Genomic DNA, 45,122 nt, shown 5'->3' with positions numbered 1-45,122 from the left:
GCCGAGCTGAAAATACCCCGCCGCCCCGCCGCCGCGCAAAATGGGTTCGGCGGCGGCTGTGTCGTAAATCCCGTCTTTAAGCAGGTGCTTGGCTATATGCACTGCTACTACTTCCCCCAGAATCAGCCAGCTCGGCACTAACTCTTTGTCGGCGCGTTGTAGCTGAATAATCTGCGTCACTTTGCATTCAAACGACACCGGTGTTTCGGCTACCCGCGGCACGCTCACCACGCGTGAGGCCACCGTCGTGAGACCTGCCAATGCAAACTCATCTACCTCTGGCCCCACCGGTGCGCAGCTTTGATTCATTGCCTCGGCCAAAGGGCGCGTGGCCAGGTTCCAGACAAATTCACCGGTTTGCTCAATATTATTGAGACTGTCTTTGCGGCCCACACTGCAAAAGCCAATGATTGGCGGGATGTAATTAAACGCGTTGAAAAAGCTGTACGGCGCGAGATTCAAGCGGCCTTGAGCATCCTGCGACGAAATCCAGCCAATCGGGCGCGGCCCGACAATCGCATTGAACGGATCATGGGGCAGGCCGTGGCCCTGAGAAGGCTCGTAAAAGTGGATATCGTCATGCATGGCAGGCATCCGCAAACGGCTGAGATAGAGGGGCCATATAGTGCAAGGCATTTTCCGTGAAGACAAATGCTGGGTAGTTGATGCGTCTACGATTAAGCCCGGCCGGAGCCGGGCTGGGATGCCAATTTCAAGTCTTAACTGATGCTGGCGCCGTTGGTGCGATCGTAACCATCTTCAGCGAAAGTCGCTGATTTAGTGTTGTCAAAGCCGTCTTCAGCAAAGGTTGCAGAGTTGGTTTTGTCGAAGCCGTCTTCAGCAAAGGTTGCCGAGTGAGTTTTGTTGTAGCCATCTTCGGCAAACGCTGCAGAGCGAGTGCTGTTGTAGCCGTCCTCAGCAAAGCTCGAAGACTGAGTACGATCAAAACCATCAGCGGCAAACGTGTTGAAAGCCAAGGCCGAAAGAACTGCTGCGAGGATCAATTGGGTTTTCATGATGAAGCTCCTGTGTTTCGTGATTAGGTTTTTGCTGTCTATGGAGTGGATGTTACGCCGATAAATACGATTAAAAAGCGCATAAAATAGCGTAAAACAATCGTTAAATTCGATGTATATGCCCGCACGAAACCCGGTTCTATAGGGCGTTTGAGCTTCCATTTACAAAAGACTCAAGCCAAGTTTGAGCGGAGATTTCGTTGAGGTTGATAGTGAGCTAACAGAATTAACTGACAATTAATTGGAAGAGTTCTTACGAGGGGCGGGGTAGAGCGGGGAGGATGTAGCACCTGTAGTCGCTGCCGCAGGCTGCGACTACAGGCAAACTCAGGTACTTAGTCTGTTTCGATCCGCGAATGAGTGCGGGTGTCTTTCATGGTCGCGTACACCAGCAGCGAGCAGGCGATACACGCAGTCACATACCAGTAGTAGCCGGTTTCCATACCTGCACTTTTGAACCACAGCGCGATGTATTCAGCCGTGCCACCGAAGATCGACACCGTCAGTGCGTAAGGCAAGCCAACGCCTAGCGCGCGAATCTCGGTCGGGAACAGCTCAGCCTTCACCACAGCGTTGATCGAGGTGTAGCCGCTGACGATGATCAGCGCTGCCATGATCAGGAAAAACGCGCCCCACCACGTGGTAACGGTGTGCAAAGTCGTGAGAATCGGCACGGTGAACAGGGTACCCAGAACGCCGAAGGCAATCAGGATCGGACGCCGCCCGATTTTGTCAGACAAACCGCCCACCAGCGGCTGGATGCACATGAACAGAAACAGCGTTGCGGCGGAAATCGTGGTGGAGTCGGAGATGCTCATCCCGACTGTGTTCACCAGGTATTTCTGCATGTACGTGGTGTAGGTGTAAAACGCCAGCGTACCGCCCATGGTCAGGCCGACAACGGTCATCAGTTCTTTTGGATGACGAAGCAGGGTACGCATGGCGCTTTCTTTTGGCTTGACCTTGGTCTTTTTGAACGACTCGGTCTCTTCCATGCCTCGACGCAGATAAAGCGCGACCACTGCACACAGGGCGCCGATTACAAAAGGAATCCGCCAGCCCCAGCTGTACAGCTGTTCTTCGGTCAGGGTTTGTTGCAGCACGATCAACACGCCCAGCGCGATGAGTTGACCCGAGATCAGGGTCACGTACTGGAAGCTGGAGAAAAAGCCGCGGCGTTCTTTAGTGGCCATTTCACTGAGGTAAGTGGCCGAGGTGCCGTATTCCCCCCCTACCGACAAACCTTGCAACAAGCGGGCGAACACCAGCAGCACGGGAGCCCAGACACCAATAGTCTCGTAACCTGGCGACAGTGCAATCACCAGCGAGCCGAAGCACATCAGTAGCACAGAGGCCATCAATGCGGCTTTACGGCCTTTGCGGTCCGCGTACAGCCCCATCAGCCAGCCGCCGATCGGGCGCATCAAAAAACCCACGGCAAAAATTGCTGCGGTGTTGAGCAGTTGAGCAGTGGTGTCGCCTTTCGGGAAAAAGGCCTTGGCGAAGTACAGCGAGAACGCGGCGTAAACGTACCAGTCGTACCACTCGACCATGTTGCCGACCGAACCACTGAAAATCGATTTGATACGGCTGGACGTGGACTTTACTTTGAGGGGGGTAGCAGACGCTGACCCGGCAGGCAGGGTGCTTGAGTTATCCATTGAATGGATCCTTGTTTTTTTGGTTTTGTTATAGCGCGGTAAAACGCGAGCGTGCAGGGGCTATAGCAGAACTTGTGCCAAGGCTTAGACGCCCGGTTTAAAAGGGTTTCAATCAATTAGTGAGCGGGAATCCGCTGGTTGGTCGATATGAATAAGCGGAAATCCGCCGATGAGCGGCGATATCTGTGTCTGTGGGAGCTGGCTTGCTCGCGATTGGAGTGCATCGGTGTTTCAGAATGACCGCGTAGCTTGCATCGCGAGCAAGCCCGCTCTCACAAAGGCGCTGAGCGTTATTGCGCACTCAAAAACGCTTCTCGCACTAAACCATGCCGTTGCATCTTTTCATTCAGGGTTCGGCGCGGCAGTTGCAATTCGTTCAGCACCGCCTTGATATCGCCTTTATGCCGAGTCAATGCTGCTCGCAAGCATTGCGACTCAAACGCTTCCTGTTGTGCCGACAGCGATTGCCCTGCGTCGATGCCCTCGAACTGCGGATCGCACAAGCCCAATACGTGGCGCTCTGCGGCGTTAGCCAGTTCACGCACGTTACCCGGCCAGTCGTGGCTCAGCAGGTGCGACAACTGCGGCCCGGTCATTGGCGCAGCGTTGCGCCCCATGCGTTCTGCCGCTTGGCGGGAAAAGGCCTCATAGAGCAGCGGAATGTCTTCGCGACGCTCGCGCAGCGGTGCCAAGCGTAGTTCAGCAACGGTCAGGCGATACGCCAAATCTTCGCGAAAACGCCCGGCCCGCGCTTCGTCGAGCAAGTCGGGTTTGGTGGCGGCAATGACCCGTAAATCCACATTAATGCTTTGATTTGAGCCCAAACGCTCAAGCTTTTGCTCTTGCAGCACCCGCAGCAATTTGGCTTGCTGGGCCAGTGGCATGCTCTCTATCTCGTCAAGAAACAACGTGCCGCCGTCAGCGTATTCGAGCTTGCCGATGCGCTTGCCTTGCGCGCCGGTAAAGGCGCCGCTTTCATGGCCAAACAATTCGGCCTCAAACAGTTGCTCTGGAATCGCCGCGCAGTTCAGCGCCACAAAGGGTTTGTCTGCCCGCGGACCAAAGTCGTGCAGGCAGCGCGCGACCAATTCTTTGCCGCTGCCGGTTTCACCCCGGATCAGCACATTGACCGGCAACGCTGCCAAATCAAGGATCTGACGGCGCAGGGTTTGCAAACTGCGTGACACGCCTAGCAGGCGCCCGTCGATCTGCTCGCGCAGGTCGGCCTGTTCATGCAAACGGCGGTTTTCCAGCACCAGTTGACGCTTTTCCAGCGCTCGTCGCAGGCTGCTGAGCAGCGCTTCGGGGCTGAAGGGTTTTTCCAAAAAGTCGTAGGCACCCTCGCGCATGGCCTCGACCGCCATCGGCACATCGCCGTGCCCGGTCAGCAGAATCACCGGCAGGTCTGGGTCCAGTTGCTGCAAGCGCGTCAACAGAGCCAGACCGCCAATGCCGGGCATGCGTACATCACTGACAACAACCCCGGCAAAGTGCGGCGGTAGCTGGCTCAGGCATGCTTCGGCGCAACTGAACAGTTGCACGTCAAACCCGCTCAGACTCAGCCATTGTTCTATCGCCGTGCGAATACTGGCCTCGTCATCGACCACGATCACTGAATTGAGCATCGTCAATAGTCCTGTGCGATAGGCAGCGTCAGCGTAAACAGCGCGCCTTCGACATGGTTACTCGCCGTCAGGCGCCCGCCGAGTTCGTGAACAATGGCGTAAGATACCGCCAACCCCAGTCCTAGCCCGTCGCCCACAGGTTTGGTGGTGAAAAACGGGTCGAAGATTTTACCCAAATGTTCTTCGTTAATCCCGCCACCGGTGTCTTTGACCATTAAGCGCCACAACTGCTGATCGGCCTCGATGCGTATCTCCAAGTGTTTGCGGGTTGTGTCGCGCATGGCATCCAGGGCATTGCGCAGCAGGTTGATCAGCACTTGCTCAAGACGAATGGCGTCACCGCGCACCCAGGCCGGGCGGGTCAGTACAACGTGCAGGTCGATGGCTTCTTCTTGTAAGCGAGGTTCCAGCAGTTGCAAGGCTTGGTCGACCACATTGGCCAGATCAAGCTTTTCGCGCAGGCCGCTGGGGCTTTGTCGGGCGTAGGTTTTCAGGTGCCCGGTGAGCGCCGCCATGCGCGTGAGCATTTGCTCCAGAGGGATCAGGGCTTTGTAGGCGTCGTCAATGCGGCCGTGATCGAGCAGCAGGCGCAACGTCGCCAACTGCATGCGTTGGGCGGTGAGCGGCTGATTAATTTCATGGGCCAGGGCTGCGGACATTTGCCCCAGCGCCGCGAGCTTGGCCGATTGCACCAGGCCGTCTTGCGCGGTACGTAAATCGCGGGTGCGAACGTCGACCAGTTGTTCAAGCTCTTCACGATTGCGCTGGCGCAAGCGCGACAGGCGCCAGCGTTGGAGCAAAAACAGCCCCAAAAATACCAGCGTCAGCCACAGACCAATCGCCGCCAAGGCTGCATTACGGCTGTCTTCAGTTGAAATCACCGGTCGGCGCAACAGGTGCAACGTCCAGCCTTCCGCGTTGAGCGGCAACGACTCCCACAGATAATCTTGCGGGCCGTCTGGGCCTTCAGCGCGGGTCAGGAAACTATGGTCATCAAAACTGCGCAAGGTGCGCGTCTTCATGTGCGTCAGCGGCTGTTTGTCGTATTGGCGAGTGTTCGAAATTTCGCTGCGATCCCCATCAGACAACGGCCGCAAATGGCGATAACGCCAACCCGGTTGATTGGCGATAAACACAATGCCGCGCGCGTCGCTGACTAGCAGAATGTCGTTGCCCTGGCTCCATTCGCGCTCTAACTGCGGGAACTCTAACTTGACCACCATCGCCCCTAAAAACTGGCCTTGGGCGTCATGGACGGCGCTGGATAAAAAGTAGCCCGGAATCCCGGTTGTGACCCCGACGGCATAAAAGCTTCCACTGCCCTGGATACGGGTTTGCATAAAGTAGGGGCGAAAGGCGTAGTTGTGGCCGACATAACTGTTGGAAGTGTTCCAGTTGCTCGCCGCCACGGCCAGCCCCGTGCGATCCATTAACTCTAGGGTCGAGGATTGCGCTGCGCCATTGATCCGCTCCAGCTTGCGATTGAGCGCGCCTTGCACGTCGCTGTTGATCGGGCCGCTCAAGGCTGCAATAAATTCTGAATCCAGCGCCAGTACGGCGGGCAGGGCACGGTAGCGTTCAATCAAGGTGTGCAGCGAGTTGGCGTACAAACTGAGCTGCTCAGGCCCCCGCTTGGCGCTTTCTTCTAGCGCATGGCGTTCGGCCTGATGCATCGCCCAGCCGCCAGCCAGAGCTGCCCCAATCAAAATCAGCAACGTGTATAAAGCCAGGCGCAGGTAGCGGGAAGTCACGGGCATAGCGGCGAGGGGCTCGATAATCGGGGCGCAAACCATAGCATGGCAGCGGTCTCTCTATCAGATGTACCAGTAGGCAAAGACTGAAATTAGCTCAATGCTCATGGCCTTACTCTTAAGTCTGAGGCAAGCCTGATGAATCCCCCAAAAAATAAGCTTTCATACCGTTATAGCTATGACCCTGTGGATAGGTTATCGAGTTGTGGTACAGCGCAAAACGTGATGGTTCAGCGGTTTTATAACAACAATCAATTGTCTACGCAGATTCAGGGAATGTTGAAAGACAGTATCTTTCAGATGGATAATTTTTTATTAGCTCAACAACGACAGCACCGGCCAGCCGATACCGCTTTGCTGGCGACTGATACCCCGGGGTCAGTCTTAAATGCATTGAGTGCACAGAGTAATAAAGGAGCGGCGTATTCTTCTTACGGGCATCGGGTGGCTGAAATTGAGGGGGCAACGTTACTTGGATTCAATGGTGAATGCGCTGATCTTGTGACCGGCCATTATTTACTGGGAAATGGCTATCGGGCGTATAACCCGGTATTGATGCGCTTTAATAGTCCCGACAGTTTTAGCCCGTTTGGGGAAGGTGGAGTTAATGCCTACGGCTATTGCGCAGGAGATCCCATTAATCGGAGCGATGAAGATGGGCATGCCTGGAGTTTCTGGGGCGCTGCTAGAAAAAGGTGGAACGCAGTGTTTAAAGCCCCAAGGGATTTGTCTACTAATCGTCCACTGGATTTAACGGAGGGGACGCAGGTATGGCGAGCAACCAGTCAGCATTATGATCGGCTAGGTGCAAAGCGTAAGGTGTTGAACGAGATCGCTAATGATAAAAATCTATTTCCAAAAGAAAGAAACATAGCAGTGGCAAAGTATAGAGACTTGCGACCTGAGTGGCGGGCCGTTAGAGATAACATGATAGTGATTGCAAACACAGACTCACCCTTTGCGATTGGGGCAGCAGGTGCTTCATCTACGAATGTCCGTAAATTGCAATTCAATGACGTTGTGGATGTTCAGGCATTTTACTCGCGTCAATATATAGGGGCAGGACTGGATGAAAAACTTTTTACGGTGGCAGGCAAACCGATAAGAGTTAAACAGTTTGAGTCGAACTTGAAGGAGGTGAAAGAAAAGATTCGACGATCTGAATAATTTTTTGTCATTGCTTAGCGCGTGTTGAACAATGACAACTTTACACCTGCACATTCCTCTACTCTCACCTTGCTCCTCACCCCTGTGAAGCTTATAGTCCGCCGGTCGCCCATATGGCGACCGGGTTTGGCGACTCGATGACAATGTGCGAAAGCCCTGTGCGGATTGCAGGATTTTTCGTAGCCGCATCATGCTGCTTTATGGCAGCTGTGCGTGGGAGATCTTCGGGTCTGCCGGTTCATTTGTCTCGGTTCGCCAACCTGCGTACAGCTGCCACCTATCGTTTGGCGACGATTGGGTGGTGGTCATTCTTACCGACAAATGAGGCTACATCCTATGAGCACTACCTTTCCCATGACCGCCATCGATTGCCTGATCCCCTGCATTAAACAGAATCACCCCTACGCCCTAATCCCCACCACACTCAGCAACTGCCCCTCAAACACCCCAAACTGCGCATCCAGTTCACGGCCGCGGTGCCAATCCGCGCTCAAGTCGCTCAGCAAACGCAAACGTACATGACCCTCAGCCGTCCAACTCAGCACCTCAGCATGCTCAAAGTAAAACCGCTGCTGAACGATGGGATACAGCGCCTTAAACAGGCTTTCCTTGACCGAAAAGGTCAGGGTGACGAGGTGCGCGATCTGCTCGGCGGCCCCGTCAGCCATACGTTGCAACTCATCCGGCGTGAGTATCTCTTTGGCCAGACGCTGCGCCCGTTCAGCACTGAGCAGATTTTCGAGGTCCATGCCCAATCCTTGCCAGTCCCGCTTGAGCCCCACCAGCGCCGCAGCCCGACCATTACTGTGGGTGATGCTGCCGCTGACATGCGCCGGCCAGAGGGGCGCGCGGTCTTCGCCAATGCTCGGCGTGGCGAGAGTGCCGTCCAGTTGCAGCAAGGCGGCGCGGGCGCAGAGCCTGCCAGCGATAAATTCGGCTTGGCGTTTGGCCACTGAGCGTTGAATACTCGCAGGGGCTTGAATTGCACTGCTGGCAAAATCAGTGGTGTTGAACTGCGCAGGCGTAAAGTCGGTGCTGCGCCATACACTGTCAGGCAACGCCAGGGGCAAAGGCCATTCAGTGCGCAGCGGCGTGCAGCAGGCTGGCCATTTGGGAAGTCGATTCATGCCGGGCATTTTGCGGGTCTTAACCTGGCTGTGCAATTGTTCAGAGTGTGTTCAGGGCGTACGTCTTATTGTGTAAAGGCTAGGCTTGTTATGGGACACACGTCCTTCGAGACGCGGATAGCTTGGGAGAGCGCGATGAAATTGCTGGTGGTTGAAGATGAGGCGCTGTTGCGTCATCACTTGCAAACCCGTCTGACAGAACGCGGCCACGTGGTCGAGGCGGTGGCCAATGCCGACGAGGCGTTGTACCAGACCGAGCAGTTTAATCACGATCTGGCGATGATTGACCTTGGCCTGCCGGGCATGGGCGGGCTGGAATTGATTCGTCAATTGCGGACGCGGGGCAAGACGTTCCCGATCCTGATTCTCACCGCGCGCGGTAATTGGCAGGACAAAGTCGAAGGGCTGGCAGCCGGTGCCGACGACTATGTGGTCAAGCCGTTTCAATTTGAAGAGCTGGAAGCGCGGCTCAATGCGTTGTTGCGTCGTTCTAGCGGCTTTACCCAGTCGACCATCGTCGCGGGTGAGTTAGTGCTCGACATCAATCGCAAACAAGCGGTGCTGGACGACAAGCCTCTGCCACTGACCGCCTACGAGTACCGGATTCTGGAATACCTGATGCGCCATCATCAGCAAGTGGTGGCCAAGGACCGACTCATGGAACAGCTGTACCCGGATGACGAGGAGCGTGATCCGAATGTGATCGAGGTGCTGGTCGGGCGCCTGCGTCGCAAGCTTGAGGGGGAAAGCGGCTTTAAGCCAATCGACACGGTACGCGGCTTGGGGTACCTGTTTACTGAGCGCTGTCGTTGATACGTTCGCTTCGCGTTCGTTTGATGCTGGCGGCCACGTTGTTGGCCGTCCTATTTATGCTCGGGCTGCTGCCAGCGATGCAGGGGGCGTTTAGCCTTGCGCTCAAATATGCCATTGAGCAGCGTTTAGCGTCTGATGTGACGACGTTGATCTCAGCGGCGAAGGTTGAAAAGAATCACCTCAAAATGCCGACCCTGCTGCCGGATGAGCAGTTAAACCTGCCCGACAGCCGCTTGCTTGGTTATATCTACGACCGTGATGGGCGTGTGGTGTGGCGCTCGAGGGCCACGCAAGAAGAAACCATTAACTACAAGCCGCGTTACGACGGGCGTGGCAATGAATTTGCCAGTATCCGCGAAGACAACGGGCAAGAGTTTTTCGTCTACGACGTTGAAGTCAAACTGCTGGGCGGCAAAAGCGCAGCGTTCAGTTTTGTGGCGCTGCAGCCCATGCGTGAATACAACCAAACACTCGCCGGATTGCGTGACAACCTTTATTTAGGTTTTGGTGCAGCCCTTGCTGTACTGCTGGCGTTGTTGTGGATTGGTCTGACGTGGGGGTTAAAAGCATTGCGGCGCTTAAGTCAGGAGTTGGATGAAATCGAAACCGGCGAACGCGAGAGTTTGAGCGAACAGCATCCTCGCGAGTTGCTGCGTCTGACTGGCTCGCTGAACCGTTTGCTGCACAGCGAGCGTGAGCAGCGTTCGCGCTACCGTGACTCACTCGATGATCTTGCCCACAGCTTGAAAACGCCGCTGGCAGTGCTCCAAGGCGTGAGTGAAAGCATGGCGCAACGCCCGACAGAGCGTGAGCAGGCCTGGGTGCTGCAAACCCAGATTGAGCGCATGAACCAGCAAATCAGCTACCAGTTGCAGCGTGCGAGCTTGCGCAAAAGTGGTTTGGTACGCCATCAGGTTGAATTGCTACCGGTGGTAGAAAGCCTGTGCAATACGCTGGACAAGGTGTATCGCGATAAGGCGGTCAAGGTCAGCTACGACATTGCGCTGCTCAGCCATGTACCCATTGAGCAGAATGCATTGCTCGAATTACTGGGCAACTTGCTAGAAAATGCTTATCGGCTGTGCCTCAAGCAAGTTCGAATCAGCTTGCGCCGCAATGTCCACGGCATTGAAGTGTGTGTGGAAGACGACGGCCCGGGTGTGCCGCCAGATCAGCGGGCGCGCATTCTGCAGCGCGGCGAGCGTCTGGATCGTCAGCATCCGGGGCAGGGCATTGGCTTGGCGGTGGTTAAAGACATCATCGAAAGCTACGACGCCCAACTGACGCTTGAAGACTCTGCACTGGGCGGTGCCGCGTTCCGGATTCTTTTTACCACGGCCTGACATGTAGTCGCTGACGAGGTACGAAGGCTGCGATCGGCGGCGAAGCCCTCGTAGATCAGGCAATTCGGCGTGTCAGTGATAGCTTTTATGGACGCTGTGCGCCCAATCGCAGCCTTCGTACCTCGTCAGCGACTACAGGTGCTCTGTTAGTTGAAAGGCGGTTATCCGCCATATCTCCCCTTCCAATTCCGCCAAAGGGCGGTTATCCGCCAGATCCCGCCCTACAAAACTCCAAGACATATTCCTACAAGTGCAGGCGTAATAGGCTGTTGCACTGCTTTTGTGCAATGTGGCCCGTGCTTTGCAATGACTGCTGCGAGAGGTCTGCCGTTAGAGCAGCTCGAAAAAACAAATCCCTCCAAGTACAGGAGGGTTCGCGCTTTAGGTATCACCCGTCTCAGATGGAATGATGATGGAGTGATGCACTTGAGGAACTTTGCAATGACGACTCGTCAGCCACTGTACAAATCCCTGTATGTGCAAGTAATCGTAGCGATTACTATCGGTATTTTGCTGGGCCACTACTACCCGGAAACGGGGGTTGCACTCAAACCCTTGGGTGATGGCTTTATCAAACTGATCAAAATGGTCATCGCACCCATTATTTTCTGTACGGTGGTGAGCGGTATTGCGGGTATGCAGAGCATGAAGTCGGTCGGTAAGACCGGTGGCTATGCGTTGCTTTACTTCGAAGTTGTGTCGACCATTGCCCTGCTGATTGGTCTGGTTGTGGTCAACGTTGTTCAGCCTGGCGCTGGCATGCACATCGACGTTACCACCCTGGACGCCTCTAAAGTTGCGGCCTATGTGACAGCCGGTGCGGACCAGAGCATCGTTGGCTTCATTCTGAACGTGATCCCGTCGACCATCGTTGGTGCCTTTGCCAATGGCGACATTCTGCAAGTGCTGATGTTCTCGGTGCTGTTCGGTTTCGCCCTGCATCGCCTGGGTGCCTACGGCAAGCCAGTGCTGGACTTCATTGATCGCTTTGCACACGTGATGTTCAACATCATCAACATGATCATGAAACTGGCTCCACTGGGCGCATTGGGCGCCATGGCGTTCACCATCGGTGCCTATGGCGTAGGGTCGCTGGTGCAGTTGGGTCAGTTGATGATCTGCTTCTACATCACGTGCGTGCTGTTTGTTCTGATCGTGTTGGGCGGCATCGCTCGCGCTCACGGCTTCAGCGTGATCAAGCTGATCCGCTACATCCGTGAAGAGCTGCTGATCGTACTGGGCACCTCGTCGTCCGAATCGGCACTGCCACGCATGCTGGTGAAGATGGAGCGTCTGGGCGCGAAGAAGTCGGTTGTAGGTCTGGTCATTCCGACTGGCTACTCGTTCAACCTCGACGGTACTTCGATCTACCTGACCATGGCTGCGGTGTTCATCGCCCAAGCGACTGATACACACATGGACATTACGCATCAGATCACGCTGTTGTTGGTGCTGTTGCTGTCGTCCAAAGGTGCTGCGGGTGTGACGGGTAGCGGCTTTATCGTACTGGCGGCCACCTTGTCGGCTGTAGGCCACTTGCCGGTTGCTGGCTTGGCGCTGATTCTGGGTATCGACCGCTTCATGTCAGAAGCTCGCGCCCTGACCAACCTGATTGGCAACGCGGTTGCCACCCTGGTAGTTGCCAAGTGGGTGAAAGAGTTGGACGTAGACGTTATGCAACGTGAACTGGCGTTGGGCGGTCGCCCGCTGGATAACACGATGCCAGAAGACGATCTGCTGGTCGCTGAAGGTCAGATCCCTGCTGAGGCTAAGTAACCTCAAGTGAGAAAAAACCCATCTTCGGATGGGTTAATGAGAGGGCACCCCACACCCTGCGAGAGCTGCGCTTTCGCGGGGTGTTTTGTTTTCGGAGTCCATCATCATGCGTGAGTTGCAAGGTGCATGGCCGCACCAATACGCTGCTGTTTACCACTGCATCGCTTCGAAAAAGTGCTGGGCCACGCACTTGAGCATCTTCCACAGATCCTCATCTATTCAAAGGTGGGGATCTATGGCGCGCTTTCTGATGATAGGGTATTTACCCTCATTATTTTGGCGTGATTGATCTCACGACACTTAAAGATCTGACTCCGTCTTTGTCCATCGCCTGGACTTGGATAGTAATGGGTCCGCCGTTACCGCCAACGGTGATTTGCGTGGAAGTTATTTCCTCGTTAATTCCTGTGTTGGTTTTTACTGCGAATTTCACAGTCCGATTGTCAGCGCCCTTGAACCAGTCGAAGATAGCGCCACCACCAGAGATTACAGTTCCTTTTAGTCCGGTTGGTTCAGCAGGCCGGTCAGGTTGAAGGTTGAACTCAATAGGTGAAGAGTAGTGACCTACCGCATCAAATGCTCGCAGTGAAAAAGCATGTTCAACGGCAGGGTCCATGCCTTCCAGGCGAGCCGTTAATATATTGCTTGGGAACTCTATTTTTTTATCGATATTGTTGTTGGCAACGAGTTCATAACCGGTCACCTCGATATCGTCTGATGCAGCGCTCCAGGTTAATGTCGGGAAAGTGGCGGTCTGGTCATGAGCGTAAAAAAACACGGGGGCAGTGGGTGGTACTCGGTCAACCAGTATTGGCGTTCTAGGCGATTTATTACCCGCCGCATCGATCGCTTCAATATAGAAGGTATACGTCGTGACGGGCATTAATTTTTCGACGACAACCTCTGGCGTTGCAGACGTTGCGACTGCTTCGGGGATTTTATCGGTGTAAACGTTGTAACCCGTCAGGCCAATATCATCGCTTGACGCATCCCACTTGAGCTTCAATGTTGTCCCTGTGTCATTGCTGTATTGCGGGTTGAGTGGCGCCGAGGGCGGCACTCGATCAACCAGCAACGGCGCAGGGGTCGACATGTTTGCGTTAGCATCGTAAGCCGCGACGGTATAACGATAAGTCGTTACAGGCTGCAACGTCGTGTCGTTATAGTGCGTGGTTTTGGAATCAAACGTCTGGCCATCATCCCGCGTGATGGCGTAGCCAGTGACCGCTACGTTATCGCTACTCGGGCTCCAACTCAGGAGCAATGAGGAGTCGGTAACCTTGCTGTAAGCCAGATCTTTAACAGGCTTGGGACTTTCGCGATCAACAAAAACGGAGACGGGGGCAGACATATTTTCAGCAGCATCCCTGGCTCTGACTGAGAATGTGTGATTTTCACCGGGTTTAAGTTGCAGGATACTGGTACTTGTGGCAGCAACAGCTTTGAGGTACACGTCATCCTTGTAGATATAATATTCCTTCATTTTTATATCGTCCGTGGATGCGCCCCACGTGAGCCGCAGAGAGGTTGGCTTTAGTTCACTAAAGGTCAGTGACGTCGGCGTAGACGGTGGCGTGCGATCAATAAAGAGCGTGGCGGGATCCGAGTATGTATCGTTGTACTTGTGAGCCCGAATAGAGAATGTAAAGTTTGACGGTGGGAGGGTATCGGCAATGACCATGCTGTTTTCAGTCGGGATTTTGGAGACCATCGAGTTGCCCGAGGTTTCGTAGCTAAGTTCACTGGCGGGCGCTGAAGTTTTATCCCAGCTTACTTCAACCAAACCTCCCTGCAAGTTGCTCACCACCAGCCCTGTGGGCGGTGCGGGGGGAGTTGTATCGTAGGTAGGCAGAGTGATGGTTTTGGGGGGGGACATGTTGTTATCAAAATCGACAGCAGTAACAGATATTTTTTTAATGCCGGCAGTGTTGAATTCAGTAAAGTTTTTATGGGTGGTTAATAGAGGCTTGTCATCACCCAAAATATTAAACTCAGCAATACCAGATTGCTCTGCGGGTTCATCCCAGTAAAGTAAAGCCGTGCTGGGTGTCAGTTGACGCACAATCGGCGTCACAGGTAACGCATTCACCAGGCTTTTTGCGCAATACATTCTTAGCCCGTTCATGGCTGTATCATCGCCTTCGCCCTGTTTCGACTCTACGCGATTTTTAAAGCCCACGACGTTCTCACCGGCTGGGCATATAAAGTTATAGCTCCATGTGCCCCAATAACCCAAGTCGCCACCAATCACGGTGTTGTCCTGGCAAATACCCCGTACTTCTGTAGCCTCTACTTCATCTCTATGGTCACGGGACCAAAGTCTTTTCAAGGCAAACCCTTTTAACGGGCCGTTAGTGGCGCTGCACTTATAGATGCTGCTCCAATCCCCCCAGTAGCCATTATTGCTGCTTATGAGTGTGGTCGAAGCACCATTGTTTGCGGAACAATACATGCGCAGGCTGTTAAGGCCTGAGTTATCACCTTCCTGGCCTTGGTCTTTTTCATTCCTGAGGTCAAATCCCCAGGCAACAGTAGGTGCTGGGCAGCTTGCTTTATTTCCCCACTCGCCCCGTCCACCATCCGCTTCGGCAGAGGTGGGTATCACATTTTGTCCCCCGAATGTGTTCATGTTGACGGTCATGTAAGAGACTTTGCCGTCCAAGGCTTGGTCGCCGCCAAAACGATAAGCGATAGCTGAACCATCAGGGCTCTCTTTACTTTGCCCGAACTCTTGAATGTTGCCTATATTAAAAGACGAGGTCATGTCTTTGCGTACAAAAATACGCAGGCAACCTTGGCTGCATTTCTCATCAGAGTTTTTGGTGCCAAACAATGTGATCGTGGTCCCGGCCAATGCATTTGAAAGTACTGCGGTTGCTGCCTGGTCATTTTTACAACCCCAATGATCAGCGCCGCTTTCCAATTCGAATGATAAGGCTGCGTCCACAGGGACATTACAAAAAACATCACCTTCCTGATTGCCTAAACTCAGTTTTGGCATGACCGAACCTGTCACAGGTTCGATCGTGATGTGTGAAACCTTTCCGTCAAGCCCGTTATGGGGATGGCTCGTTACTTTGACATTGCTATCTGAATAGGATTTCTCAAATGTACCGACTACCACGCGCTCTGTAAGTGCAATGTCTCTTAATACTTCAATTTCCGTCCAATCATCGGATTTGGAACTGTCGGGTTTGTCGAATAATTTTATACTGGTCCCTTTTTTAACGCCGCGCAGTGCCAGTGAACGGGCTTCATCATTTTCGCATCCCGCTGCATTCAAACGGACATCCCATTCAACACTGGTGGGTAAAACGCACACGACATCATCACTTGTTAGCGCACCGGGGCGCGTGTCGGGATACGCTTCTGAATAGCCGTCATTTTTTTCATAGAAATAAACCCCACCCTCTGTTAAAGCGCCCGCATACGGAATGGCATCACCGACTTGGGTAAAGTCGAGGGCTATGTAGTTAGGCACCATACGAACACTTTCGTTTGATAATTTGCAGGCGTTGTCAACCCTGAATTCGAGCCAAGTCAAATTGTTGTCAATTTGAGCCGCGTGCGGTTTGGAGGAAAAAATGGAATGGAATTGATTCATGGTGAACAAGCGAGGCCATTGCTGAAACCCAGACTTGTCTATGGTTTTATAAAGATAGTTATAATAGATCTTGTCATCTTCATGTTTGCCGTCATCGTATCGGCTATTGCAGGCCCAATTGTCTTTTGAAAATCCGGCTACGCCGAGGTTGTAAAGATTTTGCTTTATGAATATTTTGTCTTTTGGGAGTTCTATTGTGCTTCCGGAAAATAGGTAGTTTCCATTTTCACGCTCTAGCATAATAATAATTCTACGATTACTGTCTATGATTTTTTGTAGTGTTGGCCATTGGTTGGTGTTGGCGTAATCAGAGATTTTAAAAATATAGCTGTCCAAGTTTGGGACTTCGTTGAAGGCTTTTTGTATATATTCAATGTCGATCCTATCTTCCAGGAATAGAGTGACAACTGCGTTTTTGTTTTCTGTCCGATCAAGGAAGTTTTTGACTTTTTCAAGTTCTGTGCTAAATTTTTTTTTGGTTACGCCCAGGGCTGAACAACCTGCATTAGGGAACTCGTCACCACTTGGTGGTGTGTGATGGCACATATAGGCATCAGTACTATAACCATTACTAGTGCTTGATCTTAATGGGTGTAAATCCCACATTAAAGAACGAACACCTCTTTCCAGTTCTGTGGTGGTATCATTCAAATAAGCATTGTGAGCCGATATCCATGTGTACTCATTAAAAGGCTTGGAAAAATCTCGAATATAGGGCGCGCTGGGAGGTTCCGCATTGGCGCCCGGCCAAGGCCTGCTTGAAGATGATTCATTATAGTGCGGGCTACGTATAGAGGGTGCCAGAGAGTTGTCTGTCTGGGCATAGATAGTATTGTTATCAATGAGTAATGCAGCCACTAATAGTGTGCCTACTAGTTTACCTACCGCATTAATAAGATTAGGCGACTTAGCGTTGAGTAATAGCCTTTTCATGTTCTAAATTCCAGGCAGTCAGGTTGGAATTATCATGTGGCATGTCAGTTAATGCGGCTACTGTCAGAAATAACAGGTAGGTAATCTTTTTAGCGATGTTTTTACTCGACCCGCGTTTCGCCGCTAAACACCAGCATCTGCCGACATCGACGGCACAGATAGCGACGGCCTTGCTTGACCAAGCCGTGGCGTTGTGACGAGAAGGGGAAGTCACTGTCCGGGCATGGGCAGCGGTAGATATAACGCGTGGCGCTGCGGCGCTTGATGGCGTAAGTGTGGCAACGATTGGGCGCCAACTCGTAGACGCCACGCATAATCAGTTGCCATTCCTCGCCGTGGGGCGCGATACGGTCACCAAACAATTGATGGGCAATCAGGTGTGCGACTTCGTGGGGGACGGTTTGCTTGAGGAAGTCATCACTGTTTTCGCGGTACAACTGCGGGTTGAAACGCAGCAGATTTTCATGCAAATGAGCGACACCAGCTTTTTGGCCGCGCAGCTTGAAACTGACTACCGGGCGTTTGAAAGGCCGTTTGAAAAACACTTCGGCCTGTTGGAAGCAATCTTCGACACGGGTGTTGAGTGACTCGGGCATGCGGTTCGGTTCTCCAGAAGCCGCGATTATGTCGTAAACCCCAAGCCGCAAGCTACAAGCGATGAGCGATGAGCGACGAGCTACAAGCGGCGCAGGCTCGCTTTGACTTGCAGCTTGTCGCTTAGGGCTTGCAGCTAACTAACTGATATAGACCGGGCCGATGCCCAGGCCCCAGATAATCACGCTTAGTGCCATGATCGAGACCAGCATCACCAACCCCACTGCGAGTATCGAACTCGAAAACAAAAAGCCCTCATCCGGGTCGATGTTCATGAACGTCGGCAAGCCTACGTACAGTAAATACACCGTGTAGCAAATGGCTGTCGTACCCACCAGCATCGCTAGCCACATATGTGGAAACAGCGCCGCCAGTCCACCGATGAACAGCGGGGTTGCGGTGTATGTGGCAAAGGCTACGCAGCGGGACATGCTCGGCAGTGCATCGTAGGTGCGGGCCATCCAGTGAATGAAAGTAGCCATCACCGCCACCCCGGCCAGCATCACCAGGTAAGACATCAGGCTCATCCACAGCGCGCTGTTGATGGTTAGCATGACCGGTGCGCTGCCGCCAATCATCCAGCCGATCTGGGTGGTGCCGATAAAGGCGCAAATGGCCGGAATTGCAGCCAGTATCAAGGTGTGGGTGACGTACATGTGGGTGACGCTTTCTTCAGCATCAACACGGATCTCACGCCACTCTTGGTCTGGATGGGTAAAGAGACCTACAACGTGATGGATCATGGCGCTCGCTCCTATCGGTACGCATCACCCGAGCGGGATGCTCGCGGTCGCCCAGCCACAAAGACAAATCTCGTGTGCAGGCATGCGGCCTCTATTGAGTATAGGAAGCCTTACGCCCTTCGCCTTAGTCCTTTAGCGCTAATCCGTTTGTTAGTTGCCGGCCTATAGGGATGCGGTCTTTAGGGGCGCGCAGGGGTTTGTGCGCGAGATTTTTTAAGTAAAATGACCGGCTTTTGGTCTTAACTCGCGGAATTGAAGCGCTATGGGCACTCTTTCGGTCTCTCAAATTAAACTCCAGAAACGCCTGCGCCGATTGACCGGTGAGGCGGTGGCCGACTTCAACATGATTGAGGACGGCGACAAAGTGATGGTGTGCCTGTCGGGCGGCAAAGACAGCTACACGCTGCTAGATGTGCTGCTGCACTTGCAAAAGGTCGCGCCGATCCAGTTTTCAATCGTGGCGGTGAACATGGACCAGAAGCAGCCGGGCTTCCCCGAGGACGTGCTTCCGGCTTATCTCAAGTCGCTGGGTGTGGAGTACCACATCGTAGAAAAAGACACCTACTCTGTAGTCAAGGAACTGATCCCAGAGGGTAAGACCACCTGTTCGCTGTGCTCACGCCTGCGCCGTGGAACGCTATATACCTTCGCGGATGAAATTGGCGCGACCAAGATGGCCTTGGGGCACCACCGGGATGACATCGTTGAAACCTTCTTCCTCAATATGTTTTTCAACGGCACCCTTAAGGCGATGCCGCCTAAGCTGCGCTCCGATGATGGACGTAACGTGGTGATCCGGCCGCTGGCGTATTGCAACGAGAAGGACATTCAGGCGTACTCGGACTTGCAGCAGTTCCCGATTATTCCGTGCAACCTCTGCGGCTCGCAGGAAAACCTGCAGCGCCAGGTGGTCAAAGACATGCTGCAAGAGTGGGACCGCAAGACGCCGGGTCGTACCGAGAGTATTTTCCGCAGCCTGCAACACGTGAACCCTTCGCAATTGGCTGATCGCAATCTGTTTGACTTTGCCAGCCTGAAAATCGATGAAAGCGCCACCCCGCGTTTCGTCAATCTGCTGAATTTGTAAATTCCAAGAGGAGAGGGCATGCGCGACTACAAATGGCTGCACGAATATTGTTTGAATCGTTTTGGTTCGTCAGCCGCGCTGGAAGCTCAGTTGCCCGTTCCCTATACGTCGGCGCAATTGCGTCAGATCCCGGATGACCGTTATCTGTCGACCCTGGCATTACGGGTGTTTCGTGCCGGGCTCAAGCACAGCGTGGTGGATGCCAAATGGCCGGTTTTTGAGCAAGTGTTCTTCGGCTTTGACCCTGAAAAAGTGGTGCTGATGGGCGCGGAACATCTGGAGCGGCTGATGCAGGATGCGCGGATCATTCGCCATTTGGGCAAGCTCAAAAGCGTGCCGCGCAACGCGCAGATGGTGCTGGATATTGCCCACGAACACGGCAGCTTTGGCGCATTCATCGCCGATTGGCCGGTGACTGACATTGTCGGGTTGTGGAAATACCTGTCCAAGCACGGCCATCAGTTGGGCGGATTGTCGGCACCGCGCTTTTTGCGCATGGTCGGCAAAGACACCTTTGTGCCAAGCGATGACGTGGTGGCAGCACTGAATGCGCAGAAGCTCGTGGATAAGGCGCCGACCAGCCTGCGGGATCTGGCGATTGTGCAAAACGCCTTCAACCAATGGCACGCGGAGAGTGGTCGGCCTATGTGCCAGCTGTCACAGATGCTGGCGTTTACGGTTAATCACTGACATTGAGTGCGCGCCGCCCATCTCCATAAGGATAAGGGCGGGCACGCTCGCGAGGGTATCCACTCAGTCACCGCATCGATTGGATGGCGAGCAAGCCCGGTTTCTCATTCGCCGCTCAGGCGGCGATCCAACTGGTAGCGCCAGCGCACAAACAGCATCGCGCTGATGAACACTGCCACGCTGGCGGCTATTTCCAGCAGGCCGAATACGTGGCGATTCGAATCGAACGCGGCCAGCGCGCCCTTGATCAAGTACAAATTGACCACGTAGCAAGTGAACGAGTGCCCGCGCGGGCTGCCTTTGAGCATGCCGGGTACCAGAATCAGCAGCGGCACCAGTTCGATCAGCAAAATCACCCACGGGCGTGCGCCGTGCAGGTCGGCAAATAGTAGGTAATAGGCACTGAGCAAGCCGATAAGGCCGAAAAAACACACCAGGCTCAAGGCTCGCATCAGCCGTACACGCGGCGCCAGCCACTCGATTGACGGCAACACTTTGGGCTTTTTAGCCACGGTCGCTCTCCAGCTTCAATGCCGTTGTGGCTAAGCGTTGACCCAATGCGCGGCACAAGGCGATTTCGTGTTCATCAAGCTTGCGCTTGCCGTCTGGCCCAGCGTGGTGGCTGGGTCCGTAAGGCGTGCCGCCCCCGGCGGTGTTAAGCAAGGCCGATTCGCTGTAGGGCAGGCCAGTGATCAGCATGCCGTGGTGCAGCAAGGGCAACATCATTGACAGTAGGGTGGTTTCTTGGCCGCCATGCAGACTGGCAGTGGAGGTGAACACGCCTGCCGGCTTACCCACCAGGGCGCCGGTCAGCCACAGATTGCTGGTGCCATCCAGAAAGTATTTGAGCGGCGCGGCCATGTTGCCGAAACGGGTAGGGCTGCCCAGCGCCAGGCCTGCGCAGTTTTTAAGATCGTCGAGGCTGGCGTACGTTGCGCCTTCTGCCGGAATGCTAGGCGCCACGGCCTCGCATTCGGTCGAAATGGCCGGGACGGTGCGCAGGCGCGCTTCAAGCCCTGCGTGCTCAATGCCGCGGGCAATGTGCCGGGCCATGTCGCTGGTGGAGCCGTTGCGGCTGTAATACAGCACCAGAATGTATGGCGTGCTCATGGCAGGATCTCCAGAACTTTTTCCGGCGGGCGGCCGATGACGGCTTTGTCGCCAGCGACCAGAATCGGGCGCTCGATCAGCTTAGGGTGAGCGGCCATGGCGGCGATCAATTGTTCATCGCTGAGGCTGGCGTCGGCCAGGTTCAGGGATGTGTATTCGTCTTCGCCGGTGCGCAGCAGTTGGCGTGCGCTGATGTTCAGCTTGCTCAGCAAGTCGTGCAACTGGGTGGCGTCCAGCGGTGTGTCTAGGTAGCGCACGATCGTCGGTTCAAGGCCGCGGGCCTGGAGCAGTTCGAGCGCACCGCGTGATTTCGAGCAGCGCGGATTGTGATAAAGCGTCAGATCGGTCATGAGCGGGTCGCTTCTTGCGTAAGGAGGCGGCTATTCTACCCACCTCGCAGGCGCGCCTGAACCCTGTGCGCTCATTGGCCGCCTGTTAATGTTTTTACCGAGAAGGATCAATGCATGTTCAAGCGACTTATGGCGGTAGCTGCCGTCGCCGCCACGTTACTGCTGACCGGTTGTGGCAATGATTACGGGGTCGATCAACATGGCGAGAAAATCGCGTCCGAACGCCTGGACAAGCAATGGAAGGTGATCAACTACTGGGCCGAGTGGTGCGGGCCGTGTCGCGTTGAGATCCCTGAACTCAATGCGCTGGAAACCCAGTTGCAAGGCCAATCGGTCGGCGTGTTTGGGGTCAATTTTGATGGTTTGCAGGGCAAAGAGTTGAGTGATGCGAGCGCCGCGCTGGGCATCACGTTTACCGTGCTGGCGCAGGACCCTGCTGAAATATTTGACTTGCCGCGCAGTGAAGCGTTGCCGGTGACTTACATTATTGATGACAAGGGCAAGGTGCGGGCCCAGATGATGGGCGAACAGACAGCGGCCGGGGTGTTGGCCAAGATCAAGGAATTACGCGGATAAACCAGCCCTTATCCTCTCCCGGAGGGAGAGGATAAGGGTGGCGGTATTAGCTGTCTTCAGGCCACAGCCGCAACGGCTTGCCTTCGGCCGGCCAAAAACGCACTTGCTCAATCGGCGAGATGTCCCAGCGCTCTACGGTCTGTAAGGCCTTGAAGAACCGCTGCTCTTGCTCCATCAGCGCCGGGGCGCAGGCTTTGCGGGTGCTGCCCACGCCACCGAAGGTCAGCGAGTTGCCTTCCAAGGTGTAGGGTGCGAACCAATGGTTACAGCCGCCACTGCCGTAAGCTCGACCCGCGTCGTCGAAGGTCACGGTCAGGTGGCTGTAGTCGATTAAGGGCCGTTCGCCAATCCACTCCACCACGTAGGTGTGGTTGTGCTGCAACTGCGGTGAGTTCCCTGCGCAGCCTGCCAGGCTGGCGCCGAGCAACGCTAACAGGAAGGGGCGTTTCATAGTGCGGCCTTTTGGCATTGCGGGCACAGGTGCTTGGCGCCCTCGCTGCTCCAGCCGAGCTCGGCAATACGTGCGCTGGCCGCTGGCTTTTGCGCTTTGGTGCCCAGCTTGGCGTCGACCGCGAACTCGAATTTCAGCTCTTTGGCGCACGCGTCGCAATTGACTTGCCATTGGTGGATCGCCAATTCGCCGAAGACCGGACCGCTGGCGACGGCCACCCACTGACCGCGCGGGTTGATCAGGTGACGGACTTTTTCGACGCTCAGGCGCATGGACAAATCCTTGCTGCCTTTGAGGGTCACAATCAGCACGTCATTGTTCTGGATCGAGCCACCGTTGCCGGTGACTTGGTAGCGGCCTGGCATCAAGGCGCGGCACTCGATCAGGGTGTGCTGCGGGCTTAGCAGGTTGTAGCGAAAATCGTGTTCGACCATGGGTCCTCCAAATAGGCCGCTATGCTAGCACGCGCTAGCCTTCGATCAGGTTTTGTGGCGTGCCTTCACGCCAGGCGGCGATGTTGTTCAGCGTGGTGCTGGCAATGGCACTTAGCGCCTCGCGGGTAAGGAACGCTTGGTGAGCGGTGATGATCACGTTGGGGAAGGTCAGCAGGCGCGCCAGCACATCGTCTTGCAAGGGCAGGTCGGAGCGATCCTCAAAGAACAGCTGCGCTTCTTCTTCGTAGACATCCAGCCCCAGATACCCCAATTGCCCGCTTTTGAGCGCTTCGATCAGTGCGGGTGTGTTGACCAGCGCACCACGCCCAGTGTTGATTAGCATGGCACCGTGTTGCAGCGTGGCCAGCGACTGGCTGTTGATCAAGTGTTTGTTGGCGCTTGTCAGCGGGCAATGCAGGCTGATGATGTGCGAGTTAGCCAGTAACTCTGGCAGGCTCACGTATTGCGCCCCCAAGGCCAGCAACTCGGCGTTGGGGTAGGGATCAAAGCACAGCAGCTTGCAGCCAAATCCGGCCATGATCTTGCCGAAGGTTGCGCCGATCTGGCCGGTCCCGACGACGCCGACGGTTTTGCCCACCAGGTCAAACCCGGTCAGCCCGTGCAGCGTGAAGTCGCCTTCACGGGTACGGTTGTAGGCGCGGTGCAGGCGGCGGTTTAGCGCCAGAATCAAGGCCACGGCATGTTCGGCAACGGCGTGCGGTGAGTACGCGGGCACCCGCACCACGCTCAAGCCCAGGCGTTTGGCGGCGAGCAGGTCAATGTGGTTATAGCCCGCCGAGCGCAGGGCAATCAGGCGGGTGCCACCTGCCGCCAGTTGTTCGAGCACCGGGGCGCTTAAGTCGTCGTTGATAAACGGGCAGACCACTTCGTGATCGTGGGCCAGGGCGGCGGTGTCGATGCTTAGGCGCGCAGGTTGAAAGTGCAACTCAAGGTCGTTGGGCTGCGGGGCGGCGATAAAACTGTCGCGGTCGTAGGTCTGGCTGCTGAAAAGAATGGTGCGCATGTGTTCTTCCTTGGTGCGTAGCTTTTACAGGGCATGCGTTACGCCATGCTGCGTGCTTCTTCGGCCAGGCGGATGATGGCCAGGTCCAGTTCGTCGAGAGCGTTCTCAGCTTGCGGGTTGTCTTGTTTAAGCAGGGTTTCGCTGCGTTGGCAGGCGGCGCGTAATTGCGGCACGCCGCAGTATCGGGTAGCCCCGTTCAAGCGGTGCACGCGCTCGATCAGTTGGGCGTTGTCCTTGGCGTGTCGCGCTTCGAGAATCAACAGGCGATCGGCCTCCAGCGAGGCCAACAACATGGCCAGCATGTCGGCGGCCAAGTCGGCTTTGCCCGCCGCCAGGCGTAAACCTTCGTCGGCATCCAGCACGACCAGTTTGGGCGCCTGCCTGGAGGGTTCCGGCAGGCCGTCACTGGTTTGATTGCGCAGCGCCAGTCCTGTCCACTTCAACACCACTTGTGCAAGTTGGCGTTCGCTGATGGGTTTGGTCAGGTAGTCGTCCATGCCGCTTTGCAACAGGGCACGCTTTTCGTTGGCCATCGCGTGGGCAGTGAGGGCCACAATCGGTAGCGGCGAGGACAGGCGTTCGTGCTCCCACTGGCGCAGCACTTCGGTGGTTTCGCGGCCATCCATGCCAGGCATTTGCACGTCCATGAGTACCAGATCGAAGGCTTCGGCCTTGAACGCGTCAACGGCCGCATACCCGCTGTCGACCGCGAGGACCTTGGCGCCCATGTCTTCGAGCAGGGTTTGCACCAGCAGCAGGTTGGCCGGGTTGTCATCGACACACAAAATACGCGGCGCACGGCTGGCCAGTATCTCGCCGGGTTCGACGCGGGCTTGTTGCGGGTGGATCAGGTCAATCAGTGCTCGGCGCAATTTGCGGGTGCAGGCGGGCTTGGATTGAAGTTGGCCGTGGGGGTTGGACACTGACGCATTGAACAGCGCCTGCTCGGTGGTCGGGCACAGCACCAAGACTTTGCAACCTAGGTGTTCAAGGTCCCAAATGTGCTGGTTGAGGCGCTCGGGCGGTATATCGTTGGCCGTTACGCCCAGCACTGCTAGATCAATGGCGTGTTCGGTCTGATGGGCGCTGGTCACGCCATTGGTGAGGTTTTCCAAGGTCAGAAACGGGGTAACACTCAGTCCGCAGTCTTCGAGTTGATGCAACAAGGCCTGTCGCGCCAGGTCGTGTTTTTCCAGCAGGGCCACGTGATGACCGAGCAACGGTGTCAGCGGTAAGTCTTCGATATCGTTGTGGGCTTTGGGTAGGTTGACGCTGATCCAGAACACCGAGCCTTCGCCGGGCACACTTTCTACCCCGATCTCGCCGCCCATTTGTTCGACTAAACGCTTGGAAATCACCAGCCCCAACCCGGTACCACCCGGCTGGCGAGACAGCGAGTTGTCGGCCTGGCTGAAGGCTTGGAACAACGCCCGCACATCTTGGCTGGTCAGGCCAATGCCTGTGTCCTGTACGCTGATGCGCAATTGCACGCCGACGTCGGTTTTGTCGTCGTCATCTTCAAGCATGGCCCGCACCACAATCGTGCCTTCGCGGGTGAACTTGATCGCGTTGTTAACCAGGTTGGTGAGAATCTGCTTGAGCCGCAGCGGGTCGCCGATCAACGACAACGGCGTGTCGCGGTACACCAGGCTCACCAGTTCTAAGCCTTTTTCGTGAGCGGAGGGGGCCAGGATGGTCAGGGTGTCTTGCAACAGATCGCGCAGGTTGAAGGGCGTGCTGTCGAGCACCAGCTTGCCGGCCTCAATTTTCGAAAAGTCGAGAATCTCGTTGATGATGCCCAGCAAATTATCGGCCGACTTTTCGATGGTGTGCAGGTAATCGAACTGGCGGGGTGTCATTTCGCTTTTTTGCAGCAAGTGGGTAAAACCCAGAATGCCATTGAGCGGGGTGCGGATCTCGTGGCTCATATTGGCCAGGAATTCGGACTTGATACGGCTGGCTTCGAGGGCTTCCTTGCGCGCAAGGTCGAGTTCCAAGTTTTGGATCTCGATGGTTTCTAGGTTCTGGCGCACGTCTTCGGTGGCTTGGTCGACGCTGTGTTGCAGTTCTTCTTGGGCATTTTGCAGGGTTTCAGCCATGCGGTTGATGCCTGAGGCCAGTTCATCCAACTCACGACTGCCCAGCGGCGGCAAACGGGTTTGCAACTGGCCGTCCTTGAGTTGCGACACGGCATGCTTGATTTGGTCCAGCGGTGAATTGATCGTGCGGCTCATGCGCAACGCCAGCAGGGTGGTAAAGACCAGGCCGGTGACAATCAGCAGCAAGCTGGCAAACAGGCTGCGATAGCCGCGTAACAGCATATTGTTGTGCGACAGTTCCAACTCGACCCAACCCAGCAGGCGATGGGCTTCGTTGGGAATCACATCCCCCGCCAAGTTGCGATGACGGCCAAACACCGGGAGCAAGTAGCGCGTGGCATCGTTATCCGTGCGTTGTAGCAACTCGGTGCTGTTGCCCATCGGGGCCTGGTTGAGCATGGTGGGGCCAGCATGCGCAATCGGAACGTGGTTGGCATCCAGAAACGCCACGGCTCGCACGTCTTGCTGATCAAGGGACTCGGTGGCGATGCGTTCCAGCAGTTGGGTATCTTTGCGGCCCATGGCAGGGGCGACCAGAGGGGCAAGTTGCTCAGCGATCATCTCGCCACGCTGCAACAGTTGCGCTTGCAGCTCCGATTGCTGCAGCCACGTGAAGTAGCCGCCCAAAACTAACGCCATCAAGGTGACGGGTAGCAATGTGAGCAGCAATACGCGGCCTTTAATACCCAAATTTGTCAGCACGCAACTCTCCAGCCCAGCCATGTCAAAAGTGTCCTGAGTCTCTATTTCGCACAGGTCAGGTCGCAGTGTAGCCAGTTGAGGGCGTGCAAATCTTTGAATATTTGCCCTAAACGTAAGGCTTAGTGCGCTTAATCAAGTTTTGCAATGTCTGCGCCGGTTGCTCGCGCTGGCTCAATCTTGAATAATCGACGATTGAGAATGACTTGCAGACGCTAATGAATCCCGTAGCTGTTCAACCCTCGCGCCTTTTGGCCATCGAAGACGATCCCATTTTGGGTGCCTATTTGCATGAGCAACTGGGGCGTTGCGGGTTTGAGGTGGTGTGGTGTCAAAACGGCAACGAAGGCTTAAGCCGCGCCCGGCATGAGCATTTTGACGTGGTGTTGATGGATATTTTGCTGCCGGGCATGAATGGCTTGCAGGTGCTCACACAATTGCGCCAGACCCATGCGCTGCCCGTCATTTTGATGTCTGCGCTGGGGGCCGAAGCCGACCGCATCAGCGGTTTTCAACTGGGCGCCGATGACTACCTACCCAAGCCGTTCAGCATGGCTGAGTTGCGGGTGCGAATTCAGGCCATCTTGCGCCGTGTAGCGCTGGACCGCATGCCACCACCCAGCCCGCAAGCAGACCCCATGCAGGACGACAACGCGCTGTTTCTGGACGACATCACGGCGGATGCGCGCTTTGGCCAGCAATGGGCCGGGCTCACCCGCAGTGAATTTCGTTTACTTGACACGCTGCAACGCAACCCCGATGAAGTGTTGAGCAAGGCATTCCTCTATCAACAGGTGTTGCAGCGCGGTTATGCGGCCCATGACCGCAGCCTGGACATGCATATCAGCCAGATACGTCGCAAGCTCAAGGCCATTGGCTATCTTGAGCAAGAAGTGCGCACGGTGTGGGGTAAAGGTTACGTCTTGAGTGCAAGCGATGCGCCCTAAAGTCCCGGGCAAGCAATCGGTGTTCTGGAAACTGGCGTGTCTGCTGGTGGCCTTCTGTTTACTGATGATCTGGCTCAGTTGGTCCTGGGGCCGCTATATGGACAAACGCACGGGCTATTTAACCGAAGAGGCTAAAAGCACATTGATACGCTACGCCGGTGAAGCGGAACAGGCCTGGCACAACGGCCAGCAAACGGGCGTCGATCAGTGGTTGCAGGGCTTTGGCCAGGTCGAAAGCGGGTGGGTCGGTGTGGTTGGCCAAGACCTGCAAGCGCTGAGCAGCTACCCCTTGAATGACCTCGAGACCCAGCGGCTGACTTTTCTGCGCGAGCTGGATTGGCCTATCAGCCACATCAATGCGACACGGCCGTGGGTCAAGGTGCCGTTTCCCAATGACCCTTCTGCGGGTTATCTAGTCATCGAGTTGCCTCAGCGGTTTATGCCGGGTCGTTCGCAATTGGTGTGGCGCATCCTTATTAATGGTGTGATCCCCGGGCTGTTCACGTTGCTCTTGTGCGCGGGGTTGTACCGACTGCTGATTGTGCCGCTGAACCACTTGCGCGAGCAGGCCAATGCTTGGCGTGCTGAGCAATTGGGCGCGCGGCTGTCGAGCCAGACCACTAGTCGACAAGACGAGTTGGGGGACTTGGGTCGAGCGTTCGATCAAATGTCCGAGCGTTTGCAAAGTACTGTCAGCCAACAACAGCAAATGCTGCGCGACTTGTCCCATGAACTGCGCACGCCGTTGAGCCGCCTGCGGGTGGCCTGTGACAGCGAGCAAGGGCTTGAAGCCCTGCGCGAACGGCTGGGCCGTGAGGTGGATGGCATGCAGCGACTCGTTGAAGACACCTTGCAACTGGCTTGGTTGGATGCCGAGCGTGGGCCGTTGCCAGTCGAGGACATCCAAATTCAGGCGTTGTGGGAAATGCTCACTGAAAATGCGCGTTTTGAAAGTCACTGGACTGAATCGCGGCTGCCGTGCCGGGTCGATGCCAATTGTTGGGTAAAAGGCCATCTCAATAGCTTGGCGCAGGCGCTGGAAAACATTTTGCGCAATGCTATTCGGCATTCTCCTGCGGATGGCATTGTCAGCCTCAATGGCAGGCGTGAAGGTGACGAGTGGCACTTATGGCTTGATGATCAGGGCGCAGGCGTTGCCCCTGAAGAGCTGGAACGGATTTTCGCCCCCTTTATCCGGCTGGACGGCTCGCGACCTGGAGACGGTGGTTTTGGCCTGGGGTTGAGTATCGCCCGCAACGCCCTGCGCTTGCAGGCTGGCAGCTTGTGGGCCGAAAACACTGGGCAGGGGTTGCGCGTGCATTTGCGCTTGCCTAGTGCAGGTTAAATCTTGCCTGGAGCTGCCGCAGATCTATGACGCGCGAAAAACCGTAGCAGCTGTCGAGCCTGCGAGGCTGCGTCCGGCTGTGTAGCAGTCGTAAAATCAAGCACTGCGGTGCGTCAGCCAGACCCTGCACTTAGCGTTTACGATCGCTGCGCAATCGGACGTAGCCTCGCAGGCTCGGCAACTGCTACGAAATCGGCTTGCAGCGCGCCATAGAATCTCCCGTACGTCTGAAACGTTGCTTATAGCCTTTAGCCATAAGCTCCGCACTTTGCGTGATATGGGCTCTGAGCGTTTGTCGGTATGATGTGCGACCCCGCAGTCTGGATTGCGAATACGCCATGACCTTGCAGTACCCCACTATCGCCGATTGCATCGGCAACACTCCGTTGGTGCGCTTGCAGCGCCTAGCCGGAGACACGTCTAACACCTTGTTGCTCAAGCTCGAAGGGAATAACCCTGCCGGCTCGGTCAAGGACCGTCCTGCACTGTCGATGATTACCCGCGCTGAAATGCGTGGGCAGATCCAGGCTGGCGACACCTTGATTGAGGCCACGTCGGGTAATACCGGGATTGCGCTGGCGATGGCTGCTGCGATCAAGGGCTACAAGATGATCCTGATCATGCCCGACAACTCCAGCGCCGAGCGCAAGGCGGCCATGACCGCGTATGGCGCCGAGCTGATCCTGGTCAGCCAAGAAGAGGGAATGGAAGGCGCCCGAGACCTGGCCGACAAGATGCAGGCTGAAGGCCGCGGCAAGGTGCTCGATCAGTTCGCCAATGGTGATAACCCAGAGGCGCATTACACCAGCACTGGCCCGGAACTCTGGCGCCAGACCCACGGCACGATCACCCACTTCGTCAGCTCGATGGGTACGACGGGCACCATCATGGGTGTCTCGCGTTACCTCAAAGAGCAAAACCCCTCTGTGCAGATCGTCGGTTTGCAACCGATGGAAGGCGCCGCGATTCCGGGCATTCGTCGCTGGCCGACTGAATACCTGCCCAAAATCTATCAAGCCAGTCGTGTTGACCGGATTGTCGACATGGCCCAGCGCGAAGCCGAAGACGTTATGCGTCGTCTGGCCCGCGAAGAAGGCGTTTTCTGTGGTGTGTCTTCGGGCGGTGCGGTGGCAGCGATGCTGCGACTGTCTCAAGAAGTCGAAAACGCCGTGATCGTCGGCATTATTTGCGACCGTGGCGACCGTTACTTGTCGACCGGCCTTTACGATGCGCCTAACTGATGGCTAAGCAAGAGAGAGGCCTGCGTTTCCAGCCCACTGGCGGGACCAAGACTGCGCAAGTGCCAACGGGCAAAAAACAACGTTTGAACATTGAGCGGCTGGCCAACGACGGCCGTGGTATTGCTTTTGTTGAAGGCCGTACCTGGTTTGTGTCGGGGGCCTTGGCGGGTGAAGAGGTAGAAGCCCGCGTTTTGGGGGCGCACGGCAAAGTCGTCGAAGCGCGCACCGAACGTGTGTTTAAGGCCAGCGATATTCGTCGCGTTGCACCGTGCGTGCATGCCGGGAAATGTGGCGGTTGCAGCGTGCAGCATCTGCCCCATAACGAGCAGCTTGCACTAAAACAGCGCATGCTCAGCGAGCAATTGAACCGTGTAGCGGGTATTGAGCCCGAAGAATGGGCACAGCCGTTGACAGGACCAGAGTTTGGCTACCGCCGCCGAGCCCGCATTGCAGTGCGCTGGGATGCGCGGGCCAAAAGGCTGGATGTCGGTTTTCGGGCCGCAGGCAGTCAGGACATCGTCGCGATCGACCACTGTTTGGTGCTGGTACAGGCTTTGCAACCTATCATGAGCGGGTTGCCGGCCATGTTGCGTCAGTTGAGCAATCCGAAAGCCCTTGGGCATGTCGAGTTGTTCAGCGGTTCGGCGATTGCTGTTTTGCTGCGCCACATGGCGCCGTTGAACGATGCCGATTTGCAGGTTTTACAGAATTTTTGCTCCGTTCATAATGCCCAATTGTGGCTACATGGAGACGGCGAGCCTCAACCAGTCGATTTGAGTCAGACCTTGGGCTACCGTTTACAGCAATGGGATCTGGAGTTGGCGTACCGGCCGGGAGACTTTGTTCAGGTCAACGCCTTGGTCAACGAAGCCATGGTTGCGCAAGCGCTGGACTGGCTGGCGCCACAGCCCGACGAACGGGTTCTTGACTTGTTCTGTGGGCTGGGTAATTTCGCATTGCCACTGGCGCGTCAGGTGCGCGAAGTGGTGGCCGTTGAAGGTGTTACGACGATGGTCGAACGTGCCGCGCAAAACGCGGTCAGTAACACGCTGCCTAATGCAGCGTTTTTTCAGGCCGACCTGTCGCAGCCTTTGGTGGATGCCACATGGGCCAAGCAGGGCTTTGCCGCCGTGCTCCTCGACCCGCCGCGAGACGGGGCGTACGAGGCGGTGCGAAAACTGTCGGCCCTGGGTGCCAAGCGTTTAGTGTATGTGTCGTGTAACCCAGTCACGTTGGCCCGCGACACAGTTGAATTGATGAAACAGGGGTATCGGTTAAAACGTGCCGGAATTCTCGATATGTTCCCGCAAACCGCGCATGTCGAGGCGATGGCGTTATTTGAAGCAGACTAGGACGTCTGTCTATTTCGACGGGCCCGCAACCGTACGCTGCTTTACCCTGGAGCGTGCGGTTGGGATTCGGGTCGGTGATATCAGCGCATTAAACGTGCGCTGTAGGGAAGGTAAGCAAGATGGTACAGGTCAGAGCACACCAGCCGATCAACACCGACGGCAGTCTCAACCTCGAGGCATGGCTTGATCATGCGGTGAGTGTCGATGTGGCGCTGGACCGTGAAGCCTTGAAAGAAGCGTGCGAGTTTGCACGTGAGGCCGAACAGCAAGCCAATGCAGCGAAAAACCTGTGGTCCGAGGGCGCGTCGAGCTTTCGAACCGGGTTGGAAATCGCTGAAATCTTGGCTGATCTCAAGCTGGACCAAGACTCTCTGGTCGCCGCAATTTTGTATCGCGGCGTACGTGAAGGGCAGATTCTGCTGCCAGCGGTCAGTCAGCGCTTTGGCCCTGTGGTGGCCAAGCTGATTGATGGCGTGCTGCGCATGGCCGCTATCAGCGCCAGCCTCAGTCCCCGTCAGTCTATGGTCATGGGCTCTCAGGGCCAGGTCGAAAACCTGCGCAAAATGCTCGTGGCGATGGTTGATGACGTGCGCGTGGCACTGATCAAACTGGCTGAGCGTACCTGCGCAATCCGTGAAGTCAAAAGTGCCTCGGACGAAAAGCGCATTCGCGTGGCGCGCGAGGTATTCGATATTTATGCGCCGCTCGCCCACCGCCTGGGCATTGGCCATATCAAATGGGAGCTGGAGGACTTGTCCTTCCGCTACCTCGAACCCGAGCAGTACAAACAGATTGCTACGTTGCTGCATGAACGCCGCCTTGATCGCGAGCGCTTTATCAGTGATGTGATGAACCAACTGCGCACCGAGCTTGAAGCCACCGGCGTGGTGGACGCGGACATCAGCGGCCGGGCCAAACACATCTATTCGATCTGGCGCAAAATGCAGCGCAAGGGCCTGGCTTTCAGTCAGATCTATGACGTGCGCGCGGTGCGGGTGCTGGTGCCGGAAATGCGCGATTGCTACACCGCGCTGGGCATCGTCCACACGTTGTGGCGGCACATCCCCAAAGAGTTCGACGACTACATCGCCAACCCAAAAGAGAACGGCTATCGCTCACTGCACACGGCGGTGATCGGTCCTGAGGGCAAGGTACTGGAAGTGCAGATTCGCACCCACGCCATGCACGAAGAAGCTGAGCTTGGGGTGTGCGCGCACTGGCGGTACAAGGGCACCGACGTCAAGTCCGGGTCCAACCAGTACGAAGAGAAAATCTCGTGGTTGCGCCAGGTGCTGGAATGGCACGAAGAACTGGGCGACATCGGCGGTCTGGCCGATCAGTTGCGGGTCGATATCGAGCCGGATCGGGTATACATCTTTACGCCCGACGGGCATGCCATCGACCTGCCCAAGGGCGCGACGCCGCTGGACTTCGCCTACCGGGTGCACACCGAAATCGGCCATAACTGCCGAGGTGCGAAGATCAATGGGCGCATTGTGCCGCTCAACTACAGCCTGCAAACCGGCGAACAGGTTGAGATCATCACCAGCAAGCACGGCACGCCGAGCCGCGACTGGCTGAACTCGAACCTGGGGTATGTCACCACTTCCCGGGCGCGCGCGAAAATTGTTCACTGGTTTAAATTGCAGGCCCGCGATCAAAACGTTGCGGCCGGTAAAACCCTGCTTGAGCGCGAGCTGGGCCGTCTGGGCTTGCCAGCGGTGGATTACGACAAGCTTGCCGACAAAGCCAACATGAAAACCGCCGAGGACATGTACGCGGCGTTGGGTGCGGGCGACTTGCGCCTGGCACAGCTGATCAATCTGGCGCAGCAACTGGTCGAGCCAGAACGCGGCAGCGAGCAGATGGAGCTCATCCCGCGCAAAGCCACGGGCTACAAGCCGGGCAAGCGCGGCGACATCCAGATTGAAGGCGTGGGCAACCTGTTGACCCAAATGGCCGGCTGCTGCCAGCCACTGCCGGGCGACGCGATTGTCGGTTACATCACCCAAGGGCGTGGCGTGAGCATTCACCGTCAAGACTGCGCCTCGGTGCTGCAACTGAGCAGCCGCGAGCCGGAGCGGATCATTCAGGTCAACTGGGGGCCGATTCCGGTATCGACATACCCAGTCGACATCGAAATTCGAGCCTACGATCGTTCTGGTCTGCTGCGCGACGTGTCGCAAGTGCTGCTCAACGAGCGCATCAACGTTTTGGCGGTCAACACCCGCTCGAACAAAGAGAACAACACGGCGCTGATGTCCTTGACCATCGAGATCCCGGGGCTGGACGCATTGGGGCGTTTGCTGGGACGAATCTCGCAATTGCCAAACATCATCGAAACCCGCCGTATCGGGCGTAGTGAGCCGCGCTAGGCGCGGAGCGGTTTAGCTTTAAGCTGCAAGCGGCAAGTTAGAAGCAGGGCGCGGTTGGCTTTTTCTTGTAGCTTGCAGCTTGCCACTTACAGCTTGAAGGAACTGAAATGCATACCTTGGATGATTTGCTGTTTTTGATGGCCCGCTTGCGTGACCCGCAATTTGGCTGCCCGTGGGACATTAAACAAACTTACGCCACAATCGTCCCTTACACCCTTGAAGAGGCCTATGAAGTGGCTGACGCCATTGAGCGCAGCGACTTTGAGCATCTGCAGGGTGAGCTGGGTGATTTGCTGTTTCAGGTGGTGTATTACAGCCAGTTGGCCCACGAAGAAGGTCGCTTTGAATTTGCCGGGGTGATCGACAGCATTACCCGCAAGTTGATTCGTCGCCATCCCCATGTGTTTCCGGCCGGCGATTTGTATGCACCGTTAGACGTGCCGCGCTTGAGCGAAGAGCAGGTCAAGGAGCGCTGGGACCAAATTAAGGCTGAGGAGCGCGCAGAAAAATCCGCCACGCCGCAGCAGTTGTCGTTGCTCGATGACGTGCCGGTGGCGCTGCCTGCCTTGTCCCGTGCTGCCAAGTTACAAAAGCGTGCCGCGCAGGTCGGGTTTGACTGGCCAGCGGCTTTGCCAGTACTGGACAAGGTGCGTGAAGAGCTGGATGAGGTGCTCCAAGCTATGGCTGATAACGACACGTGCGCGATCCACGATGAGATTGGCGACCTGCTGTTTTCGGTAGTTAATCTGGCGCGCCATCTAAAAGTTGACCCGGAAACCGCCTTGCGCAGCGCGAATACTAAATTTGACCGACGTTTCCGGTTTATCGAGCAAGCATTGCGCGATACCCTGCGTCCCATTGAAGATTGCACCCTTGAAGACCTGGACGCCCTGTGGGGCGAAGCCAAGCGCCAGGAAAAGAATGTACCCAGCTGCGGCTGAGTTTGCCTAAGTGAGTAAGTAGATGAGCATTTCCCTACGCGACCAGTTGCTCAAAGCCGGACTGGTCAACGAGAAGCAGGCCAAACAGGCTGGCAAAGAAAAGCAAAAGCAGCAGCGTTTGGCCCACAAAGGCCAGATCGAACTGGACGATACTCAGCAGCGTCTGGCCGCTGAAGCCAAGGCTGAGAAGGTCAAGCGCGACCAGGAACTGAATCGTCAGCAACAGGAAAAGGTTGAGCAAAAGGCCCGTGCTGCGCAGATCAAGCAACTGATCGAAGTGTCGCGTCTGCCCAAGCTGAACACCGAGGATTACTACAACTTTGTTGACGACAAAAAGGTTAAGCGCCTGTCGGTCAACACTTTAATGCGTAACAAGCTGGCCAATGGTTCGCTGGCGATTGTGCAGCATCAGGGCGGCTACGAAGTGATCCCGCGTGAGGCGGCGCTGAAGATCCAGGAGCGCGATCCGCGCCGTATCGTTCAGCTCAATATTCTGGTTGAGCCGAAGACACCAGAAGAAGACGATCCGTACGCGGCGTATCAGATCCCTGATGATCTGATGTGGTAAACCCGCAAAAGACGTGAACACGTTGTAGGGGCCATCTGTTATTTGCAACGGCCTTAAACAAGCAAACCCCGCTTCGGCGGGGTTTGTGTGTTTCAAGACAGTAGTTTCAGTGGTTCAGGCTTGGTTTTGTTTCTGCGTTTCAAGCTTTTCCAGCTCAGCTTTATAGTTATGAGCGTCGCTCTCGCGGTGGAACATACCAACCAATACGTCTTCCTGGTGGACATCCCACAGGTGTACGCCGTGAGCGACAAGCTGGTGGAACATACGTGAATCGTCGCGTTCAGTTACTTTGATAGTCATCTGCTTGCTCCAAATTCTGGTAAGGGCCTGCGGCAAGACGTCGCAGGACTTCTTTATAGAATTTGTTAGCTTCCTAAGTAAATAGCTAATTGTCGCTCTGTCATGTTGGTAAAAACCGTAAAACGCTGTAGCCCTTGTGAAACGTGGTGTTTACGGATTTCCCCAATAGTTTTATGACAAATGTTTCATGATTGAAGGCGATTTTGGGGGTAAAAAAAACCTCGCCGAAGCGAGGTTTTCTTGAGGCTTGCCACTAAAAGCTTGCCACTAACTTCAGTTACCCTTAACGGCTTTGCCATCCACCGTGCCGTCTTGCAGCATGATGTTGTATTCCTTGCCGTCTGTTTCTACTTGCTGCAAGGCCACCAGCAGATAATCCCAGTCTTTGGCGAACCACATGATGGTGGTGCGCTTGTTTTGTGTCGGGTCACGGACGCGTTCAACTTTGATGGCGTCAATCGTGCCGGCTTTGGTCTGGACCTTATCGCTGCCAAGGACACGAAAGTCATACGTGTCTACGTCCTCTCCCTCTACCACTTGGTAACTCATGCTTTTTTTGCCGGCAGCGACATCACGCTGTAGGGCCAACTGGTAAGTCGACTTGTCGAGCATGCCGCTGAGCAAAGGAACGGTGACCTTGGTTTTGTTTTCGAAGCCGGTGACCATGCTGGCCGCCCAGTCGAAGTTCAGTTTGATTGTTTTGGTTTTACCCAAGCCCCCACGTTCGAACGTGTAGGTTTTTGGAATCAGGCTGTCGTTCTTGAAGGTGAAGGTGCTGGATTCGGTCAGACTGGCGATCATCATCGAGGCCTTGAAACTCAAGGTCCAGAGGTTATCGGCATCTTTGGTCAGACTGCGCTCGGCAGAGCCGCTCATGGGTAACTGTTTCCAGTCTGCGGTGTAGCTGGCCTGGAAAGGCTTAAGTTCGGCCGCCTGCACTGCTGGAATAGCCAGCAGGCTGAGGGCAAGGAGCAGGGCACGACGCATAAAGTCTCCTAGGTTCGTATCAAGTGGCCGCTGGCCGCGAGTAATTGACCGTCTAATAATGCGCCTTGCTCGTCAAGTGACAAGCGACCTTCGGCAAACCAGCGCACTGCAAGCGGATAAATCAGGTGCTCTTGGGCGTGAACCCGTTGCGCCAGACTGTGCGGCGAGTCGTTGGACTCTACCGGAATCACTGCCTGTACGACCAGTGGCCCGCCATCGAGTTCCTCGGTTACAAAATGCACGCTGCAGCCATGCTCGCTGTCACCGGCTTCCAGCGCACGCTGATGCGTGTGCAAGCCTTTGTACTTAGGCAGCAGGGAAGGGTGGATGTTGAGCAGACGACCCTGATAGTGACGCACGAACTCTGCGCTGAGGATGCGCATGAATCCGGCCAGAACCACCAGTTGCGGGTTGAAGGTGTCAATGACTTCGATCAATGCAGCATCGAAGGCCTCGCGGCCCTCGAATGCTGTGTGATCCAGTACGCGGGTGTCGATACCCGCGTTTTGAGCGCGTTGCAGGCCGTAGGCATCTGCGCGGTTGGAGATCACCGCACGGATGTTGGCCGGACTGTCCTTGACGTCATTGCTGTCGATCAAGGCCTGCAAGTTACTGCCGGTGCCGGAAAGCAGCACCACCACATCACAGGTATCAGGCATTAGTGCGCCTTGAGGTTTTGCAGCTCGACTTGTGGTGCACCTTCGGCAGCCGCAGCGATCTGGCCGATAACCCAAGGTTGCTCGCCTGCTTCACGCAGTACGTTCAGTGCGGTTTCAACGTCGGCCTGAGCCACGCAGATCACCATGCCCACGCCGCAGTTCAGCACGCGGTGCATTTCGGTTTCGTTGACGTTGCCTTTTTCTTGCAGCCAGTCGAAGACGGCTGGGCGCTGCCAGCTGGCAACGTCAACCACTGCTTGTGCGCCTTTAGGCAGAACGCGTGGGATGTTGTCGAGCAGGCCGCCACCGGTGATGTGCGCCATGGCTTTAACAACGCCGGTTTCTTTGATCAGCTTGAGCAATGGCTTGACGTAGATGCGGGTCGGGGCCATCAGCAGGTCGGTCAGTGGCTTGCCGTCGAGCTGGATGTTTTCGATGTCGGCACCCGACACTTCGATGATTTTGCGGATCAGCGAGTAGCCGTTGGAGTGCGGGCCTGAAGATGGCAGGGCGAGCAGGGCGTCACCGTTAGCCACTTTGGAGCCGTCGATAATTTCGGACTTCTCGACCACGCCCACGCAGAAACCGGCCAGGTCGTAATCGTCGCCTTCGTACATGCCAGGCATTTCTGCGGTTTCGCCGCCTACCAGCGAGCAACCGGACAATTCGCAGCCAGCGCCGATACCGGTAACCACTTGGGTCGCGGTTTCTACGTTGAGCTTGCCGGTGGCGTAGTAGTCGAGGAAGAACAGAGGCTCGGCGCCGCACACGATCAGGTCGTTAACGCACATGGCAACCAGGTCGATGCCGATGCTGTCGTGCTTGTTCAGGTTCAGTGCCAGACGCAGCTTGGTGCCTACACCGTCGGTACCGGAAACCAGAACAGGCTGCTTGTAACCCGCCGGGATTTCGCAGAGGGCGCCAAAACCGCCGAGGCCGCCCATCACTTCCGGGCGTGCAGTGCGCTTGGCCACGCTCTTGATGCGTTCGACCAATGCTTCACCGGCGTCGATGTCTACACCGGCGTCCTTGTAGCTCAGGGAGGGTTGCTTGCTCATAATCCAGGCCTTTAGGGGGGATTCGGGGGTATCGACCGATCTCAGGGGGCCCGCTTGCAAGTGCTCACTGTATGGAACAGAGCATTTGCAGGGTGCCCGGCTGTCGCCGGTCTGCGAAGGCGCGCGATTTTATCAGGCTTGAAGGGCAGCGGCCATCCTCGGGCCGACAGGCAGGGTTATATCTGTCGAAAAAAACCTTTTTTGGACGTACTGGCTGCTTAGCGTGGCCCTGTATAAGGTATAGCCATTAAGTTTTGAGTTTTTATGACCGGATAAAACTGCGGTGTGGACGTGAATGATTTGGCCGCTGGCCTGTCTGAAGGGTTATCGAGTTTTTATGCGGCCTTTTAATAGCGTCTTTTGCCGTCAGGAATCTTTCATGCGTTTTCATCAATTTATAGCTGTGGGCTGTTTGTCATTGTTTAGCCTGGCGAGTCATGCCGAAATCCTGACGGGTCTATACCAAGTGCGTGAGCCGGTGGCTAGCCAGTCCCCGGATGAGCGCACGCAAGCCACTCAAAAAGCCCTTGCAACCCTGGTCCTGCGCCTTACGGGGGATGCCAAGGCAATCCAAAGCCCGGCACTGGAAGCAGTCCGTAAAGACCCGCAACAAATTATCAGCCAATACGGCTATGACGCAGGCCCCCCTGAAGCCCTGCAAGTGGACTTTGACCCCGTGAGCACCGACCGCGCCTTGCGTCAGGCCGGCTTGTCGTTGTGGGGTACCAACCGTCCCGCGCTGCTGGGCTGGTGGCTCAACGATTCGGTCGAGGGTGCCAGCTTGGTCGGTGACGGCCAGTCGGCTGCCGAACCCTTGCGTCGTGCTGCGCAACATCGTGGGCTGCCGCTGCGCTTGCCGCTGGCTGACTTAAGTGAGCAATTGGTCGGTACGGCTGAAAACCTTGAAGGCTCTAACCCGGCCCCGTTGAAAGAAGCCTCCGAGCGCTACGGGGCAGATGCGCTGCTGGCGGTGCATGCCCATGAAGACGGCGGCCAATGGCAGGCCAAATGGCGTCTGTGGGTCGGTGATCAGCAAGAACAAGGCAGTGCATCAGCAGCCGACCAAGCTGCTCTGGCGGATGCCGTTTTGCTGCAAGTCAGTGAGCGATTGGCGCCGCGTTATGCGGTTAAGCCGGGGGTTTCGACTGAGCAGTTGCTTCAGGTGCAGGGCATGACGTTGGAGCGCTACGCTCAATTGGGTCGACTGCTTGAGCCGTTTGGTGGGCAACTTATTAGTGTCGACGGTGATCGTATTGTTTATCAGGTCAACGGCAGCGCCGAACAATTGCGTTCGCAGCTGGGGCTTGCGCAGTTACATGAAGTGCCGGCAGACCAGGTTCAGTCTGTAGCGACTGATGGGCAGGCGCCGGGCACAGTGACAGCGCCAGTGCCGCAGCTACGCTTTAGTTGGTAGATTTTTTTCTTCTATATATGAGGGCAGGCATTTATGACGGATTCGCGCCGGTGGGTATGGTGGGGGGTAGCGCTGGTGGCGGCGCTGTTTGTGTATTTCTTACACCCGATACTGACGCCTTTTCTGATTGCCATCGTTCTTGCCTACATGTTCGATCCGGTGGTCGATCGTCTAGAAAGGTACGGCATATCAAGAACCTGGGGCACGATTACTGTCTTCTCAGTGTTTACCGTCATTCTGGTGACGTTGCTTCTGGTGTTGGTGCCGTTGCTTGCTAAGCAACTGCTGAAACTCTATCAACTGGCGCCGCAGGTGCTCGATTGGTTGCAGCACACGGCCATGCCGTGGGTGCAAGCCAAGTTTGGTCTGGGCGACGGCTTCTGGAACTTCGACAAAATCAAGGCCGCCATCACCGAGCACATGGGTCAGGCAGGCGACATCGTCGGTGTGGTGTTGTCGCAGGCGACCGCTTCCAGCCTCGCGTTGGTAGGCTTTTTGGCCAACTTGGTGCTGATCCCGGTGGTAGCGTTTTACCTGCTGCGCGACTGGGACATCATGCTGGCCAAGGTCCGCAGTTTGCTGCCCCGTGATCGCGAAGAGCGAATCGTGTCGCTGGCCAAAGAGTGTCACGACGTGCTTGGGGCCTTTGTTCGCGGGCAGTTGTTGGTGATGTTGGCGTTGGGCGTTATCTACTCTGCAGGCTTGATGTTGGTAGGGTTGGAATTGGGTCTGTTGATTGGTTTGATGGCGGGTCTGGCAGCCATCGTGCCGTACATGGGCTTTATCATCGGCATTGGTGCGGCGCTGATCGCGGGCCTTTTCCAGTTTGGCGGCGACTTGTACCCGATGCTGGGGATTGTTGCGGTGTTCATGATCGGTCAGGCGTTGGAAGGCATGGTGCTGACACCGTTGCTGGTGGGTGATCGAATCGGTTTGCACCCAGTGGCCGTAATCTTTGCGATTCTGGCGGGTGGCGAATTGTTTGGTTTTACTGGCGTGTTGTTGGCATTGCCGGTGGCGGCGGTAGTCATGGTGCTGGTGCGCCACATGCACGATTTGTACAAGGATTCGCAGGCGTACAAAGGGGATGAAGAGCCTGAGTTGTAGCGCGATCACGCAGTGAAAAAGAGGCGAGCTCATTTTTAATGGACTCGCCTTTTTGCGTGTTATCCGCTTGGCTTTGCCAAAAAAACTTCATTCAATTCAAGACGCTAACGCAAACCTTTGATTTTGCTCGTGGTCTGTTACATTGTGCGCCCGGCTACACGGGTATAAACTTTGCAAACTTTACACAGAGGCCACTAACGGTTCGTTTGAACTGTTCAGTCAGCATGAAACCGATTCAGCTGCCCCTAGGTGTGCGTCTGCGTGATGACGCTACCTTCATAAATTACTATCCAGGCGCCAATGCCGCTGCACTCGGCTACGTAGAACGTCTGTGCGAAGCCGACGCCGGCTGGACTGAAAGTCTGATTTATCTGTGGGGCAAGCAGGGCGTAGGCCGTACGCACTTGCTACAGGCCGCCTGCCTGCGTTTTGAGCAAATGGGTGAGCCAGCCGTGTACTTGCCGCTGGCTGAGCTGCTGGATCGCGGCATCGAGATTCTCGACAACCTTGAGCAGTACGAGCTGGTTTGCCTAGATGACCTTCAGGCCGTGGCCGGGCGGGCTGATTGGGAAGAAGCGCTATTTCACTTGTTCAATCGTCTGCGCGACAGTGGGCGCCGCCTGTTGATCGCCGCGTCGGCTTCGCCACGTGAGCTGCCAATTAAGTTGGCCGACCTCAAATCACGTCTCACCTTGGCGCTGATTTTTCAAATGCGTCCTTTGTCTGATGAAGACAAATTGCGTGCCTTGCAACTGCGCGCATCGCGTCGAGGCCTGCACCTGACTGATGAGGTAGGGCATTTCATCCTTACTCGCGGTACTCGCAGCATGAGTGCGTTGTTCGAATTGCTTGAGCGCCTCGATCAGGCGTCTTTGCAGGCGCAGCGCAAGCTGACTATTCCCTTCCTCAAAGAAACCCTTGGCTGGTAAGCACCGCACATCCCCCTGTAAGCGCGAGCTCGCCTCGCGATCTTTTGATCTTAATGATTGCTTGTTTTACAGAGGGGTTTGCAGCTTTCAGGCACCAGAAAACCTGCGTGTCAGACGGGTGTCTACGCAAAATCTATTGTCACGGGTGTAAAACCTTAGATGCCACGAGAAATCAACTGAGTCACATTTATATCGATTGAATTTGCAAATGAGGATCATAGAAGGCATAGTCGCGGCTACTTTTCCTACAAGCCACGGTCGTGCCCATGCTAAAGCGCTTCGCACCCCTCGTGCCTCTCGCACTTGTTACCCTGTTGTTCGGCTGCGCTGCGCACACGCCAGTGTCCCAGCAAGTCACCGACACTCAGGTTCAAAAGTCATCTTCGTCGCACTCTTCCGCTCTTTATCAGGAAGAACTGGCGACTGAAAAAGAACTGGCTCAATTTTCCGCAAACAGCAAGCCTTACGAATTGCCAGCCTTGGCTGACAGCATTCTTGAGCGCGGCATGTCCTTGATCGGTACCCGTTACCGTTTTGGCGGCACCTCTGAAGCTGGTTTTGATTGCAGCGGCTTCATCGGCTATCTGTTCAAAGAAGAAGCGGGCATGCAATTGCCGCGCTCAACGCGTGAAATGATCAACGTAAATGCACCGTTGGTCGCACGAAACAATCTTAAGCCAGGTGATCTGCTGTTCTTCAGCACCAATGGCCGTGGGCGCGTCAGTCACGCCGGGATTTATTTGGGCGACGACCAGTTTATCCACTCAAGCAGCCGCCGCAGCGGTGGTGTGCGGATCGACAGTTTGGGTGACAGCTACTGGAACAAGACCTTTATGGAAGCCAAGCGAGCCTTGGCGATGGCGCCAACCAGCGTAGTGGCCCGCAAGTAAAGTTAAAGTCTTACTTGAAGTTTGGCCTCTAAAGGCTAGAATTCAGTCGCAATGTTAAATTCTTGAAGCCGCGAAGGTGCTCCCTGTCGCGGCTTCAGGTTTCGCGGCCCCAGTAGCCGTATCCAGAAGCAGGAACGTTCTGTTTATGTCGACCATGGCTCGCGTTGCACTTATCACGTTAGCAGCACTGCTCAGTGCTTGCGCCAACCGTCCAGCGCCGGCCCCTGTGGTCGTGCAAAAGCCGGTATTTTCCAAACCCGATGAAACGTCTCCGATGGCTGCGGATGTATTGTTCCGTGCTTTCAGCTTGGTCGGCACGCCTTATCGCTGGGGTGGTAATACGCCGGATTCGGGTTTTGATTGCAGTGGTTTGATCAAGTACGTCTACAACGATATGGCGGGCATTTCGTTGCCACGCACCACGCGCGAAATGATCGTGATGCGTGCGCAGAGTGTCGGCCAAGATCAACTGCAAACGGGGGACTTGCTGTTCTTCGCCACAGGTGGCGGGACCCAGGTTAGCCATGCCGGGATCTACGTGGGCGAAGGCCGCTTTGTGCATGCGCCAGCCACAGGCGGCACGGTCAAGCTGGACAGCCTAAACAAAGCCTACTGGCAAAAAGCCTATTTGAACGCCAAGCGCGTACTGCCGACCGAACAACATTTGGCGCAGTTGCCTTAATCTAAAGCAAAACCCCTCACCCAGCCCTCTCCCAGAGGGTGAGGGCGTTTTTGATCTTGGGGTTTACTTCCCCGACACCCGCCAAATTTTGTTGCCGACATCATCGGCCACCAACAAGTCTCCCTGCTTATCGATCACCACCCCAACCGGTCGGCCCATGGCTTTTTCGTCTGCACTGAGAAACCCACTCAGCACGTCAATCGGCATGCCCGCGGGTTTGCCGTCAGTGAATGGCACGAAAATCACCTTGTAGCCACTGTGCGGCTTGCGGTTCCACGAGCCGTGCTGGCCAATGAACACGCCTTCGGTAAAGTTCGGCAGCTTGCTATTTTCAGCAAAGGCCAGGCCCAGCGAGGCCGTGTGCGGGCCCACTGCGTAGTCTGGAGCAATCGCTTTGGCGACCAAATCTAGGTTTTGCGGGTTCACCCGTGTATCGACGTGTTGCCCGTAATAACTGTAAGGCCAGCCGTAAAAGCCGCCATCCTGTACTGAGGTGATGTAGTCGGGCACCAGATCACTGCCAATCTCGTCGCGTTCGTTCACGGCGGTCCACAGTTTGCCAGTCTTCGGCTCCCAGTCCATGCCATTCGGGTTGCGCAACCCAGAGGCAAAGATGCGGTGGCTGCCAGTAGCGCGGTCGACTTCCCAGATCGCGGCGCGACCTTGTTCATTGTCTAGGCCGTTTTCGCCGACGTTGCTGTTGGAGCCCACGCTCACATAGAGTTTTTTGCCGTCGGGGCTGGCGATTACGTTCTTGGTCCAGTGATGGTTTATTGGTCCGCCCGGTAGGTCGACAATTTTGGTCGGTTGCGCGCTGATCGAGTTCTCGCCTGCTTGATAAGGGAAGCGCAGCAGTTTGTCGGCATCCGCGACATACAGGTCATTGCCCACCAGCGTCATGCCAAAGGGTGAGTTCAGGTTGTCGATAAACACCGTGCGGGTGTCGGCCACGCCATCGTGGTTGGTATCACGCAACAGAGTGATCCGATTCGCGCTAGGGACTCCCGCCCCGGCACGGCTCATAACTTTGTCGGCGATCCAGCCGCGAATCCCCTTGCTGTCATCCGGTTTGGCCGGTGCGTTGGTTTCAGCCACCAATACATCGCCATTGGGCAGCACATACAGCCAGCGCGGGTGATCAAGGCCTTCGGCAAAAGCCTGGACTTGCAAGCCTTCAGCGGCGATCGGTTTGGCGCCCTCAGCCCAGCCGACTGCTGGGGCGATATTGACGGTGGGGATCAGCGTTTTATTGGGCTCAGGCAATTTCGGCGAGGGGCCGGTGCCATCTGTGACTTGCAGCGTCGAACTTTCGCCGCAGGCAGCCAACCCTGCCGCTAAAACGATAACAACTGCGTGCCGACGTTTGAGCATGGTGTTCTCCATCAGATTTTGTTTTGTTAGCCATAGAGGCTCGTAGCGGTTCGAAGGTTCAGCTCAGTAATCAATGAGTCGTGAAAATACCCGCGCTATCAGGAAAGTATTCCTACTCAATATTCGCCTAAGGCTCTAGCAGGCTTGGATCCGCCCTACATCAAGCCTCCACGCCGCCCTTGCACACTTACGCACTTATAAAGCCCTGATGTTTTGTTACATCAGGGCGACTGCAGCGTAAGGAATCGCGGATGTCACGCTCACAGCCCACGTTTCGTTTCAG

The 45,122-nt window shown here is 55.8% G+C and carries 40 protein-coding genes; 19 read left to right on the top strand and 21 right to left on the bottom strand.

Going from position 1 to position 45,122, the window contains the following annotated elements; translation table 11 throughout:
- The 5 genes from B347_RS0116725 to B347_RS0116705 all read right to left on the bottom strand — a co-directional run.
- A partial coding sequence (locus B347_RS0116725; protein ID WP_019410839.1) for a flavin reductase family protein occupies positions 1-585 on the bottom strand: 585 nt, incomplete at its 3' end.
- A gap of 134 nt (positions 586-719) precedes the next feature.
- Positions 720-1,016: a hypothetical protein gene (locus B347_RS0116720; RefSeq protein ID WP_019410838.1), complete on the bottom strand. Its 297-nt coding sequence runs from the start codon at positions 1,014-1,016 to the stop codon at positions 720-722.
- Between the two features lie 335 nt (positions 1,017-1,351).
- Positions 1,352-2,677 (bottom strand): MFS transporter, encoded by a 1,326-nt coding sequence (locus tag B347_RS0116715; RefSeq protein WP_019410837.1) that lies wholly within the window; start codon positions 2,675-2,677, stop codon positions 1,352-1,354.
- Between the two features lie 290 nt (positions 2,678-2,967).
- On the bottom strand, positions 2,968-4,302 hold the full coding sequence (locus B347_RS0116710) for a sigma-54-dependent transcriptional regulator (RefSeq protein ID WP_019410836.1): 1,335 nt from the start codon (positions 4,300-4,302) through the stop codon (positions 2,968-2,970).
- 2 nt (positions 4,303-4,304) lie between these two features.
- Complete coding sequence (locus tag B347_RS0116705) at positions 4,305-6,059, bottom strand: ATP-binding protein (protein WP_026014246.1); 1,755 nt, start codon at positions 6,057-6,059, stop codon at positions 4,305-4,307.
- Positions 6,060-6,191: 132 nt separating this feature from the next.
- On the opposite strand from B347_RS0116705, the gene B347_RS25605 reads away from it, so the two are divergent.
- On the top strand, positions 6,192-7,220 hold the full coding sequence (locus tag B347_RS25605) for an RHS repeat-associated core domain-containing protein (protein ID WP_081498312.1): 1,029 nt from the start codon (positions 6,192-6,194) through the stop codon (positions 7,218-7,220).
- Between the two features lie 401 nt (positions 7,221-7,621).
- Here the strand turns inward: B347_RS25605 and B347_RS0116690 are convergent, their stop codons facing one another.
- Positions 7,622-8,347, bottom strand: coding sequence for a 4'-phosphopantetheinyl transferase family protein (locus tag B347_RS0116690; RefSeq protein WP_033387895.1), 726 nt, complete (start codon positions 8,345-8,347; stop codon positions 7,622-7,624).
- A 135-nt stretch (positions 8,348-8,482) separates the two neighbouring features.
- Here B347_RS0116690 and B347_RS0116685 point away from each other — a divergent pair, with 135 nt between their 5' ends.
- The 3 genes from B347_RS0116685 (at position 8,483) to B347_RS0116675 (ending at position 12,279) form a co-directional block, all read left to right on the top strand.
- Positions 8,483-9,160 carry a response regulator gene (locus B347_RS0116685; RefSeq protein ID WP_019410831.1) on the top strand — a complete coding sequence of 226 codons (678 nt, stop codon included), beginning with the start codon at positions 8,483-8,485 and terminating at the stop codon, positions 9,158-9,160.
- On the top strand, positions 9,157-10,503 hold the full coding sequence (locus B347_RS0116680; RefSeq protein WP_019410830.1) for an ATP-binding protein: 1,347 nt from the start codon (positions 9,157-9,159) through the stop codon (positions 10,501-10,503). The genes B347_RS0116685 and B347_RS0116680 overlap by 4 nt, the downstream gene beginning before the upstream one ends.
- A 441-nt stretch (positions 10,504-10,944) precedes the next feature.
- Positions 10,945-12,279: a dicarboxylate/amino acid:cation symporter gene (locus B347_RS0116675; protein ID WP_019410829.1), complete on the top strand. Its 1,335-nt coding sequence runs from the start codon at positions 10,945-10,947 to the stop codon at positions 12,277-12,279.
- Between the two features lie 271 nt (positions 12,280-12,550).
- Here the strand turns inward: B347_RS0116675 and B347_RS0116670 are convergent, their stop codons facing one another.
- From B347_RS0116670 to B347_RS0116660, 3 genes are all read right to left on the bottom strand, one after another.
- Entirely contained in the window at positions 12,551-16,816 is a 4,266-nt protein-coding gene (locus B347_RS0116670; RefSeq protein WP_081498311.1) for a fibronectin type III domain-containing protein, read from the bottom strand.
- Positions 16,817-16,917: 101 nt separating this feature from the next.
- On the bottom strand, positions 16,918-17,412 hold the full coding sequence (locus B347_RS0116665; protein ID WP_019410827.1) for a SprT family zinc-dependent metalloprotease: 495 nt from the start codon (positions 17,410-17,412) through the stop codon (positions 16,918-16,920).
- Positions 17,413-17,550: 138 nt separating this feature from the next.
- The gene (locus B347_RS0116660; RefSeq protein ID WP_019410826.1) at positions 17,551-18,153 is read right to left on the bottom strand and encodes a Yip1 family protein; all 603 of its coding nucleotides are present in this window, start codon (positions 18,151-18,153) and stop codon (positions 17,551-17,553) included.
- A 262-nt stretch (positions 18,154-18,415) separates the two neighbouring features.
- Here B347_RS0116660 and ttcA point away from each other — a divergent pair, with 262 nt between their 5' ends.
- Positions 18,416-19,240 (top strand): tRNA 2-thiocytidine(32) synthetase TtcA, encoded by an 825-nt coding sequence (gene ttcA, locus B347_RS0116655; protein WP_019410825.1) that lies wholly within the window; start codon positions 18,416-18,418, stop codon positions 19,238-19,240.
- An 18-nt stretch (positions 19,241-19,258) separates the two neighbouring features.
- Complete coding sequence (locus B347_RS0116650) at positions 19,259-19,930, top strand: DNA-3-methyladenine glycosylase I (protein WP_019410824.1); 672 nt, start codon at positions 19,259-19,261, stop codon at positions 19,928-19,930.
- A 104-nt stretch (positions 19,931-20,034) separates the two neighbouring features.
- On the opposite strand, the gene B347_RS0116645 is transcribed toward B347_RS0116650, so the two are convergent.
- The 3 genes from B347_RS0116645 to arsC are packed head-to-tail and all read right to left on the bottom strand — an operon-like array spanning position 20,035 to position 21,390.
- A complete protein-coding gene (locus B347_RS0116645; protein WP_019410823.1) occupies positions 20,035-20,442 on the bottom strand; it encodes a DUF2069 domain-containing protein in 408 nt (135 codons plus the stop codon).
- Entirely contained in the window at positions 20,435-21,040 is a 606-nt protein-coding gene (wrbA, locus tag B347_RS0116640; RefSeq protein ID WP_019410822.1) for an NAD(P)H:quinone oxidoreductase, read from the bottom strand. The genes B347_RS0116645 and wrbA overlap by 8 nt, the downstream gene beginning before the upstream one ends.
- Entirely contained in the window at positions 21,037-21,390 is a 354-nt protein-coding gene (arsC, locus tag B347_RS0116635) for an arsenate reductase (glutaredoxin) (RefSeq protein WP_019410821.1), read from the bottom strand. Before arsC ends, wrbA begins: the two co-directional genes overlap by 4 nt.
- Before the next feature lie 114 nt (positions 21,391-21,504).
- Here arsC and B347_RS0116630 point away from each other — a divergent pair, with 114 nt between their 5' ends.
- Entirely contained in the window at positions 21,505-21,966 is a 462-nt protein-coding gene (locus B347_RS0116630) for a TlpA family protein disulfide reductase (protein ID WP_019410820.1), read from the top strand.
- Positions 21,967-22,012: 46 nt separating this feature from the next.
- Here B347_RS0116630 and B347_RS0116625 read toward each other — a convergent pair whose 3' ends face one another.
- Genes B347_RS0116625 through B347_RS0116610 form a run of 4 tightly spaced genes read right to left on the bottom strand, consistent with a single transcriptional unit; the run spans position 22,013 to position 26,676 of the window.
- Positions 22,013-22,417 carry an META domain-containing protein gene (locus B347_RS0116625; RefSeq protein WP_019410819.1) on the bottom strand — a complete coding sequence of 135 codons (405 nt, stop codon included), beginning with the start codon at positions 22,415-22,417 and terminating at the stop codon, positions 22,013-22,015.
- Entirely contained in the window at positions 22,414-22,851 is a 438-nt protein-coding gene (locus B347_RS0116620) for a hypothetical protein (protein ID WP_019410818.1), read from the bottom strand. Before B347_RS0116620 ends, B347_RS0116625 begins: the two co-directional genes overlap by 4 nt.
- Positions 22,852-22,885: 34 nt before the next feature.
- Complete coding sequence (locus tag B347_RS0116615) at positions 22,886-23,875, bottom strand: 2-hydroxyacid dehydrogenase (protein WP_019410817.1); 990 nt, start codon at positions 23,873-23,875, stop codon at positions 22,886-22,888.
- A 38-nt stretch (positions 23,876-23,913) separates the two neighbouring features.
- The gene (locus B347_RS0116610; RefSeq protein ID WP_026014245.1) at positions 23,914-26,676 is read right to left on the bottom strand and encodes a response regulator; all 2,763 of its coding nucleotides are present in this window, start codon (positions 26,674-26,676) and stop codon (positions 23,914-23,916) included.
- 215 nt (positions 26,677-26,891) lie between these two features.
- Here B347_RS0116610 and B347_RS0116605 point away from each other — a divergent pair, with 215 nt between their 5' ends.
- The 7 genes from B347_RS0116605 (at position 26,892) to B347_RS0116575 (ending at position 35,442) form a co-directional block, all read left to right on the top strand.
- Positions 26,892-27,620 (top strand): response regulator transcription factor, encoded by a 729-nt coding sequence (locus B347_RS0116605; RefSeq protein ID WP_019410815.1) that lies wholly within the window; start codon positions 26,892-26,894, stop codon positions 27,618-27,620.
- Positions 27,610-28,965, top strand: a complete 1,356-nt coding sequence (locus tag B347_RS0116600) for a sensor histidine kinase (RefSeq protein ID WP_019410814.1) — start codon at positions 27,610-27,612, stop codon at positions 28,963-28,965. Before B347_RS0116605 ends, B347_RS0116600 begins: the two co-directional genes overlap by 11 nt.
- Positions 28,966-29,303: 338 nt before the next feature.
- Positions 29,304-30,206 (top strand): cysteine synthase CysM, encoded by a 903-nt coding sequence (cysM, locus tag B347_RS0116595; protein WP_019410813.1) that lies wholly within the window; start codon positions 29,304-29,306, stop codon positions 30,204-30,206.
- The gene (rlmD, locus tag B347_RS0116590) at positions 30,206-31,558 is read left to right on the top strand and encodes a 23S rRNA (uracil(1939)-C(5))-methyltransferase RlmD (RefSeq protein WP_019410812.1); all 1,353 of its coding nucleotides are present in this window, start codon (positions 30,206-30,208) and stop codon (positions 31,556-31,558) included. The genes cysM and rlmD overlap by 1 nt, the downstream gene beginning before the upstream one ends.
- A gap of 119 nt (positions 31,559-31,677) precedes the next feature.
- Positions 31,678-33,933, top strand: a complete 2,256-nt coding sequence (relA, locus tag B347_RS0116585; RefSeq protein ID WP_019410811.1) for a GTP diphosphokinase — start codon at positions 31,678-31,680, stop codon at positions 33,931-33,933.
- Positions 33,934-34,040: 107 nt separating this feature from the next.
- The gene (gene mazG / locus B347_RS0116580; protein ID WP_019410810.1) at positions 34,041-34,874 is read left to right on the top strand and encodes a nucleoside triphosphate pyrophosphohydrolase; all 834 of its coding nucleotides are present in this window, start codon (positions 34,041-34,043) and stop codon (positions 34,872-34,874) included.
- A gap of 22 nt (positions 34,875-34,896) precedes the next feature.
- Entirely contained in the window at positions 34,897-35,442 is a 546-nt protein-coding gene (locus B347_RS0116575) for a DUF2058 domain-containing protein (protein ID WP_016779855.1), read from the top strand.
- Positions 35,443-35,556: 114 nt separating this feature from the next.
- Here B347_RS0116575 and B347_RS0116570 read toward each other — a convergent pair whose 3' ends face one another.
- The 4 genes from B347_RS0116570 to purM form a co-directional block, all read right to left on the bottom strand.
- Positions 35,557-35,742 (bottom strand): hypothetical protein, encoded by a 186-nt coding sequence (locus B347_RS0116570; protein ID WP_019410809.1) that lies wholly within the window; start codon positions 35,740-35,742, stop codon positions 35,557-35,559.
- Positions 35,743-36,015: 273 nt separating this feature from the next.
- Positions 36,016-36,729, bottom strand: a complete 714-nt coding sequence (locus B347_RS0116565) for a DUF3108 domain-containing protein (protein ID WP_019410808.1) — start codon at positions 36,727-36,729, stop codon at positions 36,016-36,018.
- Positions 36,730-36,737: 8 nt separating this feature from the next.
- Positions 36,738-37,388, bottom strand: a complete 651-nt coding sequence (gene purN, locus B347_RS0116560) for a phosphoribosylglycinamide formyltransferase (protein WP_019410807.1) — start codon at positions 37,386-37,388, stop codon at positions 36,738-36,740.
- Positions 37,388-38,446 (bottom strand): phosphoribosylformylglycinamidine cyclo-ligase, encoded by a 1,059-nt coding sequence (gene purM / locus B347_RS0116555; RefSeq protein WP_019410806.1) that lies wholly within the window; start codon positions 38,444-38,446, stop codon positions 37,388-37,390. The genes purN and purM overlap by 1 nt, the downstream gene beginning before the upstream one ends.
- A 379-nt stretch (positions 38,447-38,825) precedes the next feature.
- Between purM and B347_RS0116550 the strand changes: the two genes are divergently transcribed.
- The 5 genes from B347_RS0116550 (at position 38,826) to B347_RS0116530 (ending at position 43,468) form a co-directional block, all read left to right on the top strand.
- Positions 38,826-39,860, top strand: coding sequence for a DUF2066 domain-containing protein (locus tag B347_RS0116550; RefSeq protein ID WP_019410805.1), 1,035 nt, complete (start codon positions 38,826-38,828; stop codon positions 39,858-39,860).
- A 33-nt stretch (positions 39,861-39,893) separates the two neighbouring features.
- Entirely contained in the window at positions 39,894-40,967 is a 1,074-nt protein-coding gene (locus B347_RS0116545; protein ID WP_019410804.1) for an AI-2E family transporter, read from the top strand.
- A gap of 224 nt (positions 40,968-41,191) precedes the next feature.
- A complete protein-coding gene (gene hda / locus B347_RS0116540; protein ID WP_019410803.1) occupies positions 41,192-41,896 on the top strand; it encodes a DnaA regulatory inactivator Hda in 705 nt (234 codons plus the stop codon).
- 266 nt (positions 41,897-42,162) lie between these two features.
- Positions 42,163-42,786, top strand: a complete 624-nt coding sequence (locus B347_RS0116535; RefSeq protein ID WP_019410802.1) for a C40 family peptidase — start codon at positions 42,163-42,165, stop codon at positions 42,784-42,786.
- A 145-nt stretch (positions 42,787-42,931) separates the two neighbouring features.
- On the top strand, positions 42,932-43,468 hold the full coding sequence (locus B347_RS0116530) for a C40 family peptidase (RefSeq protein ID WP_019410801.1): 537 nt from the start codon (positions 42,932-42,934) through the stop codon (positions 43,466-43,468).
- A 63-nt stretch (positions 43,469-43,531) separates the two neighbouring features.
- Here B347_RS0116530 and B347_RS0116525 read toward each other — a convergent pair whose 3' ends face one another.
- The gene (locus tag B347_RS0116525; protein WP_019410800.1) at positions 43,532-44,839 is read right to left on the bottom strand and encodes a PQQ-dependent sugar dehydrogenase; all 1,308 of its coding nucleotides are present in this window, start codon (positions 44,837-44,839) and stop codon (positions 43,532-43,534) included.
- Positions 44,840-45,122 lie beyond the last annotated feature (283 nt).

Origin of the sequence: Pseudomonas psychrophila HA-4, from assembly GCF_000282975.1 — a bacterium.
Classification (GTDB): domain Bacteria; phylum Pseudomonadota; class Gammaproteobacteria; order Pseudomonadales; family Pseudomonadaceae; genus Aquipseudomonas; species Aquipseudomonas psychrophila_A.
Note: the sequence above shows the minus strand (reverse complement) of the source record. Positions and strands in the feature narration are given on the sequence as shown.

Excerpts from the sequence above, each read along its gene's own strand:
- B347_RS0116630 (WP_019410820.1), top strand. The coding sequence starts at position 21,505 with ATGTTCAAGCGACTTATGGCGGTAGCTGCCGTCGCCGCCACGTTACTG.
- B347_RS0116545 (WP_019410804.1), top strand. The coding sequence starts at position 39,894 with ATGACGGATTCGCGCCGGTGGGTATGGTGGGGGGTAGCGCTGGTGGCG.
- B347_RS0116615 (WP_019410817.1), bottom strand. The coding sequence starts at position 23,875 with ATGCGCACCATTCTTTTCAGCAGCCAGACCTACGACCGCGACAGTTTT.
- B347_RS0116720 (WP_019410838.1), bottom strand. The coding sequence starts at position 1,016 with ATGAAAACCCAATTGATCCTCGCAGCAGTTCTTTCGGCCTTGGCTTTC.
- B347_RS0116565 (WP_019410808.1), bottom strand. The coding sequence starts at position 36,729 with ATGCGTCGTGCCCTGCTCCTTGCCCTCAGCCTGCTGGCTATTCCAGCA.
- hda (WP_019410803.1), top strand. The coding sequence starts at position 41,192 with ATGAAACCGATTCAGCTGCCCCTAGGTGTGCGTCTGCGTGATGACGCT.
- mazG (WP_019410810.1), top strand. The coding sequence starts at position 34,041 with ATGCATACCTTGGATGATTTGCTGTTTTTGATGGCCCGCTTGCGTGAC.
- B347_RS0116690 (WP_033387895.1), bottom strand. The coding sequence starts at position 8,347 with ATGAATCGACTTCCCAAATGGCCAGCCTGCTGCACGCCGCTGCGCACT.
- B347_RS0116660 (WP_019410826.1), bottom strand. The coding sequence starts at position 18,153 with ATGATCCATCACGTTGTAGGTCTCTTTACCCATCCAGACCAAGAGTGG.
- wrbA (WP_019410822.1), bottom strand. The coding sequence starts at position 21,040 with ATGAGCACGCCATACATTCTGGTGCTGTATTACAGCCGCAACGGCTCC.
- B347_RS0116715 (WP_019410837.1), bottom strand. The coding sequence starts at position 2,677 with ATGGATAACTCAAGCACCCTGCCTGCCGGGTCAGCGTCTGCTACCCCC.
- arsC (WP_019410821.1), bottom strand. The coding sequence starts at position 21,390 with ATGACCGATCTGACGCTTTATCACAATCCGCGCTGCTCGAAATCACGC.
- B347_RS0116525 (WP_019410800.1), bottom strand. The coding sequence starts at position 44,839 with ATGCTCAAACGTCGGCACGCAGTTGTTATCGTTTTAGCGGCAGGGTTG.
- B347_RS0116550 (WP_019410805.1), top strand. The coding sequence starts at position 38,826 with ATGCGTTTTCATCAATTTATAGCTGTGGGCTGTTTGTCATTGTTTAGC.
- B347_RS0116705 (WP_026014246.1), bottom strand. The coding sequence starts at position 6,059 with ATGCCCGTGACTTCCCGCTACCTGCGCCTGGCTTTATACACGTTGCTG.
- B347_RS0116710 (WP_019410836.1), bottom strand. The coding sequence starts at position 4,302 with ATGCTCAATTCAGTGATCGTGGTCGATGACGAGGCCAGTATTCGCACG.
- purM (WP_019410806.1), bottom strand. The coding sequence starts at position 38,446 with ATGAGCAAGCAACCCTCCCTGAGCTACAAGGACGCCGGTGTAGACATC.
- B347_RS0116530 (WP_019410801.1), top strand. The coding sequence starts at position 42,932 with ATGTCGACCATGGCTCGCGTTGCACTTATCACGTTAGCAGCACTGCTC.
- relA (WP_019410811.1), top strand. The coding sequence starts at position 31,678 with ATGGTACAGGTCAGAGCACACCAGCCGATCAACACCGACGGCAGTCTC.
- cysM (WP_019410813.1), top strand. The coding sequence starts at position 29,304 with ATGACCTTGCAGTACCCCACTATCGCCGATTGCATCGGCAACACTCCG.
- ttcA (WP_019410825.1), top strand. The coding sequence starts at position 18,416 with ATGGGCACTCTTTCGGTCTCTCAAATTAAACTCCAGAAACGCCTGCGC.
- B347_RS0116620 (WP_019410818.1), bottom strand. The coding sequence starts at position 22,851 with ATGGTCGAACACGATTTTCGCTACAACCTGCTAAGCCCGCAGCACACC.
- B347_RS0116625 (WP_019410819.1), bottom strand. The coding sequence starts at position 22,417 with ATGAAACGCCCCTTCCTGTTAGCGTTGCTCGGCGCCAGCCTGGCAGGC.
- B347_RS0116650 (WP_019410824.1), top strand. The coding sequence starts at position 19,259 with ATGCGCGACTACAAATGGCTGCACGAATATTGTTTGAATCGTTTTGGT.
- B347_RS0116575 (WP_016779855.1), top strand. The coding sequence starts at position 34,897 with ATGAGCATTTCCCTACGCGACCAGTTGCTCAAAGCCGGACTGGTCAAC.
- B347_RS0116600 (WP_019410814.1), top strand. The coding sequence starts at position 27,610 with ATGCGCCCTAAAGTCCCGGGCAAGCAATCGGTGTTCTGGAAACTGGCG.
- purN (WP_019410807.1), bottom strand. The coding sequence starts at position 37,388 with ATGCCTGATACCTGTGATGTGGTGGTGCTGCTTTCCGGCACCGGCAGT.
- B347_RS0116570 (WP_019410809.1), bottom strand. The coding sequence starts at position 35,742 with ATGACTATCAAAGTAACTGAACGCGACGATTCACGTATGTTCCACCAG.
- B347_RS0116675 (WP_019410829.1), top strand. The coding sequence starts at position 10,945 with ATGACGACTCGTCAGCCACTGTACAAATCCCTGTATGTGCAAGTAATC.
- rlmD (WP_019410812.1), top strand. The coding sequence starts at position 30,206 with ATGGCTAAGCAAGAGAGAGGCCTGCGTTTCCAGCCCACTGGCGGGACC.
- B347_RS25605 (WP_081498312.1), top strand. The coding sequence starts at position 6,192 with ATGAATCCCCCAAAAAATAAGCTTTCATACCGTTATAGCTATGACCCT.
- B347_RS0116685 (WP_019410831.1), top strand. The coding sequence starts at position 8,483 with ATGAAATTGCTGGTGGTTGAAGATGAGGCGCTGTTGCGTCATCACTTG.
- B347_RS0116665 (WP_019410827.1), bottom strand. The coding sequence starts at position 17,412 with ATGCCCGAGTCACTCAACACCCGTGTCGAAGATTGCTTCCAACAGGCC.
- B347_RS0116605 (WP_019410815.1), top strand. The coding sequence starts at position 26,892 with ATGAATCCCGTAGCTGTTCAACCCTCGCGCCTTTTGGCCATCGAAGAC.
- B347_RS0116670 (WP_081498311.1), bottom strand. The coding sequence starts at position 16,816 with ATGAAAAGGCTATTACTCAACGCTAAGTCGCCTAATCTTATTAATGCG.
- B347_RS0116535 (WP_019410802.1), top strand. The coding sequence starts at position 42,163 with ATGCTAAAGCGCTTCGCACCCCTCGTGCCTCTCGCACTTGTTACCCTG.